The 57,671-nt window shown below is 51.8% G+C and carries 56 protein-coding genes and 1 rRNA gene; 39 read left to right on the top strand and 18 right to left on the bottom strand.

All coding sequences use genetic code 11. The features are described from left to right. The first annotated feature begins 15 nt into the window (after positions 1–15). The 4 genes from KI215_RS13575 (at position 16) to KI215_RS13560 (ending at position 4,255) form a co-directional block, all read left to right on the top strand. Positions 16–732, top strand: coding sequence for a response regulator transcription factor (locus KI215_RS13575; RefSeq protein WP_212775206.1), 717 nt, complete (start codon positions 16–18; stop codon positions 730–732). Then, entirely contained in the window at positions 725–2,161 is a 1,437-nt protein-coding gene (locus KI215_RS13570) for a HAMP domain-containing sensor histidine kinase (protein ID WP_212773233.1), read from the top strand. The genes KI215_RS13575 and KI215_RS13570 overlap by 8 nt, the downstream gene beginning before the upstream one ends. Before the next feature lie 203 nt (positions 2,162–2,364). Beyond that, positions 2,365–2,805, top strand: a complete 441-nt coding sequence (locus KI215_RS13565) for a GNAT family N-acetyltransferase (RefSeq protein WP_212773232.1) — start codon at positions 2,365–2,367, stop codon at positions 2,803–2,805. A 154-nt stretch (positions 2,806–2,959) separates the two neighbouring features. Beyond that, positions 2,960–4,255: a S8 family peptidase gene (locus KI215_RS13560; protein ID WP_212773231.1), complete on the top strand. Its 1,296-nt coding sequence runs from the start codon at positions 2,960–2,962 to the stop codon at positions 4,253–4,255. Positions 4,256–4,835: 580 nt separating this feature from the next. Here KI215_RS13560 and proC read toward each other — a convergent pair. After that, positions 4,836–5,675: a pyrroline-5-carboxylate reductase gene (gene proC / locus KI215_RS13555; RefSeq protein WP_212773230.1), complete on the bottom strand. Its 840-nt coding sequence runs from the start codon at positions 5,673–5,675 to the stop codon at positions 4,836–4,838. A gap of 457 nt (positions 5,676–6,132) precedes the next feature. On the opposite strand from proC, the gene KI215_RS13550 reads away from it, so the two are divergent. The 15 genes from KI215_RS13550 (at position 6,133) to KI215_RS13480 (ending at position 20,907) form a co-directional block, all read left to right on the top strand. Next, positions 6,133–6,666 (top strand): DUF402 domain-containing protein, encoded by a 534-nt coding sequence (locus KI215_RS13550; protein ID WP_212773229.1) that lies wholly within the window; start codon positions 6,133–6,135, stop codon positions 6,664–6,666. Between the two features lie 19 nt (positions 6,667–6,685). Then, the gene (gene lepB / locus KI215_RS13545; RefSeq protein ID WP_212773228.1) at positions 6,686–7,213 is read left to right on the top strand and encodes a signal peptidase I; all 528 of its coding nucleotides are present in this window, start codon (positions 6,686–6,688) and stop codon (positions 7,211–7,213) included. Positions 7,214–7,464: 251 nt separating this feature from the next. After that, positions 7,465–8,244 carry a GTP-sensing pleiotropic transcriptional regulator CodY gene (codY, locus tag KI215_RS13540; protein WP_212773227.1) on the top strand — a complete coding sequence of 260 codons (780 nt, stop codon included), beginning with the start codon at positions 7,465–7,467 and terminating at the stop codon, positions 8,242–8,244. A gap of 130 nt (positions 8,245–8,374) precedes the next feature. Beyond that, positions 8,375–9,598 (top strand): serine hydrolase domain-containing protein, encoded by a 1,224-nt coding sequence (locus KI215_RS13535; protein ID WP_212773226.1) that lies wholly within the window; start codon positions 8,375–8,377, stop codon positions 9,596–9,598. A gap of 158 nt (positions 9,599–9,756) precedes the next feature. After that, a complete protein-coding gene (locus tag KI215_RS13530; RefSeq protein WP_212773225.1) occupies positions 9,757–11,523 on the top strand; it encodes an ABC transporter ATP-binding protein in 1,767 nt (588 codons plus the stop codon). A gap of 37 nt (positions 11,524–11,560) precedes the next feature. Beyond that, the gene (locus KI215_RS13525) at positions 11,561–11,980 is read left to right on the top strand and encodes an anti-sigma regulatory factor (protein ID WP_212773224.1); all 420 of its coding nucleotides are present in this window, start codon (positions 11,561–11,563) and stop codon (positions 11,978–11,980) included. A gap of 575 nt (positions 11,981–12,555) precedes the next feature. Continuing rightward, positions 12,556–13,503 carry a heme o synthase gene (gene cyoE, locus KI215_RS13520; protein WP_246512124.1) on the top strand — a complete coding sequence of 316 codons (948 nt, stop codon included), beginning with the start codon at positions 12,556–12,558 and terminating at the stop codon, positions 13,501–13,503. A gap of 64 nt (positions 13,504–13,567) precedes the next feature. Further along, complete coding sequence (coxB, locus tag KI215_RS13515; RefSeq protein WP_212773223.1) at positions 13,568–14,587, top strand: cytochrome c oxidase subunit II; 1,020 nt, start codon at positions 13,568–13,570, stop codon at positions 14,585–14,587. 104 nt (positions 14,588–14,691) lie between these two features. Next, the gene (gene ctaD, locus KI215_RS13510; RefSeq protein WP_275956757.1) at positions 14,692–16,575 is read left to right on the top strand and encodes a cytochrome c oxidase subunit I; all 1,884 of its coding nucleotides are present in this window, start codon (positions 14,692–14,694) and stop codon (positions 16,573–16,575) included. Then, positions 16,572–17,195 (top strand): cytochrome (ubi)quinol oxidase subunit III, encoded by a 624-nt coding sequence (locus KI215_RS13505; RefSeq protein WP_212773221.1) that lies wholly within the window; start codon positions 16,572–16,574, stop codon positions 17,193–17,195. The genes ctaD and KI215_RS13505 overlap by 4 nt, the downstream gene beginning before the upstream one ends. Before the next feature lie 17 nt (positions 17,196–17,212). Then, positions 17,213–17,524: a cytochrome C oxidase subunit IV family protein gene (locus tag KI215_RS13500; protein ID WP_212773220.1), complete on the top strand. Its 312-nt coding sequence runs from the start codon at positions 17,213–17,215 to the stop codon at positions 17,522–17,524. Between the two features lie 308 nt (positions 17,525–17,832). Next, positions 17,833–18,702, top strand: a complete 870-nt coding sequence (locus tag KI215_RS13495; RefSeq protein WP_246512123.1) for a cytochrome c oxidase assembly protein — start codon at positions 17,833–17,835, stop codon at positions 18,700–18,702. Between the two features lie 428 nt (positions 18,703–19,130). Beyond that, on the top strand, positions 19,131–19,580 hold the full coding sequence (locus KI215_RS13490) for a DUF420 domain-containing protein (RefSeq protein WP_420830138.1): 450 nt from the start codon (positions 19,131–19,133) through the stop codon (positions 19,578–19,580). A 266-nt stretch (positions 19,581–19,846) separates the two neighbouring features. Then, positions 19,847–20,221 (top strand): CidA/LrgA family protein, encoded by a 375-nt coding sequence (locus tag KI215_RS13485; RefSeq protein WP_212773218.1) that lies wholly within the window; start codon positions 19,847–19,849, stop codon positions 20,219–20,221. Next, complete coding sequence (locus KI215_RS13480; protein WP_212773217.1) at positions 20,221–20,907, top strand: LrgB family protein; 687 nt, start codon at positions 20,221–20,223, stop codon at positions 20,905–20,907. The genes KI215_RS13485 and KI215_RS13480 overlap by 1 nt, the downstream gene beginning before the upstream one ends. A 199-nt stretch (positions 20,908–21,106) precedes the next feature. On the opposite strand, the gene KI215_RS13475 is transcribed toward KI215_RS13480, so the two are convergent. The 3 genes from KI215_RS13475 to KI215_RS13465 all read right to left on the bottom strand — a co-directional run bounded on the left by KI215_RS13475 (position 21,107) and on the right by KI215_RS13465 (position 28,230). Then, positions 21,107–25,621 carry a glutamate synthase-related protein gene (locus KI215_RS13475; RefSeq protein ID WP_212773216.1) on the bottom strand — a complete coding sequence of 1,505 codons (4,515 nt, stop codon included), beginning with the start codon at positions 25,619–25,621 and terminating at the stop codon, positions 21,107–21,109. Between the two features lie 481 nt (positions 25,622–26,102). Continuing rightward, positions 26,103–26,495 (bottom strand): globin domain-containing protein, encoded by a 393-nt coding sequence (locus tag KI215_RS13470; protein WP_212773215.1) that lies wholly within the window; start codon positions 26,493–26,495, stop codon positions 26,103–26,105. A 439-nt stretch (positions 26,496–26,934) separates the two neighbouring features. After that, on the bottom strand, positions 26,935–28,230 hold the full coding sequence (locus KI215_RS13465) for a glutamate-1-semialdehyde 2,1-aminomutase (protein ID WP_275956756.1): 1,296 nt from the start codon (positions 28,228–28,230) through the stop codon (positions 26,935–26,937). 315 nt (positions 28,231–28,545) lie between these two features. Between KI215_RS13465 and KI215_RS13460 the strand changes: the two genes are divergently transcribed. From KI215_RS13460 to KI215_RS13430, 7 genes are all read left to right on the top strand, one after another. After that, complete coding sequence (locus KI215_RS13460; protein ID WP_212773213.1) at positions 28,546–29,904, top strand: serine/threonine-protein kinase; 1,359 nt, start codon at positions 28,546–28,548, stop codon at positions 29,902–29,904. 27 nt (positions 29,905–29,931) lie between these two features. Continuing rightward, on the top strand, positions 29,932–30,678 hold the full coding sequence (locus tag KI215_RS13455; protein WP_212773212.1) for a sporulation protein: 747 nt from the start codon (positions 29,932–29,934) through the stop codon (positions 30,676–30,678). 30 nt (positions 30,679–30,708) lie between these two features. Further along, complete coding sequence (locus KI215_RS13450) at positions 30,709–31,461, top strand: sporulation protein (RefSeq protein WP_212773211.1); 753 nt, start codon at positions 30,709–30,711, stop codon at positions 31,459–31,461. A 66-nt stretch (positions 31,462–31,527) separates the two neighbouring features. Further along, a complete protein-coding gene (locus KI215_RS13445) occupies positions 31,528–32,244 on the top strand; it encodes an SDR family oxidoreductase (protein WP_212773210.1) in 717 nt (238 codons plus the stop codon). Between the two features lie 342 nt (positions 32,245–32,586). Continuing rightward, positions 32,587–33,591 carry an ABC transporter ATP-binding protein gene (locus KI215_RS13440; RefSeq protein WP_212775203.1) on the top strand — a complete coding sequence of 335 codons (1,005 nt, stop codon included), beginning with the start codon at positions 32,587–32,589 and terminating at the stop codon, positions 33,589–33,591. After that, positions 33,584–34,378: an ABC transporter permease gene (locus tag KI215_RS13435; protein WP_212773209.1), complete on the top strand. Its 795-nt coding sequence runs from the start codon at positions 33,584–33,586 to the stop codon at positions 34,376–34,378. Before KI215_RS13440 ends, KI215_RS13435 begins: the two co-directional genes overlap by 8 nt. Positions 34,379–34,381: 3 nt before the next feature. Then, positions 34,382–35,167 (top strand): ABC transporter permease, encoded by a 786-nt coding sequence (locus tag KI215_RS13430; protein WP_212773208.1) that lies wholly within the window; start codon positions 34,382–34,384, stop codon positions 35,165–35,167. On the opposite strand, the gene crcB (KI215_RS13425) is transcribed toward KI215_RS13430, so the two are convergent. From crcB (KI215_RS13425) to gerPC, 3 genes are all read right to left on the bottom strand, one after another. Then, the gene (crcB, locus tag KI215_RS13425) at positions 35,164–35,532 is read right to left on the bottom strand and encodes a fluoride efflux transporter CrcB (protein WP_212773207.1); all 369 of its coding nucleotides are present in this window, start codon (positions 35,530–35,532) and stop codon (positions 35,164–35,166) included. The two genes, KI215_RS13430 and crcB (KI215_RS13425), sit on opposite strands and share 4 nt — an antisense overlap. Then, positions 35,529–35,936: a fluoride efflux transporter CrcB gene (crcB, locus tag KI215_RS13420; RefSeq protein WP_212773206.1), complete on the bottom strand. Its 408-nt coding sequence runs from the start codon at positions 35,934–35,936 to the stop codon at positions 35,529–35,531. Before crcB (KI215_RS13420) ends, crcB (KI215_RS13425) begins: the two co-directional genes overlap by 4 nt. Before the next feature lie 178 nt (positions 35,937–36,114). Further along, positions 36,115–36,477: a spore germination protein GerPC gene (gerPC, locus tag KI215_RS13415; RefSeq protein ID WP_212773205.1), complete on the bottom strand. Its 363-nt coding sequence runs from the start codon at positions 36,475–36,477 to the stop codon at positions 36,115–36,117. Positions 36,478–36,631: 154 nt separating this feature from the next. Between gerPC and KI215_RS13410 the strand changes: the two genes are divergently transcribed. The 8 genes from KI215_RS13410 (at position 36,632) to KI215_RS13375 (ending at position 41,720) form a co-directional block, all read left to right on the top strand. Then, positions 36,632–37,078, top strand: a complete 447-nt coding sequence (locus KI215_RS13410; protein ID WP_212773204.1) for an Hsp20/alpha crystallin family protein — start codon at positions 36,632–36,634, stop codon at positions 37,076–37,078. A gap of 62 nt (positions 37,079–37,140) precedes the next feature. Beyond that, complete coding sequence (locus KI215_RS13405) at positions 37,141–37,344, top strand: spore germination protein (RefSeq protein WP_205497523.1); 204 nt, start codon at positions 37,141–37,143, stop codon at positions 37,342–37,344. 13 nt (positions 37,345–37,357) lie between these two features. Beyond that, positions 37,358–37,738, top strand: coding sequence for a hypothetical protein (locus KI215_RS13400; RefSeq protein WP_212773203.1), 381 nt, complete (start codon positions 37,358–37,360; stop codon positions 37,736–37,738). 58 nt (positions 37,739–37,796) lie between these two features. After that, on the top strand, positions 37,797–38,486 hold the full coding sequence (locus KI215_RS13395) for a response regulator transcription factor (protein ID WP_212773202.1): 690 nt from the start codon (positions 37,797–37,799) through the stop codon (positions 38,484–38,486). Further along, positions 38,476–39,831: a sensor histidine kinase gene (locus KI215_RS13390; RefSeq protein ID WP_212773201.1), complete on the top strand. Its 1,356-nt coding sequence runs from the start codon at positions 38,476–38,478 to the stop codon at positions 39,829–39,831. The genes KI215_RS13395 and KI215_RS13390 overlap by 11 nt, the downstream gene beginning before the upstream one ends. 74 nt (positions 39,832–39,905) lie before the next feature. After that, on the top strand, positions 39,906–40,046 hold the full coding sequence (locus KI215_RS13385) for a hypothetical protein (RefSeq protein ID WP_212773200.1): 141 nt from the start codon (positions 39,906–39,908) through the stop codon (positions 40,044–40,046). Positions 40,047–40,448: 402 nt separating this feature from the next. Next, positions 40,449–40,922, top strand: a complete 474-nt coding sequence (bcp, locus tag KI215_RS13380; protein WP_246512122.1) for a thioredoxin-dependent thiol peroxidase — start codon at positions 40,449–40,451, stop codon at positions 40,920–40,922. Between the two features lie 21 nt (positions 40,923–40,943). Beyond that, the gene (locus KI215_RS13375) at positions 40,944–41,720 is read left to right on the top strand and encodes a class I SAM-dependent methyltransferase (protein ID WP_246512121.1); all 777 of its coding nucleotides are present in this window, start codon (positions 40,944–40,946) and stop codon (positions 41,718–41,720) included. A gap of 91 nt (positions 41,721–41,811) precedes the next feature. On the opposite strand, the gene KI215_RS13370 is transcribed toward KI215_RS13375, so the two are convergent. Beyond that, positions 41,812–41,985: a hypothetical protein gene (locus tag KI215_RS13370; protein ID WP_212773198.1), complete on the bottom strand. Its 174-nt coding sequence runs from the start codon at positions 41,983–41,985 to the stop codon at positions 41,812–41,814. Between the two features lie 199 nt (positions 41,986–42,184). Here KI215_RS13370 and nth point away from each other — a divergent pair, with 199 nt between their 5' ends. Then, entirely contained in the window at positions 42,185–42,865 is a 681-nt protein-coding gene (nth, locus tag KI215_RS13365; protein WP_212773197.1) for an endonuclease III, read from the top strand. 67 nt (positions 42,866–42,932) lie between these two features. After that, the gene (gene perR / locus KI215_RS13360) at positions 42,933–43,364 is read left to right on the top strand and encodes a peroxide-responsive transcriptional repressor PerR (RefSeq protein WP_420830136.1); all 432 of its coding nucleotides are present in this window, start codon (positions 42,933–42,935) and stop codon (positions 43,362–43,364) included. A gap of 41 nt (positions 43,365–43,405) precedes the next feature. Here the strand turns inward: perR and KI215_RS13355 are convergent, their stop codons facing one another. From KI215_RS13355 to KI215_RS13320, 8 genes are all read right to left on the bottom strand, one after another. After that, positions 43,406–43,573, bottom strand: coding sequence for a hypothetical protein (locus tag KI215_RS13355; protein WP_212773195.1), 168 nt, complete (start codon positions 43,571–43,573; stop codon positions 43,406–43,408). 21 nt (positions 43,574–43,594) lie between these two features. Further along, positions 43,595–44,119, bottom strand: coding sequence for a hypothetical protein (locus tag KI215_RS13350; protein WP_212773194.1), 525 nt, complete (start codon positions 44,117–44,119; stop codon positions 43,595–43,597). 18 nt (positions 44,120–44,137) lie between these two features. After that, positions 44,138–44,917 carry a hypothetical protein gene (locus KI215_RS13345; RefSeq protein ID WP_212773193.1) on the bottom strand — a complete coding sequence of 260 codons (780 nt, stop codon included), beginning with the start codon at positions 44,915–44,917 and terminating at the stop codon, positions 44,138–44,140. A 16-nt stretch (positions 44,918–44,933) separates the two neighbouring features. Continuing rightward, positions 44,934–45,452: a hypothetical protein gene (locus KI215_RS13340; RefSeq protein WP_212773192.1), complete on the bottom strand. Its 519-nt coding sequence runs from the start codon at positions 45,450–45,452 to the stop codon at positions 44,934–44,936. Beyond that, positions 45,449–45,961, bottom strand: a complete 513-nt coding sequence (locus KI215_RS13335; RefSeq protein ID WP_212773191.1) for a hypothetical protein — start codon at positions 45,959–45,961, stop codon at positions 45,449–45,451. The genes KI215_RS13340 and KI215_RS13335 overlap by 4 nt, the downstream gene beginning before the upstream one ends. A gap of 12 nt (positions 45,962–45,973) precedes the next feature. Next, a complete protein-coding gene (locus KI215_RS13330) occupies positions 45,974–46,573 on the bottom strand; it encodes a hypothetical protein (RefSeq protein ID WP_212773190.1) in 600 nt (199 codons plus the stop codon). A gap of 26 nt (positions 46,574–46,599) precedes the next feature. Beyond that, the gene (locus tag KI215_RS13325; RefSeq protein ID WP_212773189.1) at positions 46,600–48,705 is read right to left on the bottom strand and encodes an AMP-dependent synthetase/ligase; all 2,106 of its coding nucleotides are present in this window, start codon (positions 48,703–48,705) and stop codon (positions 46,600–46,602) included. Positions 48,706–49,065: 360 nt separating this feature from the next. Continuing rightward, the gene (locus KI215_RS13320) at positions 49,066–49,431 is read right to left on the bottom strand and encodes a DUF2614 family zinc ribbon-containing protein (protein ID WP_212773188.1); all 366 of its coding nucleotides are present in this window, start codon (positions 49,429–49,431) and stop codon (positions 49,066–49,068) included. A gap of 305 nt (positions 49,432–49,736) precedes the next feature. Here KI215_RS13320 and KI215_RS13315 point away from each other — a divergent pair. After that, positions 49,737–51,300 (top strand): 16S ribosomal RNA (locus KI215_RS13315). A 157-nt stretch (positions 51,301–51,457) separates the two neighbouring features. Here KI215_RS13315 and adhP read toward each other — a convergent pair. Then, complete coding sequence (adhP, locus tag KI215_RS13310; protein ID WP_212775201.1) at positions 51,458–52,468, bottom strand: alcohol dehydrogenase AdhP; 1,011 nt, start codon at positions 52,466–52,468, stop codon at positions 51,458–51,460. 290 nt (positions 52,469–52,758) lie between these two features. On the opposite strand from adhP, the gene KI215_RS13305 reads away from it, so the two are divergent. Then, a complete protein-coding gene (locus KI215_RS13305) occupies positions 52,759–54,663 on the top strand; it encodes a sigma-54-dependent Fis family transcriptional regulator (protein WP_212773187.1) in 1,905 nt (634 codons plus the stop codon). 276 nt (positions 54,664–54,939) lie between these two features. Then, entirely contained in the window at positions 54,940–55,149 is a 210-nt protein-coding gene (locus KI215_RS13300) for a hypothetical protein (protein WP_212773186.1), read from the top strand. Between the two features lie 145 nt (positions 55,150–55,294). On the opposite strand, the gene KI215_RS13295 is transcribed toward KI215_RS13300, so the two are convergent. Next, entirely contained in the window at positions 55,295–56,932 is a 1,638-nt protein-coding gene (locus tag KI215_RS13295) for a phosphodiester glycosidase family protein (RefSeq protein WP_212773185.1), read from the bottom strand. Positions 56,933–57,671 lie beyond the last annotated feature (739 nt).

Genomic DNA, 57,671 nt, shown 5'->3' with positions numbered 1-57,671 from the left:
GGAGGCCGGATGGAAATGCAAACAACGGTGTTGATCGTTGACGATGAGCCGGACATTCGGGAGTTGATCCGTCTTTATTTGACAAATGAGGGGTATCACGTATTGGAAGCGGCCGACGGTCGGGAAGCGTTGGAACTGACTCGTCAACACACAGTAGACCTCATGATTTTGGATGTGATGATGCCGGGGATGGAAGGGATGGAGGTATGCGTTAGAATCCGCAAAACACAGTGGATGCCTATCATCATGCTGACGGCCAAAACGGGAGACTTGGACAAGATACAGGGGTTGGCCGTGGGAGCCGACGATTATGTCACCAAGCCGTTCAACCCCTTGGAACTGGTGGCGCGGGTCAAGTCGCAGTTGCGCCGATATAAACAATATACCAACGCCGCTCCTGTACAAAAAAATCTGCTTTCCATCGGCGGGGTGACCCTTCATCCCGAGAAACGCCAGGTGTGGGTGCACGGTCAACCCGTTCACCTGACACCGCGCGAATTTGATATAGTGGCATTGTTGTTCCGTCATCCCGGAGTGGTGTTTCCGTCGGAAGAAATCTATGAACGGGTGTGGGGGGAACCGATGCTGACCTCCAACAATACGATCATGGTACATATTCGAAAAATTCGCGAAAAGATCGAGGATGACCCCAAAAACCCCGCGATCGTGCTTACGGTTTGGGGGGTGGGATACAAGGCAGCAGCCCATTCCCATCCAGGTCGCGATGAATGAGCCGAAACGGCGGAAATGCCATCCTGTGATCCGTTGGCTCAGAAAAATGTGGTCCCGCCTGCGAACCCGGATGATCGTCGTATTTCTGATCAGTTTGGCGGCCATGTTGGTAGGGGGAACGATCGGGGAGGAGCTTACCTTCAAAAAGACGCGTTATTACTACTACCCGAGAGCAGAGGAAATGACCCAAATATTCTTGTCACATTACGCCCGGAAAATGTCACAGATCCGCCCCGCCAAGCGAAACGCATGGTTAAACAGCCTCGAACCAACCAGCCGGATGAAACTGCGCATATTGGATCAAAACGGGAACCCGCTTTACCAGTCAGCGCATGCACCCAAGAGAAGAGAGGACATCCATACCCTGTTTTTACGGGCAAAGCGTCAATCGGATCTTTCGAGTACAAGTGGCGGCGTACGAAATTTGACGTTTATCTATCCATTCTATCTCGATCATCGACCGGTCTATTTTGTGGGCGATTGGAAGGGAAACGGGCAACCGGTCCGTCAGGGAAATCCGTTGATGAGTTTTTTCTCCGGCATTTTGTCTTTCTGGCTTGCGTACCACTTGCTGACCAGGGGAAAACTTCGGCAGATTGCCGCAATGTCCCGTGGTGTCCAGGAGATTGCCCGAGGCAGGTGGGAAACGCGCGTGCCGGAAAAAGGCGACGATGAATTGGGTATTTTGGGCAGACATATCAATGAAATGGCAAGAAAGCTGAAGGAAAGCCGGGAGAAGGAAAAACGCTTGGACGCACAGCGCCATGAGTTTATTACCATCATTTCCCACGATCTGCGAACGCCGTTGACCTCCATCATCGGATACCTTCTCTGGATGAGGGACCACCCCGACATGTCCGAAGCAGAGGTTCGCCGTTATGCGGGTATCGGGCTTTCCAAAGCCCAAGGCATGAAGCGGTTGATCGAGGATTTGTTTGACTATGCCAAGTGGACGCATCATCAAGCACCGATCAGGAAAAACCGTCTGTTTTTCAACCGATTGATCGAGCAGCTGGCAGAGGAGACAAATCCCCTCGCCGAACGGGAACAAATGAGTATCCGGCTTGATTTGTGCGAAGACCCGTTGGAATTGGAAGGCGATCCCGACTTGTTGGTGCGGATGTTGGACAATGTCTTTCACAATGCGCTCCAGCATGGCATCCAACCTGGCGAGATTGTGGTGTCCACGGCAAGGGAAGGGGACATGGCCGTTTTGATGGTGAGAAATATGGCTGATCCCTTGCCAAAAGAGACACTGAACCGATTGTTTGACGTATTTGTCACCGGGGAGCGATCCCGATCACGGGGATCGGGTGTAGGTTTGGCCATCGTCAAGATGATTGCGGAAATGCACGGGGGATACGTGACGGTCATACAGGATCAAGGGAGTCTGATGATCCGGTTTCGCCTGCCACTGTTGCGTGGATGAACATACCAATCCGAGTTTTCGGATGGGGAAGAAAGCTGATATCGGTGAAACGAGTGGGGACGCAAAGTAATTGAATTGTTGACGGGAAACCAAGCAAATGCTAGTTTTTGAAAGATATTTGACTGTTAACGGGGTTTGCATTCAGGGGGCGAGCACGTTACACTGTTTGAAAGGAAGCCGCCATCGAGGGAGGAAATTACAGCATGCGTCTGCGCTCTTTTCAATTATCCGATGCACACGATGTGTCAGAAATTTGGAAACTGAACACATCCGCCGAGCCAGAAGCGGAAACACTGCAGGTACTCGCACAGCAGTTGGCTCGTGACCGCGATCTGGTGCTGGTGGCGGAAGTGGATAACCGGGTGGTGGGTGCGATCGTTGGCGTGCAGGATGGAACCAGTGGCTTTTTCTACTGTTTGGCTGTTCATCCTTCTTATCAACGCCGGGGAATCGGTCGCAGTCTCATCCGCGCTTTGGAAGAGCGGTTACGCAAAAAAGGGGTCAAACGGTTGTGGATCACAGTGGATCCCGGCACGGAAAAATTGCTTCCGTTCTATCAGCATCTGGGTTATAAAAATACTTGTTCCAGTATGATGGAAAAGGATTTATTCGAAGAACGCATCGAATGGCGAAAACAAGCTTAAACGGGCTTATTTGAATTTCATTATCCATACAATATTCAACCCGATGAGTCTGTCCGAGCATTCGGACGGACTTTTTTGTTTTCCGGAAATTTTTTTAATTTGGAGCAGGATTGAGGACAAAAATGGCCAATTCTTTATATGGGAGGTGGAAAAAATGGGGAAAGGGCAAAAGGCCTGGTTTGAACAAGTGGCACATTCGCTGGATCCGGTATTGGTTCATGAATTGAGACGCCTCCGGGAACATGATGATGACAAAGCAACGGTTCCGGTGATTGTCCGGTTGAAGAAGGATCTGGAAAATGAGAAAAAAGAGCATCTTCTTCAGCTGTGCCAAGAAGGGGAATGCAACGCCGTTCACGGTGAGTTGGAGCTGGTGCACGGGTTATATGGCAACCTTCATCCCGAGACCATTCGGCAACTGGTGGAACATGAAGCGGTGGACCGTATCTTCCATGACCGGGAAGTGCGGGCGTTTTTGGACGTAGCCACCCGATCCATCGGTTCCCGCGATGTGCAGGCAAAACTGGAATACACGGGTAAAGGTGTCACCATCGCCATCGTGGACACCGGCATCTATCCGCATGCGGACTTGACCCGCCCCAAAAATCGCATCCTGAAGTTTGTCGACTTGGTAAACGGAAAAACCGAGCCGTACGACGATCAGGGACACGGGACCCACTGTGCGGGAGATGCAGCCGGAAACGGTTACCAGTCGGAAGGTCTGTATACGGCCCCTGCACCGGAAGCCAACCTGGTTGGCGTCAAGGTATTGGACGGAAACGGCAGCGGTCAATTGTCCACAGTGATCCGTGGGATTGAGTGGTGTGTGAAAAACAAGCAGAAGTACAACATTCGTGTCCTTTCGCTTTCTCTGGGCGCGCCGGCGTTTGAATCGTACCGGGACGACCCGGTGGCTCAGGCCGTGGAAAAAGCGTGGCACAGCGGTATTGTCGTGTGTGCGGCCGCAGGCAACGAGGGACCGTACCCGATGACGATCAGCACGCCTGGTTTGGACCCGATGATCATCACAGTGGGGGCGGCGGATGACCATAACACCGTCACGCGCGGGGATGACGAAAAAGCCTCCTTCTCCAGCCGCGGCCCGACCATCGATCAACTGGTCAAACCGGATGTGTATGCGCCGGGTACTGATATCGTCTCTCTGTCCGCGCCGGGTTCGCAGTTGGAAAAACAATTGCCGGAAAACCGTGTGGGAGAGCATTACATTCGTCTGTCCGGCACTTCGATGGCCACACCGATTTGCGCCGGCGTCGTGGCACAGCTGCTGGAAGCCAATCCGTATCTGAGCCCCAATGACGTCAAGAGTATCCTAATGTCCACTTCTCAGGAAATGTCTGGCGATCAAGCTGGCTATCTTGATGTACGTAAGGCGGTGGCGTTAGCCAAGAAGTATCTGGAGTTCCAAAAACCGACGGTCTCCCATATGTGAGTTTTGGTCAAAATAAGATGGCCCATTGATGGTACTGTCTCTGATCGTGAACATCAAGCGTGTTTTTCAGAAATGCTGGAACGACAGTAGACGGGTTCTCGGATGGGACCTGATCATCAGATTCTCCCTCTGCTTAAGGGCAGAGGTTTTTTTTGTAAAAAAAGCGAGGAAATCAAGTCCTTCAGGGTTGGAATGAAAGCGGGAGTCGGACGCGGGAGGTCTTCAGTCCTCTAGGGCGTGTCTGGTCTATCCGTGAGGATTCAATGATTTCCCAATTGGACGACTGACCAAGCCGGGATGAGCGAAGACCCGGAAAGCGCAGAAGTGAAATCGCGGGCAACTTCCTCTTAGCAAAGTGTACTTTCCCCGCGTCCTGCACTCCGGGTCAAAGCAGTGATGAACTGTTTCCTTTCAATTAATGCCGTTGTTCGGGTGAAAAGGAGGTGATCACGATGGCCAAGTGGTTGCACAACGCATTTCAAGCAAAAAACCGGGATACCCTCGTTCGTTGCCACGCCGGATAAAGAGAGAAGCCCATGACGACCAAAGGAAGTGCTTCTGGTTAGCCATGTGGAGCAAGTCACGACTTGACAGTGGTTGTAAATGTGCCGCCCAGTTCTTTCGAGCGTTCTTTGGCACGGAAAATGGCCGATTGAACCGCCTTCTCGAATTGATACTGGCGGAGCGTTTCCAACCCGGCCATGGTTGTGCCGCCGGGAGAGGTGACTTTGCGCCGAAGTTCCGCCGGTTCCTCTTCGGTTTCCATCAGCATGTGGGCCGCTCCCAACAATGTCTGCAGCGTGAGTTGCCGTGCAATGTCCGTGTTGAGGCCGGCTTCGACGCCTGCTTGTTGCATCGCCTCCACCATGTAGTAAATATAAGCGGGACCGCTTCCGGATAAGCCCGTAACCGTGTCCATGGCTTCTTCCGGCACCTCCACAACGATGCCGATCGCTTGGAACAGGCTGCGTGCCGTTTCCATGTTTTCACGTGTGGCCCAGCGTCCTTGACAGATGGCTGTTGCCGACAGTCCAATCGTACAGGAGGTGTTGGGCATGGAGCGGATAACGGCGGTGCCCTCCTTCAGATGGTGCTCGATGAACGCGGTGGAAATGCCGGCTGCCACGGAGATCACCAAGTGATCGGTACGGATCATGGGGCCCCATTGAGTGAGCGCGTCAGGGATGTCTTTCGGTTTGGCGGCAAGTATGACGATATCCGATTGGAGAATGGCGTCTCCTTTGTTTTCGGGAATCTGGACACCGTACTCCCGGTTCAGGTATGCTAATCGCGCGCGGTTTTGCCGGTTGATTACCATGATCTGTTCGGCTTCGGCCATGCCCTTTTTCAACAACCCGGCAATCATGGCCTCCGCCATCGATCCCGCTCCGATAAAACAGTAACGAATTTGGCGTTCCATCATGATATCCTCCTTTATTCAGCCGAAAAATAAAAAACCCCTTCCGTCCAAGGACGAAAGAGGATTTCTTTCGCGGTACCACCTTGATTGGCGCCCGTTGGCGCCCACCTCTGCCGCGGCGTGTAGCCGCCAACCTTGATAACGGAGCGTGCTCCGGTTCCGGTTCGTCACCGTCCGCTACGGGGGTGGGTTCGGGTCGGCATCCCGGCGGAGCCTTTCAGCCAGTGGGTTCCGCTCTCTGAGACGGTAGCACGGCCTTACTGGCCCCCGTCATCGCGTTTATGTAAATGCGATCCTGTATTTTTCCATATATTATGAACGGGAATGAAGGAAAATGTCAAGGGGAATAAATGATTAAAAAATGAAAGATCTGGACGGTTTTCAAAGATTTTGTGTTTTCTTGTTTTACTATTCGTCAAATTTGGCAATAAAGAGAATGGATGGAGAGGGATCAGCATTGAAAAAAGGTGACGTCGTACGCATTGAAAGTCGGAAACATGACGGCAGTCTGCATCGTGTGTGGAAGAAGTCCGTGGTACTTTCCCCTGGTGAACCACTCATTCTCGCAAACCATGATGTTGAAGTCGTTGAGTCCGACGGACAGGAGTGGGTTTCTCCGGGACTGGCGATTTGCCAGTTTCATAGAAATGAGTGGTTTCATACGATACTACTGTTTGATGAACGGGAGAAGCCTTGCCAATACTACACCAACATCGCGTCACCCTGTCGAATCGAAAACGGTGTGATCTCTTACATCGACTACGATTTGGACATGATCGTCGATATCGACTTTCGGTATCGTTGGGTGGATCAGGATGAGTTTGAAGCCAATCGGCGGAAAATGGACTATCCGAAAGACGTTGTTTACGAAGTTGAGCGGGCGGTTAAGCGTTTGGAAGAACGGGTCAGGCGTCGGGAAGCGCCGTTCACTCCGTCATTTGTGAGAAAGTGGTATCATCAATATCTTCTTTTCAAAAAAAAATACGATTGATGGAGTGAAGTGAGACCAAATGGAGTGGCGCAGTACCCGTTGGTTCCGTTGGATCCGCATGATGGTGATGGGTGTTTTGGTGGCACTGGCCGTCAATCAATTCGGCGTTGCATTATCCGTCGTCAACGGGACCTCGATGCAGCCGACACTGGAAAACGGTGACCGATTGCTTGTCAACAAATTTTCCTTTTTGTTTGAGAAGCCGAAAGTGGGGGATGTGATCACCTTCGAAGACCCGTCACAAAATGGACGATATCTGGTGAAACGGGTGATTGGCATACCTGGAGACCGGATTGAGATCAAAAATGGCGCGGTCTATCGAAACGGGAAACGGGTTAACGAACCTTATGCGAAATGTCCGGTGGAAGACGGCAATTTCGGACCGATGACAGTCAAACCGGAAACCGTGTTTGTCATGGGAGACAATCGACAACGGTTTGCAAGCAGAGACAGTCGCTACGAGAGCGTCGGTTTGGTACCGTACCATTTGATCGACGGAAAAGTGGAGTTGATCTTGTACCGACCTTCATTGGAAGCCTTTTTGTGATAAAAGGGAAACATAGGAAGGGGAATCAATTTGCAATAATAGCAAAAGTCAAAAAGAGTTCACAAATTGATTTCCCGAAATTCGTCAAATGGCTCATAATAGTGAAAGTGTGAGCTTTCCGATTTGGAAGTATACCAAAAAACAAATGAGGGTTCGAGAGGGGATTTTTTCCGATACCCCTGGGAAATTCAGGGGCTCTTGAAGACTTTAAGAAAATAAAGAGGAAAAAAATCAAAAGGAGGAACTGTTCAATGGATCTGCTGAACAAAACGCGACGCATTTCGCGCATTCTGCAAAAAAATGTCGGTCATCACTTGGTTGATTTTGACGATGTGGCACAGGCATTGTGCGACGTCATCCAAGCCAATATCTATGTGGTTAACCCAGACGGTAAATTGCTGGGGATGGCCATCAACCACGAGATCGAAAACGAGCGCATGCAGCAATATCTGCGGGAACGGCAATTCCCGGCCGAGTATGCCCGCTTGCTGATGGAAGTGGAAAAAACCACGGCCAACATCAGCGTGGACAGCCCGTACACGGCTTATCCGACGGAGATGAAAGACATGTTCCGCACCGGATACACGACACTGGTGCCGATCATCGGCGGCGGTGATCATTTGGGCACGCTGGTCTTGTCCCGCCTGAATGAAAAATTTGTTGATGATGACCTGATTCTGGCTGAGTACGGCGCAACCGTTGTCGGAATGGAAATTCTGCGCGAGCGTGCCGGCCAAATCGAAGAAGAGGCGCGCAGCCGTGCGGTGGTGCAATTGGCGATCAATTCGTTGTCTTTCAGTGAATTGGAAGCAGCCGAGCACATTTTCAAAGAGCTGGACGGCAACGAAGGTTTGTTGGTGGCCAGTAAGATTGCCGATCGCGTCGGCATTACCCGTTCGGTTATCGTCAACGCGCTCCGCAAGTTGGAAAGTGCCGGTGTGGTAGAGTCGCGTTCGTTGGGGATGAAAGGAACCTATATCAAGATTCTCAACCCGAAACTCTTGCCGGCCCTGGAGAAAGCCCGCCATTGAGGCGTGACAGGCTAAAACGGCTCTGTATGGGGAGAACCCCATCCAGAGCCGTTTTCCGTTTTCAGACATCCCCTGTCATCGAATCGTGAGGGAATGGGAGGCATATATTGCTGGGAGGGGGATGGCTTCGGTGAGCGTGAGAAGGCCAAAACGTGGATGGCGTTGGTTGTTGTTGGGCGTAGCCATGACGATCGGTGTGTCGGTCAAAGGGGAGGTACCCATTCTGTCTTCGATCATGATCCGACAGCCGGAGGGTATAGAGATGAAGCAGAACAAATGGAATGAAATCGACGGGATCATGCAACAAGCTGTGGAAAAAGGAGTGATTCCCGGAGGTGTCGTGCTGGTGGCCCGAAACGGTATGATTGCCAAAGTGCAGGCATATGGTTGGGCCGCACGGTATCGGGAAGACCGAAAAACCCTCCTGCCACAAGCAGTCCAAGCCACGACGAATACCGTTTATGATGTGGCTTCGTTAACCAAATTATTCACGGCAACAGCAGTGATGCAATTGGTTGAACAGGGGCGGATCTCGTTGGATGTACCTGTGGTACGGTATCTTTCCGATTTCACCGGTGAAGGAAAAGAATCCATCACCATTCGTCATTTGCTTTCCCATACGAGCGGATTGCCGGCCAATTTGCCGTTATACAGAACTCCCGGCCCACCGGAAAAACGGTTACGGGTGGCAATGGAGGCAAAACCCGTAGCAACTCCCGGAACCCGATGCATATACAGTGATATCGGCTATATGGTGTTGGGCGAATTGGTTCATCGTGTTTCGGGAAAGTCTCTGGATCAATATATGCAAGAGCAAATCCTGCAACCACTCTCCATGTCTTCCACTGCATTTCGGCCGCCAAGCACATGGAAAGCGCGGATCGCGCCAACTGAGGAGCAAACCGTTCCTTCGCGCGGTCTCGTTTGGAGCGAGGTACACGATGAAAACGCCTGGGCGTTGGGAGGAGTGGCGGGGCATGCAGGATTGTTTTCCACGGTAAGTGATCTCGCGCGGTTCGGTCAGATGTTTTTAAACGAAGGATCATTGGATGGAGTGAGGGTGCTTCACCCGTCATCCGTTCGGGAAATGTTCCGGTTGCAAACACCCGGACTTCCCCATGCGAATCGCGGTCTTGGGTGGGAGCTTCATCAACCGTGGTATATGGGAGAGCATGCTGATGGGAAACGGGCAGGCCACACCGGTTTTACGGGAACGTCCATCGTCTTGGATCGGGAGACTGGTTGGATGCTCATTGTTTTGACCAATCGGGTCCATCCCACGCGAGAAGGACCATCCATCTCCAATATGCGCAAACGGTTGGCCGATGCGGTGGAAAAGATCATTGAACAGTAAGGAAGAACAAAGGGGACAGAGCTTTCGCCACTCGCCAGTCCTGCATCTTTTTGGTATAATTCATTTGACAACCTGTGATAATTTACGATCCGAAGCGGATGTCAGTCTGTTGACATGCTGGCTACCCCAACATATCCTATCGTTCAGGAGAGGATTGCATGGGCAGTATTCGGAGGTATCTCCGTTTTGTACGGCCCTATCGGAAGCACATTGTGTGGACGATGGTGGTCGGCATATGCAAATTCGGGATTCCCTTGTTGCTGCCATTGGTTCTGAAATATGCCGTAGACGACATATTATTGGTCCAGCTGCCCGCAGAAGAGAAAGTCAGACGGTTACTTTGGCTGTTGGCGGGGACTTTTCTCATTTTCACTTTCATTCGTTATCCAATTGAATATTACCGGCAATATTTCGCCCAATGGACGGCGAGCAAGGTATTGTTTGACATACGTAACCGGTTGTTTGATCACCTGCAAAAGTTGTCATTGCGGTTTTATCATAATCAGAAAGTGGGACAGATTATTTCCCGGGTAATTCACGATGTCGAACAGACAAAAGAGTTTGTCGTGACCGGGATGATGAATGTTTGGCTGGATTTGTTCACCATTTCGTTTGCTGCAGCAGCGATGGCGTGGATGGATCCGTTGATGACAGTGATCGCTTTATCTGTGTTTCCCTTGTATGGCGTGGCGGTCAAATACTTTTATCAGCGCCTGCGCCAGCGGACCAAACAGCGTTCCCAGGCGCTCGCTGAGCTGCAAGGGCATTTGCACGAACGCATTCAGGGGATTTCCGTTATCCGTGCCTTTCACTTGGAAGCGCATGAACAGAGCCAGTTTTTACAGCGCAATAGGCATTTTCTCGATAAAGCATTGGCCCATACCCGTTGGAACGCGCAAACATTTGCAGTCATCAACACCATCACCGATTTGGCTCCCATTTTGGTCATCGGATTTTCCAGCTATTATGTCATACACGGTCATATGAGTATCGGGGAAATGACCGCATTTTACGGATACGTGGGATTGATCTACTCCCCGATCCGCCGGCTGGTCAACGCATCCACCACATTGACCCAAGCATTGGCATCGATGGATCGTGTGTTCGAGCTGATGGACGAACCGTATGAGATTACGGACCGCCCTGACGCTGTCCCTCTCTTACAGGCCGAAGGCCGCATCCGTTTTGAAAACGTGACATTTCGTTATCATGAACATGCTGATCCGGTGTTGACCTCAGTTGATTTGACCATTGAACCGGGGCAGACCGTCGCCTTGGTCGGTCCCAGCGGAGGGGGTAAATCCACCATTGTTTCGTTGATTCCCCGTTTTTATGACGTTCAAACGGGGAGTGTAAGTGTAGACGGCAGAGATGTACGAGATTGGACGCTGGCCAGTTTGCGCAGTCACATTGGCATGGTGTTGCAGGATAACATTTTGTTCAGTGGAAGTGTGTTGGATAATATCCGGATGGGACGACCGACGGCTTCCTTCGAAGAGGTGGTGGCCGCCGCGAAAGCAGCCAACGCACATGATTTCATCATGGAATTGAAAGACGGATACGAAACAGAAATCGGGGAACGAGGCGTCAAACTGTCCGGTGGACAAAAACAACGCATTGCCTTGGCACGTGTTTTTTTGAAAGACCCCACCATTCTGATTTTGGATGAAGCGACGTCCGCATTGGATTTGCAGTCCGAACGCCTGATTCAGGAATCGCTGGATCGGTTGGCGAAAGATCGCACGACCATTATCGTGGCGCATCGTCTCTCCACTATCACCCATGCCGATCGCATCTACTACATTGATGAAGGACGGGTGAAGGAATCGGGCACGCATGAGGAGTTGATGTCCCTCGGCGGGAACTATGCAAGATTGTTTGCCATGCAGCATTTGGAGCGCCACGAGAAAACGGTCAGTCGTTGAAGAAAAGAGCGCCCATCGTGAGACGGAGGGGAAAGTAGTGAGAAAGAGATTCCGGGTTCGATATGAATGGGATATCGTGTCCATCCGCAGTGAAATTCGGGAGATTGCAGGCCAGGTGGGGTTTGATGAGCTGGATCAGGCACGGATCGTTCAGTCGGTTTCCGAATTAGCCCGGAATGTGGTTCACTATGCGGAAAAGGGACTGATACTCGTTGAGACCGTGGAACGGGATGGGAAAGAAGGATTGCGTATTTTGGTGCAGGACTTGGGTCCCGGCATCACGGATATGGAAGAAGTGTTTCGTAAGATGGATACCCCAACCGTCACTGAAAATTCCGGCTTGCAACAGGTGAGAAGTTTGATGGACGAATTTTCGATTCAATCTGTCGAGGGCAAAGGTACTTGCGTGGAAGTAATTAAATGGCTGAAGACGGCGAAAACGATTCAAGACAGCTGATTTATCGGCGCTGCAATTTCCACTTTTACTCCGAATGAGGAATCGGAGTATCTGGGTGGACTTGACAGCGCCGATGATGTTTGATTCAAGCAAAGCGCTTTCACGGTGGATTTATCTATGTTTCCATATTATGAACCTTTGTGGAGTGGCCTTGACGCCTTTCTTTTTGATCAACTAAAATGGGGATGACATCCGAGACTTGCTTTCTCATTGCCAACTTATTCCTGTTGTTTCATGAATGATGGATCAACTGATGTAAAGCGTTTTCCCGCTGTGGCTTCGCGTCGAATGGCGATCCGGGTGGGGGCGGAAGCGGTTCGCCATCCTCCTTTTTTTTGCCCGGACGTGTTCTTCCGACGCCGGATGTATAAGTGGGATTCATTGAAACGGATACTATAGTTAACTCGTTTTGTAGGGTCACGTAAAATCGGCAAGCAACCACAGTTTTCGATACAGCTCTACCAAAGGGCCGGTCTTGATGCTTTTACGGAGCCCGGTGGCGGGTCCGAGCCGGCGCCACAATTACGTAACATCATCGCTGGCGAAGTCCGGCCAAATGAAAGGGGGTCTGCGCTGTGGAACGACCGTTGACACGTGAAACGTCCGTCGATCCCATCATGTCGTCCGAAGCGTTTACGGCGACTCCAAGCAGAGCGACATGGCGAGATTATCTCAACATCACAAAGCCCGGTATCAATGTCTCCAATCTGTTGGCGGCGTTTACCGGGTTTTGGTTGGCCGGACCTCGTTCGCTTGACCTCACTTTGCTGTTCTTCACATTATTGGGAACCGCTTTGGTCATCGCCGGGGGATGCACACTTAACAATTTCATCGATCGGGATATTGACCCTTCGATGGCACGAACCCGTAACCGCCCCGTAGCTGCCGGACGAATCGCTCCTTCTACCGCTTTGTGGATGGGCATCGTGCTGACGGTGGCCGGCATCTCAGTATTGGCGCTGGGAGCCAATCCGTTGGCGGCGGTTTTGGGGATGATTGGCTTTTTTGTGTATGTTATGGTTTACACTGCTTGGCTGAAACGGACGACGACGTTGAACACAGTGATCGGTGGAATTTCCGGTGCCGTACCGCCGATGATCGGTTGGACGGCTGTAACCGGCAATGTGGATCTTCCCGCTTGGATTTTGTTTCTCATCTTGTTCATGTGGCAACCGCCGCATTTCTTGGCATTGGCCATGCGAAAAGTGGAAGATTACCGAGCTGCGGGTGTTCCGATGCTTCCCGTCGTCCGTGGTTTTATGGAGACCAAACGGCAAATCATGGTGTACGTGGCAGCGATGATCCCGTCATCCCTCTTCCTGTACCATACGGGGGTCGTCGGGAAGATTTACTTTGTCACTGCCATCGTTCTCGGGGTCATCTACTTGGTTTTGTCGATCGCCGGCTTCTTTACGAAGGACGATGATCGATGGGCACGGCAGATGTTCTTGTATTCATTGGTTTATTTGACGGCCATCCTCTTGGTGATGATAGTGGATAAAGTGCCTCCCGTCGCCGGATGAAGGCGGCGGGAACGCATCCACCACTTAGCCAAGTTTACGCGATGAGAGAAAGCGAGGTTTGAAGGTGTTGAGACGACGGCAACATTTGTGGCGTTATCTGTTCGTGTTTGCGGCACTGGCGCTTCTATTGACCGGTTGTGGTGACCCGAGGTTGAACTCCCTGGATCCTTCGGGACCCGCTGGGAGAGTGCAATTATCTTTGATCCAGCTCAGCTTTTGGATCATGTTCGGTGTTTTAACCGTTGTGACGATCATTTACGTTTATGTATTGGTTCGTTTCCGGGAGCGCCCGGGGCAAAACGAAATACCAAAGCAGGTTGAAGGCAACACTAAATTAGAAATTCTCTGGACGGTCATCCCGATCGTCTTGTTGGCGGTACTGGCGGTACCGACCGTATCGACCACCTTCTCCTTGTCGAAAAAATCGCCGCAAGGGCAAGCCATTGAGGTGAAAGTGGTCGGGCATCAATACTGGTGGGAGTTTATCTATCCGCAATACGGATTCCGTACTTCTCAGGAGTTGCACATCCCGGTGGGGAAAAAAGTGCACTTTGAGGTTACTTCGACAGACGTGATTCACGCATTCTGGGTGCCTAACTTGGGTGGTAAAGTTGATGCCATCCCCGGAAAGAAAAATTATATGTGGTTACAGGCTGACAAACCGGGGCGTTATGCCGGGAAATGTGCAGAACTTTGTGGCGCAAGTCACGCATTGATGGATTTCACCGTGATCGCACAAACGCAACAAGATTTTGATAAGTGGGTCAAAGCGCAGCAACATCCGCAGTCCATGGCAACGAACAAGACGCTGGAACAAGGGAAAAAACTGGTGGCACAAAACTGCATCGGCTGTCACGCTGTGCGTGGTGCCGGTTTCCGCTATGAAGGGAAAAAGGGACCGGAACTGACCGGCTTCGGCCAGCGGACGACGATTGCCGGATTCCTCCCGCATGACGAAAAGCATTTGCAGGCATGGCTGAAAAATCCGCAAGCCTTCAAACCGGGTGCTCGGATGCCGAAGATCGGTTACTTGGACGATCAAGAGATGAAGGCGCTCACTCAATACTTAATGAGTTTGAAATAACATAACGAATTCGGAAAGCCCCCTTTGCCGGAAGGGGAGCCCATTGAACGGACGTTTGAAGGAGGGACACCATGGGAGCGTTTTTAAGCGTGCTGGTCTTCGCCATGTTCATCGTGGCCATCTTCACCGGCGGTTACAACGATCGCTTCCTTGAGCGGGTGCGTAACCATTGGCTGTGGGACTGGTTGACCACTGTCGATCATAAAAAGATTGGGATCATGTATTTTCTCTCCGGTTTCTTCTTTCTCCTAGTCGGCGGCATCGAAGCCTTGCTGATTCGGATGCAGTTGATCGTTCCGAACAACGATTTCATGGTGGGCGACACGTTTAACCAACTGCTTACCATGCACGGAACGACGATGATCTTCCTGGCGGCCATGCCGATGATCTTCGGCTTAATGAACGTGGTTGTTCCGTTGCAAATCGGTGCACGCGACGTGGCGTTCCCGTTCATGAACGCATTGGGCTTCTGGCTGTTCCTCGCCGGGGGATTGTTGCTCAACTTCAGCTGGTTGTTCGGTGGTGCACCGGATGCCGGGTGGACGGGTTATCCCTTATTGGCGTTGAACCAATTCAGCCCGGGACCGGGTGTGGATTATTACGTGCTCGGGTTGCAGATCGCCGGGCTCTCGAGTATGATGGGGGCCATCAACTTCCTGGTGACGATCGTAAACATGCGTGCGCCCGGGATGACGTTCCTGCGCATGCCGTTGTTCACCTGGGGAGCGTTCATCACGTCCGCGCTTCTTGTGTTCGCTCTTCCGCCTTTGACGGTAGGATTGTTCGAGCTCATGTTTGACCGCTTGTTCGGTTCGCACTTCTATGATGTGGCCGGTGGCGGTGACCCGGTGATCTGGCAACACTTGTTTTGGATTTTCGGGCATCCGGAAGTGTACATCTTAGTTTTGCCCGCTTTTGGAGTCATGTCTGAAGTCATCGCGACGTTTTCCAAAAAACGTCTGTTTGGATACTCCTCTATGGTATTCGCGATGGTGCTGATCGGATTCTTGGGCTTCATGGTGTGGGTCCACCATATGTTTACCGTGGGTCTGGGACCGATGTCCAACGCCGTTTTTGCGATCGCGACGATGACCATTGCAGTTCCGACGGGGATCAAAATATTCAACTGGCTGTTTACCATGTGGGGCGGACGTATCCGGTTCACCACACCGATGCTGTTCGCGGTCGGTTTCATCCCGACATTCGTAATCGGTGGAGTGACGGGGGTCATGTTAGCGGTTCCGCCGGCTGACTTTCAGTACCATGACACCTACTTCGTTGTGGCCCACTTCCATTACGTGATCATCGGGGGAACGATCTTCGGATTGTTTGCCGGCATGTATTACTGGTGGCCGAAAATGTTTGGCAAAAAGCTGAACGAAACGTTGGGACGCTGGCATTTCTGGCTGTTCCTGATCGGATTCCACCTGACGTTCTTGGTGCAACATTGGTTGGGACTTTGGGGGATGCCGCGCCGGGTGTTCACCTATCAACCGGGTTACGGATTGGAATGGGGGAACCAGCTGAGCACGGCTGGTGCGCTTTTGATGGGTGTCTCCATGATCTTCTTGCTGGTGAACATAGCCGTCACCGCACGTCGCGGGGAAAAGGCCGGTGCCGATCCGTGGGATGGCCGGACGCTGGAATGGGCGATTCCCTCTCCGGCGCCGGAATACAACTTTGCACAGTTGCCGCTGGTGCGTGATGTGGATGCCCTGTGGTACGCGAAAATGAACGGCAAGAAAGGAATAGAGCCGGCTGAGCCGATCGGTTCGATTCATATGCCGTCTCCATCCTATCTGCCGATATTGATGGCAATCGGCTTCTTCATCGCCGGTTTCGGTTTCGTCATGAGGGCGATCCCGGCTGCCGTGCTCGGCTTGATCATGGTCTTCCTCACCATGTTTATGCGTTCGTTTGATCATGATCCCGGTTACCATATCGAACCTGAGGAAATTGAGGCTACGGAGAAGGGGGCGAGAGCATGAGTGATCACAATCAACTGAGCATGGCTCCGGAGATGCCTCATCACACGGAAACCTCAACATTGGAAGGGAAAAACAAGATCCTGGGTTTCTGGTTTTTCCTCGGTGCCGAAACTGTGTTGTTCGCTTGCTTGTTCGGAACGTACCTGGCTCTTCGTCATTCCACGATGGGCGGCCCGACCTCGGAAGAGCTGTTCAGCCTTCCGATGGTCGCTGCTGCGACCGTCATTCTGTTGACCAGCAGCCTGACCAGTGTACTCGGCATTTTGGGCATGCACCGCGAAAATGTGAAGACGATGCTCTTCTGGTTCGGCGTGACGGTTCTGTTGGGCTTGGCTTTCTTGGGATTGGAGATCTACGAGTTTATCGAATACGTACATGAAGGACACACCTTTACCCGGAGCGCTTTCGGCTCTTCGTTCTACACGCTGGTGGGTACGCACGGAAGCCACGTGCTGTTTGGCGTCATCTGGATCACGACCCTGATTTACCAGGGATGGAAAAAAGGCATCACCAAGGAAACGGCGCCGAAATTCTACGTCGCCAGCTTGTACTGGCACTTTATCGACGTGGTTTGGGTGTTCATCTTCACCGTCGTATACCTGTTGGGTATGATTTCCTAAGAAAGGTGGGATGACCGGTGCAAACGTCGACTCAAACGACGACCTCCCAACAGTCGGCGAAAAAACAAGAGAGTGTGGGCAAACATCTCTTGTCTTTCGCCGTGATGATCGTATTGACCGCGATTGCGTTCGCGGCGGTCGGTTTGAAAATCATTCCGAACCATCTGGTGATTCCGGTATTGTTGGTGATGGCGGCGATTCAGGTGTTCCTCCAATTGTTTACCTTCATGCACCTGGATCAGAAAGGAAGTTTGTTCCCGATCATCTTCATCTTTGCGGGGATCTTTGTCGCCATCGTATCCGCATTCGGGATCTTCATGCTGTTGTAATCAATCAAACCCAACCTTGAAAATCCGGCCCCTCGTGAAAGAAAGCGCAGTCTTTCGTCGAGGGGCCGGATTTATAAAGAGCGAGAAGGAGAACACAGCCCTTGAGGGTGAATGCAAGCATCGGCGGAGATCTTCAGCCTTCTCGCAAATCAGACTGGATTTTAGTAATGCAAAGCCTGCGTGGATGGAAGTGGTTGGCCACGCTAGATGAAGCGAAAAGCCCACGCCTACCAAGGGGAGTGCCTCTGGTGCTTGAACCGTGTGGAGCTAGTCAAAAGATGTGAATTCCCTGCAACGGGAGATGATGGATGATGCACTCTCATATGCACCATGCCGCGCATGCCGGATCGCCGGCCGCGAGCTGGTTTCATTGGGAAGCGATTTTGATCGTACTGATTTTGGGAATCGGTTATGCGTGGTACACGGGACCGCGACAAAAACGCATGGCTACGACAAGTCCGGTACCCACTCATCAAAAAGTGTGGTTTTACACAGGATTGATGTTGATCTATGCCGCACACGGCAGCCCGTTGGTCGATTGGGGGCATATATCGTTCAGTGTGCATATGCTCCAGCAATCCATCATGTATTTGATGGTGCCACCGGCCATTTTGCTGGGAATGCCGCCAGATGCGGCCAGAGCGATCGTCAAGCGGTTACCCAAGGGCTTGTTCGCGTTTTTGACCCAACCGTTGATTTCGATATTGCTGTTTAACCTGCTTTTTTCGTTGTATCATGTGCCGGTCATCTTTGACACACTGATGAGTCAGACATGGTATCATGTCATCAGCCACACGCTGTTGATCTTGACCGCCTTCATGATGTGGTGGCCGGTGGTGTGTCCCGTACCCGAATTGGACAAACTGAGCGAGCTGAAGAAAATCGCGTATATTTTTGCCAATGGCATCTTGATCACACCAGCTTGCGCACTCATCATCTTTGCCCGCGATCTGTTGTACGCGTCGTACGGGCATGTGCAGGTTTTTGGTTTCCTGCCACCGATCGATGATCAGCAATTTGGTGGTGTGATCATGAAGATCATTCAGGAAATCGTGTATGGAACGGCGTTGGGAATTACCTTTTTCCGTTGGGTGAAAAAAGAACGCGCCAAAAGCGATGAGCAAACGGATGCGATCGCTGTTCGTATGAGTACAGCGGAGAGCGACGGGCATGCGTGAGGGCGGGGATTAACAACCTATTTGGCCAAGATAGGCGACAAACCTGTCGATGAAGAGATAGTCGTCTCCACCGAGTCACGGCAAAAAGGATGATACCGGATTCACCCTGAGACGTGTCTGGTAATTCCGTGCGGGTGAGCAACTACCTAAACCCACTGAGCATGGTTCGGGAAAGTTCAGGAAATCTCATCGCTGGTGATTTCCACCTAGTGCAGTCTTTGCCCGCTTCCTGCGCTCCCGAATCGGAGTTGATCTCATTATCTTTTTTGCAAGGCGAGTTGGTGCGAGCAGACGGAATAACGATGCGGACGGTATGATCAGCTCCGGGCGTAAAGAATACGTGGCTCAGACGGAGACGGCTCTTCATACTTGATTGACCAGGTGTATCCTTTTTTTGTTGGGTTCATTTGATAAGGGGTGGAATGCAGGTGTCGATTTCGATGTTACTTGCAACCGTCAGCACGTCTTGTACGGTCACCAGCGCCATTTGCATGGCTGCGGGATGGGTGGCCATCAAGAAAAAGAAAGTGGACGTGCACAAACGGTTGATGTGGCTGTCTGTCTTTTTTGCATCTCTGTTTTTTGTCCTCTATATGTCACGGACGGTGTTGATCGGCAATACCGCTTTTGGCGGCCCGGAAAGTCTGAAAACCGCCTACAACGTGTTTTTGGCGGTCCATATCTTTTTGACCATCCTTTCGCCGGTTCTGGTAATCACGACGATGACTTTCGCTTATCGGAAACGATTTGACCGCCACAAGCGACTCGGTCGACGTGCTGCAGTGATCTGGTTTGTCACCGCAATCACGGGAGTTCTGGTGTACTTGCTGTTGTTCGTGATTTTCCCTCCAGGTCCGACCACCAATCATTTTCAGTAAGTTCACATTGGGAATCTCGAAAGCCGATTCCTTTTATCCGTATGGAGGAGGAATCGGCTTTTAGTATGTAAGATAATATAACAAATATGAGTGGCACTCCGTTTTTGTGTCAAAAAATATAACATAAAATTACGGATGAAATCCATTTTGTATGGAAAAACGGGATGTAACCGTTTTATTTGTGTTAATTAAACTCACATAAAATTTGCATATCAGGTGAATCAACAATATACTCAAAGTGAGAACCAGATCGGAAGGGGATGCGGATGAACGGCAAAAAGCCGCCTGTATGGTTCGTGACCGTAGAGATCCTCATCCTGTTCCTGGTGTTCCTGTTGGGAGATGCGGTGGTTCGTCTGATGAAATGGCCCATACCGCTGGGGTTGTTGGGGATGGGCATTCTTTTCATCCTGTTGGCTACAGACAAGGTGCGGGTACATTTGTTTGAGGTTTCCAGTCGATTCTTTGTTCGCCACATCGTATTGCTTCTTCTGCCAGCGATCGTCGGTGTCATTCGGTTTTGGCCCGTTCTGAAAAAAGAGGGATGGAAGCTGGGACTGATTTTGGTGGTCAGCACGATAGCGGTTCTGGTTGCAATGGCAGGGATTGCCCGCATCACCAAAGCGAAGGGGGAGGAATGATGATGGTCGGCCAAACCGGATCACTTCTCGTGTTGACGCTGTTATCCTACTGGGCGGGATACAGGCTTTATCAACGAATCCCCCATATGCTGATGAGCCCTGTGTTTACCAGCACGTTGATAGTGATAGGGGTTTTGTGGTTGAGCCATACGGATTACCAAACGTACCAAATGGCCAACAAGCCGCTGACCTGGCTTCTCGGCCCCGCCCAAGTGGCTATGGCAGTTCCCCTGTTTCGGGGCTGGAAACTGTTGAAGAAACATCTCTCTTCCGTTTTGACCGGGGTTTGTGGTGGGACGGTATCGGGGATGCTGACAGCGACGTTGATGGGCAAGATCTTGCATCTGAGTACGGTGACGATCCTCTCTTTGGCACCCAAGTCTGCGACTACACCCGTTGCGATGATGACTTCCCAAGCGGTGGGGGGCGTGCCGGAATTGGCTGCGTTTTTTGCTGTTTTTACAGGGATTCTCGGGGTGGTGGCGGGCCCTGTCATCCTTCGCTGGATGGGAGTTCGCAATATCCTGTTCAAAGGGCTTGCACTCGGCACCGCCGGGCAGATGATCGGAGCCGCCCGTGCCTCAAAATGGGGCGATGCCGCCGCCGCCATGGGCATTGTTGGCATGAGTGTGACTGCCCTGTTGATCGGATTGTTTACGCCCCTGCTGATACTGTTCCTCATATGAAATAAGGCTTTGGACTTCGATAACGATGTGTATCTGCAAAAAGGCTACGTGAAAACATGGTCCACAACCGGCGGGTGCGAAATATACCCTGAAATGGGTGCAAATCAGCAGAAAAATCCTATGACGGAAAAAGGGAGAGCGACTAAGCGCTCTCCCCTTTTCTACAGTGGCAAATCAGAATAAGAGGTGATATATCGCCTTATTCCGTCGAAATGGACGGATCGGCTTGCACTTTGTGAGGAATGACTTGCATGAACGATGCACGTGGGTTTTCCACGAGTCGGGCTACCTTCTCTGCTTCGGCTTGCTGACCGGAACGTTCCAGCTCCTCCCGGTAATAGCCCAACAGCTCCCGGATGTCTCGTTCTCCCTGATCATCCAGTGGTTGCAACGAGACTTTGGCTCCTTTGGCGATCCGGCGTTGCAGGGCTTGTTGATCCAAACCGAGCTCCGGAATCAGTCGCAGGTAAACCCGACCACCGGTCATGCCGGCACAGATCCATGGTCCGGGATCGCCCATCACGACGGCCCGGCCGTTGGTCATATATTCAAAGGCGAAACCTTTGATATTGGCTCGCGCAGCGATCATGCCCAAATCGTCGCGAATCGGTTCGCTCGGCTCACCACCGATGATGACATCGGCCCCGGAGAGGCGGATTCCCGCACGTGAGTCGGCGTTGCCCTGCACGATGAACAAACCTTTTTGTGCACCGTAGCAGAAGCTTTTTCCGACCGATCCGTTGATCATCAAGCCGTTGGCACCTGGCGACTTCAGGATGCTCACCCGTCCACCAAACGCTGTTTTGCCGACACCATCCTGTGCGCCGCCATGAACCACCATACGGATGCCTTCCGCGTTGAAAGCCGCTAAACCGTTGCCCGGAATTGAGCCGTGTCTAAACGTGAGTGATACTTCCGGCAACTGAGCATAGCTGCCGTCCAGACGGTTGCGGACACGGGCACCGGAGATCCGACTTCCCATGACGCGATCCGTGCTGTTGATACCTTCATACGATTCGGATACCGGACGCTCAAACGTGATCCTGTCCGCCAAGATGGATTCGGCTTCTGCTCCTACCGCCACTTTGAAATCGTCGGATTGCGACGTGACGGCGATTTCACTTGCTGCAGGCTGTCTCCAATCAATCGCGATCGGGCGCAACAGGTCGGACAGGTCCACGCGCTCCAATTCACGTACTTGTTTCAACAAATCGGAGCGACCGACCAAGTCTTGCGTGCGCGTAAATCCGAGTTTTGCCGTCAAGCTGCGGATTTCTTCGCCGAATGCAGAAAACAGGCGTACCAGCGATTCGACGGAATCTTCGTATACGCGCGGAACGAAGCGACGCAAACCTTTTTCTTCCGCTTCCTCCATCGATTCGATCTGCGTGGCGATCCCCACGTGGCACGTATCCAAATGACAACCGCGACAAGTCGTGCACCCGATGGCCAGCATTGCCAAGGTACCGAACCCGATCCGGTTGGCTCCGAGCAGCATCATTTTGATGACGTCCAAACCGCTCTTCAGTCCACCGTCCGCCCACAGCTCCACCTGATCGCGGATACCGGCTTCCACCAATGCATTGTGGGCTGCTTTGACACCGATCTCCGCGGGCAGACCCACATGCTGCAGAGCGTGTACCCGTGCGGCACCGGTACCGCCGTCGAATCCGCTCAAGGTGATGATGTCCGCACCCGCTTTGGCGATCCCGACGGCAATCGTGCCGATGTTGGGAACGATAGGCACTTTGACGATGACTTTGGCGAATTTGTTTGCTGTTTTCAGCTCTGTAATGATTTGTGCCAAATCTTCGATCGAATAAATGTCGTGGTTGTTCGACGGTGAAATCAGGTCAACTCCGGGCGAAGCATTCCGCGCCGCGGCCACTTTTTCGGAAACCTTGACCCCAGGCAGGTGTCCGCCTTCACCCGGTTTGGCGCCTTGCCCGATTTTGATCTCCAGCAGCAAAGCCGAGTTGACCAGCTCCACGTTGACACCGAACCGGCCGGATGCGATCTGGTGTCCGCGCGTACGAGGATATTTGCCGAGCATGTCTTTGATCTCTCCGCCTTCACCGTTGAGGCTGACCATGTTCAGCCGTTCTGCCGCTTCGGCATATGCGCGGAAGGCGGTTTCGTGTTGAGAACCAAACGACATAGACGATATCACGAGTGGCAGGTCGTGATCCCCCACGCTGATGTCCACTTCATCCGGGTCGACCGGCGTTGCCTGATCCAGGTCCAGATCAGCCACATGACGCAAGCTGATCGGGTTTTGCTTTTCCAGATCCTCCAACTTTTCCGCAAATTCGCGATAGGAGATGGCGCCGGAGGCCACTTGACCGATCGACTTCCATACCCGCGGCCAGAGATGGAATGTTTTGGCCGGTTTCGCCTTGTTGGAGGCATAATCCTCGTAACGAGCCTCCGCATCTTTTTCCAGGTCGCTCCAAGACGTGCCGGCCCGCTCCGAACCGCAGTAGTTGACGATATTGAGCACATCGGCGATTTCCGGATGCAGACCGATCGACGAGAACAACCGTGCATAACCGCGCAATTCGTGAATTCCGATCGTAGAGATAATTTTCTCCAAACCTTTGTTGATCGCCTCAAACAGGTTGGCGGCGGACTTGTTCTCTTTCCCGACGATAGTGGCGAACATCAGGTACGGGTTGACCGCATCCGCGCCCAAACCGACGGCGATGGCGATATCGTGCAACGAGCGCAGGGCGGCCGAACGGAGCACGATGCTGCATTCGCGGCGCCAGTTTTGGCCATCTTTCGGCCACGGAGCGGCTTTGAGTGCCTGATCCACTTTGGAGACGGCCAAGTGCGGATCCAGGAACAATCGATCCTCCTGATGGCAACCTGCATCGTCCAGGATCAACAGGCTTTTGCCGCTCTGTACGGCTTTGAGCGCCTGTTCAGCCAGCTGTTCCAACCGCTCCTTGATTGAGCTTCCGCGCGGATAGGAGAGCGAAAGGCGCTCCGTCAAGCCTTTTTCTTCAAATGATTGCACCAGCGACTCATAGGATAGGGTGCCATGCGACGATTGAAGCTCGACTCCGTCGTTACCTTCCACCAGAACCGGGGAAGGCAATTCAACGCGCAGGGAGGTATTGGTTTCTTTCTTGTTCAGGAGCGGACGGCGTCCCAACACCACCCGGGTGGAGAAATGCTCCATCTCCCGTTCGCGGTCGATCGCTGGGTTGGTGACGACGGCGACGCTTTCTTTGATGTAGTCGGGAATGTTTTGCCGGGATTTGGACAATGCGGCCAAAGGACCGTCATGCCCGAGCGAGCGAATTGGGTCGCTGCCGGTATCAGCCATCTGCTCCACGAGTTGAATCTGTTCCCGATCCCATCCGAATGCGGCATAGGCTTGGTCCGTCGCAGGCTGCGTTTCTTGCGGCGTTGCGGAAGAGTGGGGCAATTGGGAAAGATATTGCCGGTATTCCTGGAAATCGGCACGCTGTTTGGCGCGTTCCAGCACGATCTGTTGCAGCTCGTGGTTCGGGATAAACGTCACGGTCGGTGCCAGTCGTACACCAACGGTTTCACCCGGTGCGAGCGGTTTGGGCTCGCTCACCATCCGATCAACCGGAATGATGCCCTGCTCGGAAGAGAAATACAAACATCGTTCGCTTTCCAACATCCACAGCGGACGGAGTCCGAGCGCGTCGACACGGAAGGCGCATTCGTCGCCGTAACGGGAAACGATTCCCGCCGGACCTTGGGCGAACGGTCCCCATGCTTGACGGTAGTAGGTATAGAGATCCTGCAACTCAGTCGGCAGCTGATGGATCTCGTTGATAATCGGGGGAAACACCATTTCGATCGCTTCCAGCAAAGAAAAATCATAGCGATGAATCAGTGTTTCCATCACCCGGTTGAGATCTTGTGAATCGCTTCCTCCTTCAGCGAGCGGAACGCCGATCATTTGCGCTTCGTCGCCCAATTTACGCACCGTGTTGATCTCACCGTTATGTCCGAGCAACGAGAACGGCTGAACCCGAAAAAAGTTGGATAACGTGTTGGTGGAGTAACGGTTGTGTCCGATTGTGGCCACCGTTTGAAATTCCGCTTTGCCGAGGTCGTGGAAATACTTCGGCAACAAGTTGGCCGCTCCCATTACTTTGTATACAACGGTGCGATTGCTGAACGAAGCGACTTGAAGGGGGAAATCCCGTTCCAACTGGATGACCAGGTCAAACAGACGGGCCGGTAACCGCTCCGCCGATTCCGCACGCAAGGCGATCTGCCAGAAATGTGGTTCGTCGGCACGGCCATTTTTTCCTAGTACTTGGCTGTTGACGGCATCAATCGCCTCTACGAGGATGCGTAACCCATTGTCTTTCAGGATCCTGCGGATACGATCCTGCAGGGAAGAGAGCGTTATGTCGCCACGTTTGGGTACAAACAGGTGGGCGACGGCAAATGTCTCTTCATATCCCCATTCCGATGGATAACCGGCTTGGGTCAGTTTTTGGGCCCATAACGCCCGAGGGATGTCGGTCAATATACCGCAACCGTCCCCTTCACCGTTGATGAAACCGGAACGGTGTTCCATTTTGATCAGCGCATCAATGGTGTCCAACAAGTTAGCATGTGTCGGTTTGCCGTTTTTTTCGATGATAGCGACAATTCCGCAACTATCGTGCTCTTCCGACAGCAAATTTTGAAATCGACCGATGTCAGCGTTGACTTTTCTCATTGGATCCGGTCAGCGTTGACCTGTTCACCTCCATTGGAAGAATGGTCCCTTCCGCGATCGACTCTCCTTTCCGCAATTGACAGATTTATCTGAAAACCCGTGATGGGCCATAAAGGTAGTTGGTCATGCAAGGAGGAAACGAGTGATATGACTTCAGGAGGAGTATCCGGAAGGTTGTTATGAAACGGCAAGTATAGAATAACATGAATCCCAATGGGAAACAAGAGGTTTTGATGATTTTTATTCAAAATAGGTTGTTTTTATGCGTTCAGAATTCAGGTTGTGCCGTTTGGAACGAGAAGGGTGTTTGGAGTGAAAAATAATGGGATTCCACGGTTTTAACGCATCTGTTATACCTAGGCGAACTTAGTTGGATAGAAGAAAGCGCTTTCAACAAAAATGTATAAATATACAAATCGGTTTGTAAATAAACAGAAAAATCTGGTGATTGCACACAAAAAGAGGCAGCCGCAAGGAAGTTTCAATCCCCGGCTTCATCCGGTGTGTTTACCATGTGGTGGGCGGCGATCACCAACCGGTTCCACATCTCATCACGCGCTTCGCCGGTCACGCCGACTTCATCCAACGCTTCGGCCATGCATTGCAGCCACGCTTGCGCTCGTTGTGGTGTGATCGGAAAGCGCAAGTGTCGGGCGCGCAACATCGGGTGACCGTGTATGGATGTGTATAATGGCGGTCCACCGAGAAATTGGGTGAGGAAGCGGTACTGCTTTTCCTTGACCGGCTCCAGATCTTCCGGAAACAACGGTTTCAAAAGTGGATGTTGTTGTACGCGTGGATAAAAAGCTTCGACGATGCGTCGAACTGTTCGGTCCCCGCCGATCTTTTCGTAAGTGGACTCAATGGAATGCAATGGCTTTTCCTCCTTGATGAATCTGGACTTGACTCGGCGCCGGCAAATGGACGGCGTAAAAAAGCGAAATGCGTCTCCCTGCCGAGTGTCTTTGTCTCCAGGTGTGTCAAATGAATCCGGGAAAGAGCAAATACTTTCCCAGGTGAAGCGACTTACCAAGCCCGGGCTGAGAGAAGACTTGGGGAGCACAGGTATGAAAGCGCGGGCAATTTCCTCTAAGCGTAGTGTATTTTGCCCGCGTCCTGTGCAGACCGGGTCGGAGCGGTCATCATCTGCTTCCCTGCGCAGGTGGAGTGAGCCGGGAAAGCAATTGGACGGTAATGACCAGACGCCCTGGCCGCAAGGGTACGGAATGGCGGCGGGAGACGGCTGTTCGCAGAACCTGTTTTTGTCAAGAACACCTATGCTTCCTCGTATCGCGCAAAATCGGTTGAATCGATCAAGACTTCTTCATTTGTTTAAAGGCGTGATCCACAGCTTGAAGCGTATCGGATATATCTTCATCGGAGTGTGCCAGGGTCAGGAACCAAGCCTCATATTTGGATGGTGCCAGGTAGATGCCTTCGTCCAGCATCAGGCGGAAAAAGCGGGCGAACATTTCACTGTCTGCGCGTTGCGCCCCTTCGTAATCGATAACGGGTTCTTCCGTGAAATAGACCGCAAATGCGCCACCTTGCCGATTGATTTGTACCGGTATCCCGTAATTACGTGCCAATTCTCCGATCCCGTCGGCCAACCGTTTGCCCATCTCATCCAAGCGTTCGTAGACGCCTGGGCGGGACAACACTTCCAAGCAAGCGATTCCGGCTGCCATTGACAAAGGGTTGCCTGCCATCGTTCCGGCTTGGTACATCGGTCCCATCGGCGCCACTTTCTCCATGATTTCCCGTCTGCCGCCATAAGCACCGATCGGCAATCCCCCTCCGATGATTTTGCCCAAGGCGGTCAAGTCGGGCTCCACCCCGTACATCGTTTGAATGCCACCGTAATGGAAGCGGAAGGCAGTGATCACTTCGTCGTAGATGACCAGACCGCCGGCTTGATGCACCCACTCGTTTACCTTTTCCAAAAAGCCCGGTTGCGGAGGGACGATGCCGAAATTCCCCACCAGCGGTTCGACGAGTACGGCTGCAATCTGGTCACCCCAGCGATCCAATGCTTCTCTCAGGGCATCCAGGTTGTTGAAGGGAATCGTGATCACTTCCTGTGCAATGCTTTGCGGAATTCCTGCACTGTCCGGGATGCCGAGCGTAGACGGCCCGGATCCGGCAGCGACCAGGACCAGGTCGGAATGACCGTGATAGCATCCGGCGAACTTTAATATTTTATCCCTTCCGGTATACGCCCTGGCAAGACGAATGGTGGTCATCACCGCTTCGGTTCCGCTGTTGACAAAGCGGATTTGTTCGCAAGATGGAATGGCTTCGCGCAACATGCGGGCGAAACGGATTTCTTTTTCCGTCGGTGTCCCGTATAAAGTCCCATCTGCGGCCGTTTGCACGATGGCCTCCGTGACAGCGGGATGAGCGTGACCGAGGATAATGGGGCCAAATGCACCCAAGTAATCGATGTACCGATTGCCGTCTTCATCCCAAAAATAAGCGCCTTTTGCCCGTTTCATGAACACGGGGGCGCCGCCGCCCACCGCGCGGAAGGAACGGGATGGGCTGTTGACTCCACCCACGATGACGTCCAGCGCTTGTTTATACAATTGTTCGGAACGTTCCCGTTTCAGTGCCAATGTTGTTCCTCCTCTTCATGTATCCCTTCTCTATTTTATGGGTGACGATCGGATGAGAGCAAGCGCTGGATCAAGGGATCTGGTTTCGCAAAATACAGAAGGGAACGGTTCATTCTGCGAGCAGGATGATCGATTCTTGACACCTTTCGTCGTTTCTTGTAAGGGGCGCTGTTTGTGTGATATTCTGAATCTGTTAACAGTGTACGATTATCATGCTGTTGATGAAGCTGTGTTACGCGCTTTGATAATTTGGATCGGTTGTTCGACAGCTTCACATGTCAGTTTTGAGTGGATTTGGGGGCGAGAGCATTGTCGTTCTTTGCGGTGGGTGATCGATACCGTGACACCTACGAGATCGAGGCGGTTTTTCCTTTTTTTGACGGGGAATTGGGGATCGCTCGATCAGGAGATCAACGGTTTTTGTTGCAACATGCTCAATTGAAAAAACAAGCTCCCTCTCGTGCGATTCAACAATATCGCTCACTGGATCATCCGCTGATTCTCCCCTATCGGGAAGTTTACACGGAAGAACGTTCACTGGTGTTTATCCGTCCCTATGAACCGTATCAACCTTTGTACGATGCAATTCGACAACAACCGGCATCCGAGGATGAGCTGGTTCGCTGGGGAAAAAGTTTGTTACATATGGAAGCGTATCTACGCAGCAAACCGCTTCCCATGTATTTCATACTCGACCCGCGTAATATCGGGTTGACAGCCGATGGAAAATTGATCGTACTGTATTGCGGTGTGCGCCAGATCACGGCTTTGGAACCTTCCTTGGATTGGGGAACCTTCTTCTATATTCTGCTCACCGGAGAGATGCACGAAGAACCGCTGGACAAAATCTCCGCAGACGCACCTTTTTCCAAGCCTATGATCCGCTTGCTTCAAAAGAGCTTGCGCAACCAATCCGTTGATTCCGTCCTTTCGCAGATCGAAAACTACGAAAGAAAGAAAAAAGGAAAAGGCCTGTTGGATCGATTGTTCGGGGATCAAGCGGAGGAAGAACAACCGCGAATGACACCGAACCGGATGGTGGTGCCGACATTGGTGCCGTCTTCATGGAAAGAAGCGGCCGAACGCGAACGCTTGGAGCAAGAACGGTTGGCGCGGGAAGCATCCGAGCGCGAACGCCTGGAGCAAGAGCGATTGGCACAGGAAGCAGCCGAACGCGAACGTTTGGAGCAGGAGCGATTGGAGCGGGAAGCAGCCGAACGCGAACGCCTGGAGCAGGAGCGATTGGAGCGGGAAGCAACCGAACGCGAACGCCTGGAGCAGGAGCGATTGGAACGGGAAGCATCCGAGCGCGAACGCTTGGAGCAGGAGCGATTGGAGCGGGAAGCGGCCGAGCGCGAACGCCTGGAGCAGGAGCGGTTGGAGCGGGAAGCGGCCGAACGCGAACGCTTGGAGCAGGAGCGGTTGGAGCGGGAAGCAGCCGAACGCGAACGCCTGGAGCAGGAGCGAATGGCACAGGAAGCATCCGAGCGCGAACGCCTGGAGCAGGAGCGAATGGCACGCGAAGCGGCCGAGCGCGAACGCTTGGAGCAAGAGCGGTTGGCGCGAGAGCGGTTGCGCAAAGAGCGTTTGGAGCGTGAGCGCCAAGAACACGAAAAGTTGGCAAAACAGTTTCAGGAGTATATGGAAGCTTTCTATAAAAGCTCGTAACGGTTAGATTCCGAAGGGGGTGAATCGATGCTGTTTGAGAAAACACTGGCCAGCCTCGGTGTGGGTGCGGCCAAGATCGACACCCGCCTGGAAAAGTCGCAGGTGCAGGCAGGCGAAGTGTTGAAAGGGGAAGTATTCATTCAAGGAGGACAAGTGGAGCAGAGGGTGGACGACATTTATCTCTATCTGATTGTCCACTACGCCAAAAACAACAAACTAACGCAACATGTGTTGCGGAAATATCAGCTGTGCGAACGTTTCTACCTCCAACCCGGAGAGTACAAAATCATTCCTTTTGAGATCCGGATCCCATACGAGGCACCCATGACAACGGGACGTTTCCCGGCCTATCTGAAAACCGGTCTGGATATCAAAAATGCGATTGACCCGACCGACAAGGACAAAATCGAAGTGTTCCCCCATCCTACGGTGGAACGTATGTTGGGGGAAATCGAAAAGGCGGATTTCATTTTGTACCGGATTGATAACGAATATGAAAAAGACATGAAACCCCATCCTTTCCTGCAAGTGTTTCAGTTCCGTCCCACTGGACGGTATCATGGCTTTCTCGATGAGCTGAACCTGATCTTTGACGTGACCAACCATGATGTGCGGATGGATGTGGAGATCGTGCGGGGGACGCGGGTGCTCACATCCTGTTTCCACTGGTTGTTATCTGATCCCAACGGAACGCTTGTCATGGACAACGGGATCGAACAGCAACGCGTTTCCAGCCCCGTGGAAATCATTCAATCATTGCTAAAAAAGAACTAAAAGCGTTGAGCGGGGGAGGGAATCATCATCTTGTCCGTTTTTGGAAAGGCGTTGGCCAGCCTGGGTGTGGGATCGGCCAAGGTGGATACGCGGTTGTCCAAATCCCAGTTTCGGCAGGGCGATCTGGTGAAAGGAGAAGTGTTTGTCCAGGGAGGGCAAGTTACACAGCATATCGATGAAATTTATTTGTATCTGATCATTCAGTATGTAAAAGACGGAAAACAAAAAGAATATGTGATGGAAAAGTTCCGACTCGCCGAGCCGTTTGATATTGGGCTGAGCGAAACGAAAGTGATCCCGTTCGAATTTCAATTGCCGTTTGACACACCCGTGACGACGGGGGGGTGCCCCGTTTATCTCAAAACGGGGTTGGATATCAAAATGGCCAAGGACCCCAAGGATGTGGACGGGATTGAGGTGTTGCCGCATCCGTTGGTGGAAAAAACCTTGCAGGCCATCGAAAATATCGGTTTCCAACTGGTCCGTGTCGACTTTGATTTTGAGAAATACTATTCCCGGCATCCCTTCATCCAGGAATTCGATTTCGAACCGATCGGACCGTTTCAAGGGTTTTTGGATAAACTGAAAGCGGTGTTTTACGTAGGCGATGGCGAGATCGATCTCATCATGGAAGTGGACCGCAAAGCAGTCGACCTGATGAGCTCCCTAGAAGAGGCGCTGGAATTGGATGCCCGTACGATTCGGTTGACAGTGACCGAAGAGATGATGAAAAAAGGGAAATTGGAAAATGAGTTGAATCGCTTGATCAAGGAACAGATTTGAGAGAACGGGGCAGCGGGGGTTTCTGGCTGCCTCTCTCCTTTTACCTTCGTACAGGGAGGAAGTGTCATGCGACTGAAGAACAAGGTGGCTATCGTGACGGGAGCCAGCAGAGGGATCGGGGAAGCAATCGCCGTTGCCCTGGCACGTGAAGGTGTGGATTTGGTATTGGTCGGTCGGAAGGAAGCGGATTTGGAGCGCGTTGCCGCACGCGTTCGCGATGAGGGGCGAGCCTGCCGGATCAGTACGGCGGATGTATCATGTGAGGAAGATGTTCGTCGTACGGTGGAACTGGCGCGCGAGGCGTTTGGTAAAATCGATATCCTGGTCAACAACGCCGGCATCGGACTGTTCAAAACGGTGCAGGAGACGTCTTTGGAAGAGTGGAACCGCATTTTGCAAGTCAATTTGACGGGAGCGTTTTTGTTTTCGCGTGCCGTGTTGGAAGACATGATCGAACGTGGACAGGGCCAGATCATCAACATTTCTTCCGATATCGGCAAACGGACGATTCCGCGGGCGTCCGCTTATTGTGCCAGCAAATTTGGCCTGGAGGCGTTCAGTGAAGTACTTGCAAAGGAAGTACGCAAGTCCGGTGTGCGGGTGGGTGTGATTCGGCCCGGTCTGACCGACACCTATTTCAATGATACGAAACAGGGCGCCCCCGAGAAAGAGGGTTGGTTGCAAGCGGAAGATATCGCGGAAGCGGTTGTGTATATGGCGTCGGCTCCCCGCCACGCGTTGGTGGACGAAATCACGGTCCATCCTGTTATTCAGGAATATTGATTGAGGTAATTTCATTCGTGGATCATATGAAGGGTGACCTTTTTCCGTGAGCGACTTTTGAGCTGAAGCGAAACAGGAGCGAGAGGAAAAATGGTCACTCTCTTTTTATGGCGTGTCTGGGGTAACTTCCTCTAAGTGAAGCGTACTTTGACCGTATCCTGCGCTCCGGGTCGGAGCAGCCATGACCTACTTCCTTGCAGGGCCTGTATACTTTGTCAACTGCTTGAAAACCCACCATGAGATGGCTGTATTTTCAAATTTTATGACGCTTGACGGGGGTGCTACAATATCGGATGGGATAGTGGAAGACGGGTACGTGGATGATGGGAGTGGATGAGACCGATGTATAGCATCGATGCGAAAGGACTCACCAAGGAGTTTCGAGTATATCAGAGCCGTCCCGGGCTGCTCGGCGCATTCCGAGATTTGTTGAACCGAAAGTACCGCGTGATCCGGGCGGTGGACGGGATCGATCTGCAGATCGAACAAGGGGAAGTGGTGGGATATATCGGTGAAAATGGCGCCGGGAAATCGACCACCATCAAAATGCTGACCGGTATTTTGCAACCGACCGCGGGCGAATTGCGGGTCAACGGCTTCGATCCCCATCGCCAGCGGGAAGCGTTTGTACGTACGATCGGTGTGGTGTTTGGTCAACGGAGTCAATTGTGGTGGGATATCGCAGTGCAGGAATCGTTTCGCCTCCTGCAAAAGGTGTACCGCATTCCCGATGAAGAGTACCGACCGCACATGGATCACATCATCGATGTATTGCAGATTGGGCCACTGTTGGACCAACCCGTTCGCAAACTGAGCCTGGGTCAGCGTATGCGGTGCGAATTGGCCGCGGCTTTGGTTCACAAGCCATCGCTCTTGTTTTTGGATGAACCCACGATCGGGCTGGATGTATTGGTCAAAGAAAACATCCGCCAATTTCTGCGGGAGATCAATCAGCGTTACGGTACGACCGTCCTGTTGACCACCCATGACATTTCCGACATAGAAGCGTTGTGTTCACGGGTAGTCATGTTGGATGAAGGGAAAATCATCTACGACGGTCCGCTCTCGCAATTGCGGGTGCAGTGGGGCGGTCACCGGAAAATCCAAGTGGAATTGGACCGTGAGACAGCTTTGGAGACGTTGGATCGGCTCACGGAAGGACTTGCCGTACGATGGGAATCTCGGGGAGCCGCGCGATACACGGCCCATTTGGAGAACGGGGTGGAAGTGTCGCGTGTGTTGGCCCGGTTGGTAACAGAAGTGGGGATCAAAGAGATACAAATCGAAGAAGCTTCCACGGAAGAGATCGTACGGCGGATCTACCAGGAGGGGAACGCCCGTGCTTAGTACCTACCTGGAAATGATCCGCATCCGTTTCCTGATGATGTTGGCGTATCGCGTCAATTATTACAGTGGCATCATCATCTACAGTTTGAACATCGGCGTCAACTACTTCATCTGGATGGCGATTTACGGTTCTAACAACTCCCTGCAGGGGATGACGTCTTCCCAGATGGCCACTTACATCGCTGTAGCGTGGATGTCCCGGGCGGCCTACTTCAACAATCTGGACCGTGAAATCGCTCAGGAGATCCGGGACGGCACAGTGGCAATCCAGTTGATTCGCCCCTATCACTACCTGATGGTCAAGTTTTTTCAAGCATGGGGCGAGGGGTTGTTTCGCCTCTTTCTGTTCAGCATTCCAGGGATGTTGATCGTCTCCCTGGTCTTTCCGATTCATTTGCCCGGCTTTGATCCCGCCTGGCTGTTTTTTGCCGTCAGTTTGTTTCTGGGATTCGTGATTAACACACAGATCAACATGATCACCGGATTGGCGGCCTTTTTCATATTGAACAATGAAGGACTGGTCCGGGCGAAACGTGTGTTGGTCGATCTGTTTTCCGGTTTGATTTTACCGATTCGCTTTTATCCCGGTTGGGCGCAGGCGATCCTGTCATATCTGCCGTTCCAGGCGATCAGCTACCTGCCCAGTATGATCTTGGTCAAAGGGGTTGGCGGTTCGGCATTGGTCCATGCATTTACGGTGCAAATCATTTGGTGCGTGTTGTTGTGCCTGCCAATCTTTCTGTTGTGGCGCCGGGCGCGTCGCACATTGACGGTGCAGGGGGGGTGAGCCATGTTCTACGTTCGGATTTTCTTGCAGTATTTGGAACAATATCTGAAAACGCGTTTGGCGTACCGATGGGATTTTCTCGCCCAGTTTGTAACCGACCTGTCGTTTCAAGCGGTCAATCTCGTGTTTATCCTGGTAGTCTTTTCTCATACGACTTCGATCAAGGGATGGACACGGGAAGAAGTGATTTTTATCTACGGTTACTTTCTTGTCCCGTTCGCGGTGTTTGCTGCGTTTTTCAACCTGTGGGAATTCAACGAACGGTATATCATCAAGGGGGAGATGGACCGGGTGTTGCCCCGGCCTGTACACAGCCTGGTACAGGTAATGTTGGAGACGATGGCCCCGGAATCTCTGGCAGGGGCGGTGGTTGGACTCCTCATCATGGGCTGGGCAGCGGCCCGGATGAACTTACAGTGGACGATATGGGATATTCCGCTGTTTGTGATCTTCGTGATCGGCGGTGTGCTGATATACGGCGGGATTTACATTGCACTGACCAGCATCAGTTTCTTTTCCGATTCCAAAACGGACATCCAGCCGATCATGTACAACATCGGCAACTACGGCCGGTATCCGGTCAATTTGTACCATCGGATCATCCAATTCGTCCTGACGTGGGTGTTGCCGTTCGCGTTCGTGGGATTTTACCCTGCCAGTTACCTGTTGGACCGGGATCATTGGATGTGGCTGGCTTTTCTGACGCCGGTAGTGGGTGTCGTTTACTTCATCTTTGGTGTTTTTTGCTGGAATTGGGGGGTGCGTCACTACCGGGGGGCCGGCAACTAACGCCCCCATACAAAACCGAGCCACAAGGCCATCAGGCTGAGGAGCACGCTGGAGATGACGTACAGTACGGCGGTGCTCCCAGCCTTTTGTTTCAGCAATTGAACGGTCTCTACACTGAAGGTGGAAAACGTGGTGTAGGCGCCCAAAAAGCCCGTGGTAAACGGATGGGTGACATGTTGCCAGGCGTTTTCATACGCTGTGGCGTGGGTGGCGGAAAGCCAAACCCCCAGTGCGAAGGCGCCTGAAATATTGATCACCCAGGTATGCCACGGAAAAGGGGAACGAACTCGGTTGCCGATCCACAATCCCCACCGGTAACGGGCGATTGCCCCCAGAAAACCACCGATTGCGATCCACAGGATCATGTGGCCGATCCCCTTTGCGGCGAATCGGCTCTCTGCTTATGTAAAGCCCATCGCTCTCCCTGCAACCACCCCAGCCATGCCAGCAAAATCCCCCCACTCAGCGTGATGATCAGATAGAGGACGGCCGTCAATGAGTGTCCGCTGATCCACATATACATTATTTCTCCGTCCCAGGCGGAAAACGTGGTTAACGCGCCGACAAAACCGGTGCCGATCCCCAGCCGCCATGTATCTGGCAACCATGATCGATGACGGGTGGCTCCGGTAAGCCATCCGAGTATCCAACAACCAGTCAGATTGGCCGCCAATGTCCCCCAGGGAAAAAGAGGGGTGGACCAATTTCCAAGCATCCATCGAAACAGGGCACCCAGTGCCCCACCAATCCCGACGGCAAAGGTTCGCATCCATTTCCCTCCTCAAAACGACAAACTCCCGCCCGCTTACAGGCAGGAGGAATGTACCGGGATGATCGTTCTATTTTGCGTCTGCCGATTCAGCTGTTTTTGGTTTCTGTTTTTTCATCCTATCGGATGACGGTTGGCGAGTCAAGCGGTGAGATGAAAAGCGGGTAGAGTGAACACTCTATTGGGAGGACTGTTCTGAAGGAGTAGATGGAGAAGAACTTTCCGTTTGAACCGGAATTGAATCGTCTTTGAGCGAAGAGGATCCTTCCAAATCGCCCATGTTGACGGAATCCCCATTGTCGTTATCTTTCATCTGATCAATGATTTTGGACAGTGTCTGCTCATCTCCGTGAGCGCTTAACCCCACATTGAGCGTACCACTCAACGTTTCTACCCGTAACTCCTGAATTTTGTATTCCATTCGCTCGATGGTAACCGGTTGGATGGAGGCGAGCTGCTTCCGGATCTGTTCGTTTTCTTCTTTCAATTTTTCAATCTGCTGTTGCAACTGGTTGATCCGGTCCCACAAATAGGCGTACAAGGAAGCCCACCTCCAAAGATCAAAATGGTTGGATCAGACATACCCTATGATCAGTATATGGCTATTCACCCAAAGAACATGACCGGGACAGTGACCAGTTTATGCCCATGTGAATAGACTGAGGTGAAAGGTCCCAAAAAAGGGGAAGATCCGGATGGATGATCAACAACAACACTTTCAAAAATGGAGTCAATTGGCACGAAAGTTTTTGGGGGACGATTTTTGGTCAGATGTGATGAGTGCATCTCCAGCCACTTCTTCTTCTTCTTCTTCGGGTGGTCCTAAGGCCGATGTCTATCAAACGAAAAATGAAGTGATCGTATTGGTGGATTTGCCAGGGATCGAAGATATTCATTTGCTGGATTTGCGGATTCACGATGATACATTGTATATCAAGGGACACATCCCCCCCCGTTATGCCAACTACGAAGCTACTTTAAGTGAACGACTTTCCGGAGATTTTGAGCGTTCCATACCACTTGGGGCGAGTGTGACTCGTCAACACAGCTCTGCCCGCTACCGCAAGGGATTATTGGAAGTGAGACTGAGCAAAGTGCATGCGCCACGCACTCAGCATCGCATTCGTGTACAAGACTCCTGAATTCACAACGCCCAGGTTTCCCTCATACGATATGGTAGACCTTGCGTCGGGGAGGGTGTCCGATGGCGACTGTCAATAATATATTCAACCTTAAGATTCAAAGTGTATCCAGCGCAGGGTCTGTTAATTTTGGGAACACCATCAACATTGGCGCCGAAAGTAACACCAAATCGCTGGGTGGTTCTTCACCGATCGGCGATTTTGCGAAAAATATTGATTTTGAACAGAATCAGGCAATCGATCCGGATGCCATCGACCAGCCGTAAAGGGGGGAGGGGTGTGTTCCGCATCAGCATCCACACGATCAACATCACCACCGTGTCCGACGCCGGTTCCGTCAACATCGGCAACACCGTCAATGCGGTGCAAAAGCAGCAAGTCATGCGGGAGACCCAACCCGATACCCAACCTAAGAGACCGGGGGAACCGCCCGCTCTCGAACCGACGGTACCCGCTCCCTCGCCACCAGGTGCCCCCGGTGGAGGAGCTCCTCCCGCTCCTCCCGACAGTGTTGCACCCGGAGATCCAGGCAAGGGCAGATCGCCTTCTTCAGGCAACCGCTCCAGCGCCTCATTGGCCCATTTGCCTCAACTCCCTAAGTTACCGCGTCCTGTTAGCGGGTACCATCATCCTGTTGTTGTGATTTCTCCCTCTGTTTGATCCAATAGTATAATGAAATAATGAAGATGAACACGGGATCGAACAGGCAGGTGGGAACATGGCGGGAAAACGGGTACTGATCATTGAAGACGAACCGCAGCTGGCCCGGTTTTTGGAGTTGGAGTTTACGCACGAAGGATATCAGGTGATTGTGGAACATGACGGACGGACCGGTTTGGACTTGGCTTTATCCCAGGAGTTTCAGGTGATTATTCTAGACATTATGTTGCCTGATCTCAGTGGATTGGAGGTATGCCGCCGAATTCGGGCGGAACGGAATACGCCCATCATCATGTTGACCGCAAGAGATGCGGTACCGGACCGGGTCAGTGGGTTGGAAGCAGGAGCAGACGACTATATGACAAAACCGTTTGCCATCGAAGAGCTGTTGGCGAGGGTTCGCGCCATACAACGCAGGGTGGCGCCGGAGCAGACCCAGATGGTGGAAGTGGGATGCTGTCGGTTGTTTCCCGAACAGCGGCGAGTCGTCTGTGCGGACAAGGAATTGAAATTGACAGCGAGAGAATTTGATTTGCTAGCTTGTTTGATGCAAAACCGTAACCGGGTGATGACGCGGGAGATGATACTCGATCGGGTATGGGGTTACGATTATGAAGGGGATACCAACATCGTCGATGTGTACGTGCGCTATGTTCGCAGCAAATTGGAGGAAATCGGCGTGAAAGACTATATCGAAACCGTACGCGGTGTGGGCTATGTGATCAGGGAGGATGGACATGCCCATTAAATGGCGACTGGTGGTGTTGTCAGCGGTCGGTTTGTTGTGCATTTTATTGTTGTTTCACGTATTCGTCTATCAGTTGTTTCAAAACATGATGATACAGACGGAGCAAAGCGTGCTCGAAAACAAACTGACCACTCTGTCGAAAGTATATGAGACCCGCCGCATCGATCCTGCTTTTTTGCACGGTTGGTTGCAATTATATGTGGAGGAAGGACAAGCGATCCGCATTGTGGAGAATGGAAAAGTGGAAGCAGATGTAAATAAGGGAATCTCCCCGGCGTTGTATCTGTCCCATCCACTGCCGCATCATAAAGTGCGGGAAGTTCGCAATTGGTACGGCAAGCAGGTTTCCATTCTGGCCATGCCGCTGGACGGGCCGGTTGAAGGCAGGGTGGAGCTTTATACAGATTTCACATCGTTGCGCCGGTATTTGGACTCGATGTTGACCGCTTTGCTCATCGGTTCCTCCGCTCTGTTGGTATTGGTGATCGTCGGGGGCTATATCATGTCGACCATCGCTCTTCGCCCGGTCAGCCGTATCACCAAAACGGTGCGGGAGCTCGATCCGTCGCGGATGGAGAGTCGTTTACAAGTACCGGATACTTATGATGAAATTGCGGAGCTGTCCCGGACATTCAATGAGCTGCTCGATCGGATCTATCAGTTGATCCAGAAACAGAAGCGATTTGTGGCGGATGCCTCCCACGAACTGCGCACACCTGTTTCCGTGATTCGCGGATACACCAACATGCTGAAGCGCTGGGGGAAACGGAACGAAGAAGTGACCGAAGAAGCACTGACCGCGATTGATCAGGAAACGGCGCGCTTGGAACAGATGACCGAGCGTCTGCTCCGGCTTGCCCGCTTGGAAGGTGATGTTGCCGGTGCAGAGAGGGAATTGTTGGATCTGACCTCACTCGTGGCCGAGCGGGTCACACGATGGCGTCGATCTTTACGCAACCATCACATCGAGTGGGACGAAACCACACCGCCTGTCTGGGTACGTGTCGTTAGGACGGAATGGGAAGAGTTGATCGATATTTTACTGGACAATGCGGGAAAATACTCCGACCCCGACGATGTGATCACCGTTCGGTTAGAATCGGGGGAACGGGATGTACGGCTCATCGTGCAGGATACGGGGGAAGGCATTCCAAAGGAGGAATTGCCCCGGGTCTTTGAACGCTTCTACCGGGCAAAACGAGCGCGAACCCGGCATCGTACCGGGAGCGGTTTGGGCCTTTCCATCGCCCGTCAAATCGTGGAGTCCTATGGAGGCACGATCAAAATCGACAGTCAGGAAGGAGAAGGAACGAAAGTAAGCGTTTCAATTCCCGTTTCTCAGTAAAATATAATCTTTCTCTCCATTCTCTCTCATTTCCGTTTGCTACATTAATTACAAACGGAAAGGGGAGAGAATCAATGAAAATCACCATGGAATTGTTGGTTTTGATCTTGGTCGTGCCTGTATGGGTGCTTAAGACAGTAGCATCTCTCCGCGCCATGTTCCGTTTATTTTATGAAGAGCGATCGGAAAAACTCAACCCTTCAGGGTTGGGATGAAAGCAAGCGTCGGAGACGGGAGGGCTTCAGCCCTCTTGCAATACGACAGAATTTTGGTACAATAGAATGGAAAAGTGCGGAAACACTAAAAACTACTATTCGAGCGAAAACTCGTTAATCTAAAATCACTAGGCTTGGACGAAGCCATCGTGGATGGATGTGGGGTTGCCACGCCAGATGAAGCGAGAAGCCCACGGCTTTAGCCGTGTGGCAAGTCACGAAGCAAGGGTCAAATCTTGAGATGGATGGGATCGATTGGAGCGTTCGGGTACACGTGGATCTAAGTGAGTTGGATGGACATGCCAAGCCGGATAGAACCGGCTTTTTTTGTTGGTCCATGTTTTTTGCGCTTCACAGAGTGGTAAAATGAAGAATGCATCTTCAATGAAAGGAGTCGGGCCGATGTTGAAAGAAGGAGATATGGCACCTGATTTCACTCTTCCCGCTGACAACGGTGAAGAGGTAACCCTCTCGGATTACCGAGGTGACAAACATGTCGTCTTGTATTTTTATCCCAAAGACAACACCCCTGGTTGCACGCAGGAAGCGTGTGACTTTCGTGATCGGGTGACGGAATTCGCTGACCTGGACACCGTGATTCTGGGTGTAAGTCTGGATGATGTGAAATCGCACGAGAAATTTATCGCCAAATACCAGCTGCCGTTTCGCTTGCTGGCCGATACGGATGCTGAAGTGTCCAAAATGTACGACGTCTACAAGGAAAAAAACATGTTCGGCAAGAAAAAGTGGGGAATCGAACGTTCCACGTTCATCATCGACAAAGAAGGACGGTTGGCCAAAATCTACCGGAAAGTAAAAGTACCGGGACACGTGGACGAAGCGCTTCGCTATATTCGGGAACATTTGTCTTCGTAATGGTGTTTGGGAGGGACCGAATTGTCGGAAGTCAGTATGTACGCTTTGCCTGATTACTATGATTGGACGTCGGGCGGCCTGGAAGGTGACACTACGTACTACACTGAACTGGCACAAGCCAGTGGCGGTCCTGTCCTGGAATTGGGGTGTGGCACGGGAAGATGCAGCTTGTCCATTGCCAGGGAAGGGGTGGAAGTGGTCGGTGTTGATCTGTCACCGGAAATGCTGAAGAGAGCACGGGAGAAAGCGGATGCAATGGGATTGAGCGACCGCACCCAGTGGGTGGAAGCCAGTATGACCACATTTGAGTTGAATCGGCGCTTTCCATTGGTGATCATTCCGTATCGCTCCTTCCTGCACTTGATGACGATCAAGGATCAACTGGTCACATTGAAACGCATTCGTCAACATTTGGAGCAGGGCGGTATGCTGGCGTTGGATGTATTTGTCCCATCTTTGGTGGAGCTACATGAGATTGAAGGAAAAAATGTGCATCGGGGGACTTTTCCGATCCCCGGAAGCAAGGATTGTGTAGAGGTGCATGATATTACCGAACACGATCCGTTTCGCCAATGGGTGCATGTCATTCGCTTTTACGAACGCTATGACGGAAGCGGCCGATTGGTGGAGCGACTCCGTACCGTGTTTCAATTGCGCTACATCTTCCCGGCGGAATTGTTCCATCTGCTCCGTTTGGCCGGATTTCAGATTGTGGGCAGATACGGTACATTTCATCGCGGCCCGTTTGATCATCGCAGCACCGAGCTAATCGTCGAAGCGAAGAAAATGGAGACATAACGTGGAAAGGAATCGAGCAGAAACCCGAAACCCCTTGGGCGCTGATAGCTACCCGGCGATCAGCGCCATTCGTTTTTTGCCGACAAACGCTTTATCGAGAATGGTTTCGCTCCGGATAAAACAGGTAAGCAAGCCCGCCCCATAGGGCTGATGCCAGACCGAAACCGAATAGTCCATATCCCCAAGCGGACGGGAATGAGTAATAACCAATCAATAGTAAGCCCACCCCGATGATCCAGGACAGGGAAGCGGGACGATTACGCATGAACTTTCCCTCCTTTTTCGTTCGCTTGACGGAAAAAGTTCAACATTCTTCTCGGCGCGTCAAATGACCAACACATGTTAACATGTTCAGGCTCCATTCTATCCGAGGGTTCGTCCCCCTATGCGAACAGTGGTCATTTTTCCTCGGATTTCGGTACAATAGACAGAGGTGCGATCGAGCGGAAAAGGAGGGAACTTGGATGCAACCAAAGCCCAGGCGCGTGCAGACCCGCAAAATATTGGATACATTGGCCCGTATGTACCCAGATGCCCATTGTGAACTTATCTTTCGTAATCCGTTTGAGCTCTTGATCGCTACGATCCTCTCTGCCCAATCAACGGATCGGCAGGTGAACAAGGTTACGAAAGAGCTGTTTCGGAAATACCCGACTCCCGAAGCATTCCTCACGTTGTCGGAAGAGGATTTGGCTGCAGAAATTCGAGGGCTGGGTCTTTTTCGCAACAAAAGCAAAAACATCCTGAAAACGTGTCGGATTTTGGTGGAACAATACGGGGGAGAAGTGCCAAAAGATCGAAAAGCCCTGGAGGCGTTGCCGGGCGTGGGACGGAAAACCGCCAACGTAGTGTTGTCCAATGCTTTTGGTGTGCCGGCGCTGGCGGTGGACACCCATGTGCAACGCGTCGCCAACCGCTTGGCCATGGCCGACAGCGACAATCCGCTGGAGACTGAACGTCAACTGATGAAGCGGGTGCCGCGGGAGGAATGGTCCATCACCCATCACCGGTTGATCTGGCATGGGCGACGCTTATGTTCGGCGCGGAGTCCGAAGTGTGAGGTTTGTGATTTGCTGCCCTATTGTTGGTACGGAAAAAACCGCTTGAAAGGTAACGCATTGACAAAAACGGCTGACTCCCGTTAGACTATTTATATAGATTATTAAAAGAGAATCTTTTTTCTTGTGGCGGTAAGAAGTGAGGTGGATGGCGATGAACAGTCGCCTGGAACAAGCTGTTGAAAAATTGAAGTCGACCGGTGTGCGCATGACCCCGCAGCGGCATGCCATCTTGGAATTTCTGCTCTCATCGATGAGCCATCCAACCGCCGATGAAATTTATAAATCGCTTGAGGGGAAATTCCCCAACATGAGTGTAGCCACCGTATACAACAACTTGCGGGTCTTCAAGGAAGCGGGACTGGTAAGGGAATTGACCTACGGCGATGCATCCAGCCGGTTTGATGCCAATATGACGGATCACTACCATGTCATCTGCCGGGAGTGTGGAAAGATTACCGATTTCGATTATCCCCCGCTCATCGATGTGGAACGGGAAGCTGCGAAACGCACCGGCTTTCGCGTCGAGTCCCATCGGATGGAAATCTATGGTATCTGCAAGGATTGCCAAAAACACACAGCATGAAAAAAACCTGCGTGTCATTGGGCACGCAGGTTTTTTTGGACTTAAATCCAGACGCTCATGGCGACTAGGAATACATAAATGAAGGCGACCGCTGTCAAGCCCATCAGCCATCGTGTAACCGGCTGATCACGGATGATGGCCACGATGCTGAGAACGGTGAAGATGATGATGGCGATGAGCGCGATCAGATAAAGCAGACTGAAAAACAAGGTGCGGTCCCCCCTATTTCATCACGGCAATGGGAGCAATCCCACCCAGGCGAATTTTCGGTTGAGCTTGGCGATTTCCTGAATGGATGTCCCGGTCATCTCATACAGACTTTTCATCAAGTCATGTTCATGTTTCGTTTGTTTCGCGACGGTGGACGATGGAGGAACCAATCGGCCGTTGGCTCCCTGCAAATGGTTGATTTGATTCATCACGATATAGGTGTTTTGATTGAGCTGATCCAGTCCCGTCACGATTTTTTGCTCACTGATCGTCACCCGGTTCAGGCTTTGGTTCATGTGGGTCAGCATTTGATTGGTACGATCCAATTTGCCGTTCATGATTTCGATCGTATCTGCCGTTTCCCGTAAGGGTTGTAATTGGTGGTTGGTGGTGACGGTCAACGCATGAGCTTTCTTGATGTTTTGATGTACCTCGGCCATGACTTGGTTTGCTGATTTTTGCGTTTCGATCTGCTGAATGGTTCCCCACAATGTAAGCCCCAAGAGGGCCAAATTAATCGTCAGTACAACGACACGTGCCAGCAAATGAAACCCTCCTCCCCGTCAAGGCAACAGCGGTAAGGGCAAAAGGTCCTTTAACCCGTCTCTCAGTGAAGTGGAAGGATCATCCGGTTCGGATGGAGGTTTCGGAATGACCCGTTTGATGATGTCTTCCACCGGTTTGGGGTCCACCAACGGTTTCGATGGAGGCGGTTCATCGTTTCGCGGATCCGGCAAATCGATGCCAAGCTGTTTTTTCAGATAGTCAATCGCTTGCGGAACGAGAGCCACATAACGGAAATTGTGAATCGATTGGTCCAGTTCCGCCAACAGAAGATCCAACCGGTTGTTGAGACTACCGGAAGTATGTGCGACCTGTCCGGTGTTGTCTGCCACCTTCCCCAGGTGCTGAACGACTTGTACCATCTGGTCCGTTAATTGGCCACCGCTGACGGCTACTTGTGTTGTCAGCAGAGCTGTTTGACGTTCCCGAGTCAAAATGGCGTTCATCAGTTCACGGGCACGTACATTTCCCGCCAATTGTTGATCCAACTCATGCTGGATGGATTGGTTGGTGCTCACTTGTTGGGCGAGGAGCTGATCCTGCCGCTTCAGCCCGTCCAAGGTCGAGTTGGCCTTGTTCACTTCCGATGCCAATTTCTCCGTGTCGGTCAACATGCCGTTGGTTCGTTGTACCATGTCCGAGGTCAACCCGAAAATGTTGTAATCCGCCATGTTGGGGAGGACGATTTCATCACTCCATTTGGCCAAAGTGGGGGTTGCGGCGGTCAAGATCGCGGCTATTCCGACACCAAGGGCGATTTTCCATCTGGACAAACGCATGGAGGACATCACCTCCTCATTTCTTCTCCGGAAGGACGGCTGTTTTCTCGTTCATCTTCCGGAGATTTGCGTTGATCTCCCCTTGGATCGACTTCATCGCGCTCAGCGTGTGTACAATTTGTTGATTGGACTGTTGAATGGACTGTAACGTGGCAATGCTGGCGTTGAGTGACGCCTCGATTTGCTTCAGATCCTGGTATGTAGCGCCTGTGTTTGTACCGATGGTGTTTACGCGCTGTGCGATGGAGGCGACCACTTGGTCGAGCTCAGTCAGTTCCCGGTTCAAACCGCTGGTATTACGCTGAATCTGAGTTACCTTGGCGTTCAACCGGTTGGTTTGTTCACGTAACTGTGCGATCGTAGCTAACTGGTCGTTCATCTTCTTCGATTTGGCTGCGGATGAGATCAGTTCCGTCTTCAGGCGTTTGGAGTTTTCGGCGATCTCCTTTTGCATCGACAATTGCAGCCAGGTATTACCCGCAATCACCGCGAGCAACAATGTGATGATCAGGGTGGTTACTTTGAATGTTTTCATTTTAAACTCACCCCGGGTGTCTTTTTGTTCATCTCTCGCGTCGATTGCAGGATATCCTCCATGTGTTGCCGGTCGGCGGCTGCTGTCGCTCTCATCTGCTTCAACATTTGGTCCAGTTGCTGCATATAGGGGGACAGTTCTTGCAAAGAGGAGCTGATGGCCTGGATTTTTTGCTTGGAGTTGTTGGAGTATCCCAGCATGCCGTCATTAAGCCGCAGGCTGTCTGCGTTGTAATCCACCACCGTCGTCAACAGGGTCAGCGTCTGATCGGTTTTGACAATGGTAGCGTTTAGACCCCTGTCAATTCGCTGAACGGTGCGAACCATATGTGCCAGCTCGCCGTTTTTGTCGATGATCGCCGCTTGAACTTGATTCAATTGCTGAATGGATTGCAGGTTGTCCTCTAACCCGGAATGGATCCGTTTGAGATGCTGCGTCATCGTGATGCCGTTGATCAAGACACCGCTCAGGAGGAGAATCCCCAAGATCGAGATAAATTTTCGAATCAATCGAATTCCTCCTTACGGTAAGGAGTTGGCGGCTTTCTCGCTTTTGTCCGCCGCTGCGCTCAACTTGCGCTCCATCTCTAGGTTGTAAGACAAGGCTGATTGCAGTTTGGACTTGGTATCCAGGGTGATGGCTCGCAATCTTTGGACTTCACTCACTTGCTTGTTTGCAGAGGCGGATATCAAATTCATTTTGCTGTGCAAAAACCGGCTCAATCGGTTCAGGTTCTGGCTCAGCACCACTTGTTGGCCCGTCACGGTCCGCATGTCCCCCAAGATCATACCCTGATCGCCTAATCCTTGATATACGAGGGACAGTTTGTTACTCACATTCATTGTTTTGTTCGATTTCTCATTGATCCCTTTTAATGCGTTTAAGATATTGGCATTAACGGTACCCAGTTTCGTGTTGTTTTGATTGATTTGCTCCAACATGCCGTTCAGATCATATTGTGGAGGTATATGATGCAATGAGTCCGTGTCCAACTTCGACATGTCGGGTAACGTTACACTTTTCGGAGGCTGAGGCAATCGGGGGCCATCACTGAACAACGGCAGTGATATCGTTAACCCGAACGCGATCACCGTTGCCACCACGGCGACCAAATAACGCACGCGGAGCTGACACCTCCTTTATCGGATTAAAACCATAACCACTTGACGACGAAACCGGCCACGATTCCGGTCAGAATTCCGATCAAAACCGGTGGACTGAACACATGCCTCAACAACGTAACCGTATCGGCCATCACACTGACCCAACTACTATTTTGCATCGCTTTCTTTCTCATGTCCATGACTCCATTGGTTGGAATATGATTTGAAGGTGTTGTCACTATGGAACTTTCCGCTTGCGACCATGTGTCTGTATGCCGTTCGTCGGTCGACCATACTTTGGAGAAACGGTCGGTCAACGAGGCAGCGTGCTCCGTATGTCCGACATTGTCCGCGGTGGAAGCCGCCACTTCCTCTGCCGGTATGTCTTCATACAACCCGGCGATAACGGAAGCATATCGTTGTTCCACCTGTTTGGTGCGCACTTTCAACGTGGGAGTGAGCTCACCCGCTTCCAGTGTGAACGGTCGGGACAGCAGCGCGAACTTTTTGGGACGTTCAAACGGGGCAAAATCCGCTGTCAAACGCTGAATCTCCCGTTCGATCAATTCCCGTGTACCGGGTGCTTTCGCGATTTCTTCATCCGTGCGTGCCCCCCATTTGTTCGCGAGCGGGCGGATCGCCTCAAATTCCGGAACGATGAGGGCGGAGACATATTTGCGTTTGTGGCCCACCAGAACCGCTTGCTGGATGTAGCGGCTGGAACACAATGCGTTTTCGACAGGTTGGGGAGCTACATTTTTTCCGGTGGACAACACCAGGATGTTCTTTTTACGGTCCACGAGTCGGATATAACCATCTTCGTCGAATTCCGCGATGTCTCCTGTATGCAACCAACCGTTTTCCACCGTTTTGGCCGTTTCTTCCGGTTGGCCGTAATACCCCATCATCACGCTGGGGCTTTTGACCAACAGTTCCCCGTCTTCAGCCAACCGCACTTCCGTCTGCGGCAACGGTTTTCCGACGCTACCCGGTTTGGGACGTATTAACGGGTTGCACGCGATCACCGGAGAACACTCCGTCATGCCGTACCCTTCGATGATGGGAAGGCCGATGAGTGTGAAGAACCGTGCCACATTGGGATCCAAAGCGGCACCGCCCGATACCAGCATGCGCAATCTTCCGCCTGTTTGGGCGTGAATCTTGGAAAAAACCAGCTTTCTCGCCATCAGGTATTTCCTCTCCAGTGAAAGGGGAACCGGCCATCCGTGTTCACCATTGGTCAGTTTTAAGCGTTCTTCGGATACGCTTAATGCCCATCGGAAAATCCGGCGGCGAAGAAAGGAGCTATTTTCCACCCGGTCCAGGATGCGCTGATGCATCTTTTCGAACAAACGAGGCACACTGATCAAAACAGTCGGTTTTACTTCAACCAAATTTTGTGGGATCGTCTCCATGCTTTCCGCGTAAGCGATGGTGCCCCCAACCGCCATGGGAATAAATTGACCGCATGTTCGCTCAAAAATGTGGGAAAGCGGTAAAAAAGACAAGGATATGTCGCGTGAACTGACTGGAACGAAATACTGATTTTCCTCCACATTGGTCAACAGATTGCCGTGAGAGAGCATCACCCCCTTTGGATCGCCCGTTGTACCGGATGTATGGACGATGGTGGCCAGATCTTCCCGTTTCAGTTGTTGCCAGCCCCAACGATCCACTTTGACATTTTCGGACTCACCTCGCCTCAGGACGGATGAAAACGTCGTGGCCAGAGGGTGGGTGGATCGGTCCTTCACGACGATAACCGACCGAACTTGCTTTGGCCATTCATGAACGCGATCTACCATCTCGGCCGTTTCCATGATGACACATTCGACATCGGCATTCTCCAAGATGAAACGGATTTGTTTGCCCGTCAGCGTAGGGTAAATCGGGACTGAAACTGCTCCCAGGCTCATGATGGCAAAATCGCTGACCAGCCAATGCGGACCGTTGGTGGAGCAAATTGCCACCTTGGATCCGGATTGCACTCCCAGGCTGCGGAGACCGAAGGCCATGTGCCGGATCGTTTCCCACAGCTGGGCATAGGACCAACCTCGATAGTGACCGTCTTCTTTCCATAACAAAGCATTTTTGTTTGGATAACGTTTGACGGTTCGGTACAACATGTCCACGAGGTTCTGAGGCTTCACGGGAGCGTCCTCCTTCCGGTGATACCGAAATGATCTCCTCATGAATCAACATATTCGCGACATTGCGAAGATAGAGGACCTAAAATGAAATGTGAGGAATAAGAGATGTGGATGTCGATAAGTTTCACTGCAGTTTCGGTAATCGGATCATGTAATCGCTTTCAAATAAACCGGGGATCCATCCTCGTTCTACCAAGTGTTACACACATTATACCGAGGTTCAACTCGGAAAAGAATAATATTTAGAAAAAATATAACAAAAGTAATATGCGCAAAGAAAAGCCCGGGCGGGCTTAGGATGTATCAGGTGATTTCATTTCACTTGATGATTGTTTATGTTAGAGGCAAGAGGAACCGTGATTATGTGGCGGATTCGGATGATTCCGTTTCGGAACCGGAAACCGCATTGGCTGAATGAGTTGATTTCTTTGGAGCATGGGCGGGATCTAGCGAAAGATATACCTTGCAATAGGGACATTGGTCAACTTTGCCGAGAATTTTGGTCATTCGGCCGCACTTGGGGCATTCCACCTGAACGGCCTGCAACGACAAGATGCCGATCCAAAAGTATAGACCCACACTGGAGAAGATGACTAGAATCCCCAAGAATAAGAAGAATACCATCCATCCCGGCCAGACAAAGCCAAAGTACATGACGCCGATGCCGAGAAAGGTGAGTAACAAAGCCAGGGTCCGCACTTTATTGATCTTGCTTGCCCATATCATGATTGCCGCCTCCTTTGTCAAAATTGAGTATACCATTTCCGGTTTCACACTGCCAAAACGGTTTTATCTATAATGAAGTAATGCCGGTTGTATGAAACACAGTCTAATCCATTATGAATCCAAATAATTCCTTGTTCATTCGAAGAAAAAAATCCTTGACTTCATATTTGGAGGGTGCTATAGTATCTATTGTCGCCGCGCGAGAGCGCGGGAGGATGAAAGCGAGATAGCGAGAAGCGATCGAGCGGCGTTCCTTGAAAACTGAAGAGTGGAGGAAGGACTCGTCAGTTCTTCTTGAGTGATATTTTTAGGAGAGTTTGATCCTGGCTCAGGATGAACGCTGGCGGCGTGCCTAATACATGCAAGTCGAGCGGGTGAAGCTGACAGATCCCTTCGGGGTGACGTTGGTGGATCCAGCGGCGAACGGGTGAGTAACACGTGGGCAACCTGCCCGCAAGACCGGGATAACTCCGGGAAACCGGAGCTAATACCGGATAGGACCTTAGCCCGCATGGGCTGGGGTGGAAAGGCGGCTTCGGCTGTCACTTGCGGATGGGCCCGCGGCGCATTAGCTAGTTGGTGAGGTAACGGCTCACCAAGGCGACGATGCGTAGCCGACCTGAGAGGGTGACCGGCCACACTGGGACTGAGACACGGCCCAGACTCCTACGGGAGGCAGCAGTAGGGAATTTTCCGCAATGGGCGAAAGCCTGACGGAGCAACGCCGCGTGAGCGAAGACGGCCTTCGGGTTGTAAAGCTCTGTTCTCCGGGAAGAACGGCGGAAGGGCGAATAGCTCTTTCGAGTGACGGTACCGGAGGAGAAAGCCCCGGCTAACTACGTGCCAGCAGCCGCGGTAATACGTAGGGGGCGAGCGTTATCCGGAATTACTGGGCGTAAAGCGCGCGCAGGCGGCCTGTTAAGTCGGGTGTGAAAGACCACGGCTCAACCGTGGGGGTGCATCCGAAACTGGCAGGCTTGAGTGCAGGAGAGGGGAGCGGAATTCCCGGTGTAGCGGTGGAATGCGTAGAGATCGGGAGGAACACCAGTGGCGAAGGCGGCTCTCTGGCCTGTAACTGACGCTGAGGCGCGAAAGCGTGGGGAGCAAACAGGATTAGATACCCTGGTAGTCCACGCCGTAAACGATGAGTGCTAGGTGTTGGGGGCGTCATGCCCTCTGTGCCGAAGGTAACCCAATAAGCACTCCGCCTGGGGAGTACGGCCGCAAGGCTGAAACTCAAAGGAATTGACGGGGGCCCGCACAAGCGGTGGAGCATGTGGTTTAATTCGAAGCAACGCGAAGAACCTTACCAGGGCTTGACATCCCGCTGACCGGTGCAGAGATGCACCTTCCCTTCGGGGCAGCGGTGACAGGTGGTGCATGGTTGTCGTCAGCTCGTGTCGTGAGATGTTGGGTTCAGTCCCGCAACGAGCGCAACCCCTATCGCTAGTTGCCAGCACTTCGGGTGGGCACTCTAGCGAGACAGCCGGTGAAAGCCGGAGGAAGGTGGGGATGACGTCAAATCATCATGCCCCTTATGTCCTGGGCTACACACGTGCTACAATGGCCAGTACAAAGGGCAGCGAACCCGCGAGGGGGAGCCAATCCCAAAAAGCTGGTCTCAGTTCGGATCGCAGGCTGCAACTCGCCTGCGTGAAGCCGGAATCGCTAGTAATCGCGGATCAGCATGCCGCGGTGAATACGTTCCCGGGCCTTGTACACACCGCCCGTCACACCACGAGAGTCTGCAACACCCGAAGTCGGTGAGGTAACCCGCAAGGGAGCCAGCCGCCGAAGGTGGGGCAGATGATTGGGGTGAAGTCGTAACAAGGTATCCCTACCGGAAGGTGGGGATGGATCACCTCCTTTCTACGGAGCTTTCAAGCGAAACGACTAAACGGTGTTTGTGCTGGCGAGTCTGAAATCCACTCCTCAGTTTTCAGGGAATGCCGTAGAAAAACACCCGAGGTATCCACCCGGGTGTCAGGACTGCTGACATTTGTCAGCAGTCTTTTTTTGTCTTTGTTTACAATTTGAAAACCAACCGCGCCTTCGCTTGGGCTTTTTCCACTTCTTCAAAGGCTTCATGCACCTGATGAAGGTGGCGGGTTTCGGCAATGACTTTTGTCCGTCCGGCCGCGTGCAATTGGAACGTTTCCTCCAGATCGGTACGGGTGCCGACGATGGAGCCGATTACCTGGATACCGTTGAGGACGGTCTCAAAAATGGGCAACTTTACGTGGTTGTCCGCCGGCAGTGCAACGAAGACGAGGCGGGCGCCACGACGCAGGGAATTATAAGCCTGTTCAAATGCTTTGGGGGCGACAGCCACACTGATGGCCGCATCGGCTCCACCCAGCTTCTTGATTTCTTCTACAGGGTCTTGGGTGCGGGCGTTCACCACATAGTCCGCTCCCAACTCCTTGGCCAGCTTCAGTTTCTCATCAAACAAGTCCACAGCTACCACCGTCGCACCTGCCACTTTTGCATACTGCAAAGCCAGGTGACCCAGCCCGCCGATGCCGAAGATGGCCACGAGATCGGAAGGACGGGCGCCGGACATTTTTACCGCTTTGTAAGTGGTCACACCCGCACAGGTCAATGGAGCCGCATCCATCGGGCTGACATTGTCGGGTACCTTCGCGATGTGTTTGGCGTAACCAATAGCGTATTCGGCGTGAGTACCGTCAATCGAGTAACCGGTGTTCAACTGGGATTCGCAAAGTGTTTCCCATCCGGAATTGCAGTATTCACACATTCCGCATGCGTAACCCAGCCAGGGGAGGGCCACACGGTCCCCTTCCTTGATCCCTTTGACGCCCTTTCCGACAGCTTCCACAATCCCGATTCCTTCGTGCCCCGGAATAAAAGGCAGTTTCGGTTTAATCGGCCAGTCCCCTTTAGCCGCGTGGATATCGGTGTGGCACAATCCTGACGTTTCGATTTTCACGCGAACCTGACCCTCTCCCGGTTCCGGAATATCCACCTCCTCGATATGAATGGGTTCATGGAAGTTCCGTACCACCGCTGCGAGCATTTTTTTAGCCAACTTTTTACTCACCCCTTGAAAAATAATTGAAGGCGTTTTCAACAAAAGATATGAGCAATCATTGTGCCAACACAAAATAACCAAGATTTTGGGGACTCCAGTACGATTGGCGATGTTCACGTGACAATACATTGTTTTCATTTGGTACAGCCTTCAATAACGCATTTGGATTATAATAAGAATTGAAGAGATTCAGATGGCGTTCCACTTTTGGGGAAAAAAGATAGGGAGGTGAATAATTAATGCAATTTTCGAAAATAAAAGAAGAAACAATATCCTTGATCAGATCCTGGGATCGCAGCAAGTCATTTGGAGTGGACCCGCTTTATGTCGATAACGACCTGTTGACAGGCGGAGAGTTGGAAGATCGCAAAGATCGTCTCCACGATTTGTTTCACACATCGTCGTCCGTATTGGACAACCTGTATAAGCAACTGAAAGATACCCCTTTTATGATTCTCATTTCCGATGCGGATGGTTATATTCTCAAATCATGGGGGAACTCTCCTTTTATTGATCGGGCGCGAAAGGTTTGGTTGGATGCCGGGGCCAATTGGCACGAAAAAGTGAAGGGAACCAATGCCATCGGGACGGCTCTCGTTGAAAAAAAGCCCATCAGCGTTGTCGGAGAACAGCATTACTGTCAGGAGAACCATTTTTTGTGCTGCTATGCCGCTCCCCTCTATTCTCCAACAGGGGAATTGTTGGGTGTATTGGATGTGAGTGGAGATGTCCGTCATCATCAGGCTCACACCATGGGAATGGTGATCGCGGCTGCCCAAGCGTGCCAAGCCCATCTTCTGCTGGAAAGTGCGAAGCGGGAATTGACCCTCTGTATTCAGGAAACGGATACGATTATTGATGGGTACGGTCAACCCCTCATCTCGGTAGATCGTGACGGGATGATCACTCGAATCAACCAAGATGCGGCCAGGATCTTGGGTCTGCCTTCTGAGAAGTGCATCGGTCAGCACTTGTCCCGTTGGTTTAGCCAGAAGGATACTGATGAGATTCTCTCGGCAAAGGGTCCATCATTTGTTGAGCCAAAATTGAAAGCGGATTCATCAGGCGGGGAAAAAATCAAAAAGTGGATTGTACGTCCTGTTCGAGATCAGCGGGATCGGGTGATACGTACCGTGTTAAGTCCGAAGCCGTTGGAGAGAAAAGAACAGATACAAAAAGTGAATGTGCAGGAAGTGAAGGAGCAAAGCCCCACACGAGAAAGCGGCATCATCTGCAACTGTCCCAAAGCCAAAGAGGTGTTCCGCCTCGCGTCGGTGGTGGCACCAACCGATGCCACCATACTCATTCAGGGGGAGACCGGCACGGGCAAGGAAGTAATCGCACAGTCGATTCACCGGACTAGCGGCCGTTCCGGTCCTTTGGTGGTCGTCAACTGTGCTGCAATCCCGGAATCCCTCATTGAATCGGAGCTGTTCGGTTATGAAAAAGGGGCTTTCACCGGGGCAAAGAGCGAAGGCCACCAAGGGAAGTTTGAGGCGGCGGACGGGGGAACCCTCTTTCTGGATGAGATTGGGGAACTGTCCTTAGCCTCTCAAGCTGCTCTACTGCGTGTGTTGGAGGAGAAACGGGTGACAAGAATCGGTTCCCATCGCTCCAAGCCGGTGAATGTCCGCATCATCGCCGCCACCAACCGGACATTGTCCAAAGAGGTGGAGGAAAACCGGTTTCGGGCAGATTTGTATTATCGCCTTTGTGAAATTGAGCTCTTTTTGCCTCCACTCCGGGAGCGCTCGGATCTTTTTGACTTGGCGGAGCATTTTCTGGGACAGATGGCCAAGGAACTGGGAGTTCCCCACATCTCTCTGGATCAAGTGGCTCGTGAGAAAATCGCCGGGTACAGTTGGCCGGGCAACATCCGGGAACTCCGACAGGTACTCCGTCAGGCGGCGTACCAGGCGTGCCTTTTGCGCCGGACCTCTACGATTACGGTACAGGATATCTCACTGCCCAGGGAAAAGGGTCTCCATTCTACCATCCATTCCAAATCGGGGTTTTGGAACCAACAAGAAGAGGAAACGATCAAAATGGCGATCCAAAAAACCCGGGGAAATCTGTCGGAAGCAGCCCGCCTCCTCGGGATCAGCCGCACGACCTTGTATCGGAAGCTGAATCAGTATCCCCAAGTCCGGGAGATGAGGAAGAGGGTTTTGAAAAGTTAAGAGAGAGCGCTTTCGTCTCTCTAATGAATGGAGAGATGAAAGCGCTCCGGTCATTATGAAAGCATTTCGTCTTAGCGTCAATGTGAAAATGATGAAACCGCCTCATGTTCCAAGGTAGCTTAAAATCCATATGTCGTTGACTGTGAGATGCGTCGTGCATATCTAGGTTTTCACCCTTTTAAAATATGGTAAATAAGAAGAAGTAACACATTATTTGAAACAGTCCGGGAGGAGTTGGCTAGTAACTTACCATGAAAGTCAGCAAGGGGGTTCCGCATGAAAGATCGTTACCAAAAGCTCGAAGAATATAAAGAGACAATGGATAAGGGTTTTAAAAGCATTCGTATCGAGTTGGAGAAAATTCGTCATGAGATAGAACACTTCAAGATCAACCCCAATATTCATAAAGCCGGGGCCGGGTCAAATTTATCAAAGTCGATGGGAATAGATCGAAATCATGGGATCAAGGGGAACGGGAAAAGTTGAACTGAAGAGTGAGAGCCGAACCTTGGGCCTTCAGCACAAGGGAGCAGTCACCACACAGAAAGAGCCCAGCACTTAGTGCTGGGCAACATTCACAATGTCACAAATCGATTCCAGTCTTTGGCTATTCGGTGTTGATTAAATATCCCTAGTTTTGATGCTTTGGGGGCATCACGAGCAGGGCATCACCGGTTGGACGTTCCTGGCCGTCCGAAGGATGATTGCGAAGACCGTCAGGACCGACAAAAGTCGAAGAGCCACCGCCGTCCAGATTTACAGCATCAGTAACACCGAGGCTTTTCATCAGTGCTACTTCTTCCTTGAAATTGAGCCCCGTTGCTACACCTGGAATACGTCCGTCAGCCACCACAATGATGATCTTGCCGTCAGGTGTAGTGCCGGCGATCGTTCTAGGGTGCCGACGTACGCCGAAGTTGTAGTAGAAAGGGCTCTCCGACCAATGGAACCCTTCTGCGTATGCATCAACGACAGGCCTGCCGTCTTTAAGCAGTATTGGACCACCGCTGACAATATTGATATTCTTGTTGAGTTTCAGGTGCTCACCCTCTGCATTCTTGACCGACTGTTTGATGTACAACTTTGATCCGACTTTTGCGTGAAGGCGTAACCAGTCAGCACCTTTCCCAGTGCCCTGCAGCATGATTCCTTCTTCGGGGATCACTCCACCACGTTGTTCGGCTACCGCGATCACTTTTCCTTCCTTATCTAGAGTTACCTGCACCCCGGGTCCAGCATCTGCTATCCGACCGTAGTCCCGGGTAAAGTAGACGATCTCATCCGGGTCAGTACATAAGAAGTCATGTTTGGGATGATTGGTTGGTGTATCGTCGATGCCGCCACAGTTCAAGATAAGACCAGGCTTACGATTGATTCCGTCAATCATTGTCGATGATCCGTCAGAGGAATGAACTGATAGCTCGGTTGACAGTTTTTCTACTCTAGCTCCACGACCATTAGGACTGGTCAAAACAAAGCTGCCGGTATTGTTCACCGCTTCACTGATGAGACGCCCGTTCACAACAGAGAGGCCAGCAACGTCCCCAGGTGTGCCATCGGTATCCCGCATCACGAAATAGCTAGCGTTTGTACCAATTGACGCACCGGTACGACGGACAATGGATGATACTGTTTCGCTGCCAATCCCGTCCGGCGTTGCGAGAGCAACTTTCAGTTCACCGCGGTAATATTTCGGATCAATTGTTAAAATCCGGATTTCCCACGGACCGGTTGTAGGTCCACCATCCTCGGCACTAAACTGTACAGAGCTCTTTTCGCCAATGACTTGACCGTTATCCAGCCGGACGCCCGCCTGTTTGATCTTCTCAGCCATTGCCAATGCAGAAGGTTTATCTGAAAAGAAACCTACACGGACGCGATAACCCAATGGACCGGTAGCAGGATCGTCAGGTGCACGTTCGTTTAGCGTCTCAATACGTGAGTCGAATCCGGCCTTCTTCAGCGCGACGTTAATGTTGTCAGCCGTCTCCTTGTCGTTGACGGTCGCTACGGTTACAGTAAAAAACGCGTGAGTGTCAGGGTACCCCCGGTAGACGGTAGTAATCGTCACTCCAGGAACAGGATGTTCAACCGTACGCCGCTCAGGTAATTCAGGAGAGCCAATGGGAAGCTTTTCCGAGAAATGACTCGGCTCCGTGTTAGGTTGTGCTGCCAGTGAATTGGATTCAAAAGCAGTGCTTGTACTTGCAACGAATATTGCTAAGATGACAATCACTAACTTTTTGCTCCATTTCCTCTTCTCAAACATGCTATCCCCCCTTATCTCTCAGTTCCTCATGATAATCAGGATGTGTGAATCGACATTTAACCTTCTGTAACGTTTCTACACAGACGGGCAGTTCGAATTGATGAATCAAAGCCATTTGACCACACCCCTAGACATCGCTGCGGACGATTTGATCATTGCCGCAATTTCCCCCTATTCAGCTCCTTACCCTAACATGCGGTCGGAACGACAGTCGTGCGGGCTTTGGAAACCGTCCCCCCCCTGTGGATTTGCGGAAGAGAGAACAGGATGGACCCAATTGACGATTGATCAGGATTATACATTGCGGATCACGGACGATTTGTTGACCGGGTTTCACGAAACTGGAAGCAAGTCACTTGGATCTGTTATCGGCTTTTATCCGGCCGGATCATTTGAACCGTGCCTATTTGGAAGCGGTGGAACTCGGATATATGTGGGCATGAATTTGATTGTTTGATGAGAACACCCCGTTTCGTGTGGAACGGGGTGAATTTTTTCTGTTTGGGTATTCTACATGAAGGGGAAAAAAGCTGACGGAAGAGGATTCGCGTTATTGCAGGTCCATTCATCTCGTGTGATGATGAGATCATGCCATTAGTGAAAGCCCGTGTGGTCGAGGTTGAAGAAAGTGATCAGCCTGTCGCCTTATTTATTAATGAAGCGATTTTTAGACACCCGATCCGGAAAATAATTCCTCGAAAAAAGTGCTTGATTCGATGTGAGAGCTGTGCTATATTAT

Source organism: Polycladomyces abyssicola (genome assembly GCF_018326425.1).
In the GTDB taxonomy this organism is placed as follows: Bacteria; Bacillota; Bacilli; order Thermoactinomycetales; family JIR-001; genus Polycladomyces; species Polycladomyces abyssicola.
The sequence above is the reverse complement of the archived record's forward strand: the minus strand, read 5'-3'. Positions and strand labels throughout refer to the sequence as shown.

Bases quoted from the DNA above. Each gene is read 5' to 3' on its own strand.
- KI215_RS13385 (WP_212773200.1), top strand. From the start codon at position 39,906: ATGAAAATCACCATGGAATTGTTGGTTTTGATCTTGGTCGTGCCTGTA.
- bcp (WP_246512122.1), top strand. From the start codon at position 40,449: ATGTTGAAAGAAGGAGATATGGCACCTGATTTCACTCTTCCCGCTGAC.
- KI215_RS13395 (WP_212773202.1), top strand. From the start codon at position 37,797: ATGGCGGGAAAACGGGTACTGATCATTGAAGACGAACCGCAGCTGGCC.
- KI215_RS13560 (WP_212773231.1), top strand. From the start codon at position 2,960: ATGGGGAAAGGGCAAAAGGCCTGGTTTGAACAAGTGGCACATTCGCTG.
- nth (WP_212773197.1), top strand. From the start codon at position 42,185: ATGCAACCAAAGCCCAGGCGCGTGCAGACCCGCAAAATATTGGATACA.
- KI215_RS13480 (WP_212773217.1), top strand. From the start codon at position 20,221: ATGATGGTCGGCCAAACCGGATCACTTCTCGTGTTGACGCTGTTATCC.
- adhP (WP_212775201.1), bottom strand. From the start codon at position 52,468: ATGCTCGCAGCGGTGGTACGGAACTTCCATGAACCCATTCATATCGAG.
- crcB (WP_212773207.1), bottom strand. From the start codon at position 35,532: ATGATCCTGTGGATCGCAATCGGTGGTTTTCTGGGGGCAATCGCCCGT.
- KI215_RS13300 (WP_212773186.1), top strand. From the start codon at position 54,940: ATGAAAGATCGTTACCAAAAGCTCGAAGAATATAAAGAGACAATGGAT.
- KI215_RS13405 (WP_205497523.1), top strand. From the start codon at position 37,141: ATGGCGACTGTCAATAATATATTCAACCTTAAGATTCAAAGTGTATCC.
- KI215_RS13505 (WP_212773221.1), top strand. From the start codon at position 16,572: ATGAGTGATCACAATCAACTGAGCATGGCTCCGGAGATGCCTCATCAC.
- KI215_RS13530 (WP_212773225.1), top strand. From the start codon at position 9,757: ATGGGCAGTATTCGGAGGTATCTCCGTTTTGTACGGCCCTATCGGAAG.
- KI215_RS13320 (WP_212773188.1), bottom strand. From the start codon at position 49,431: ATGATATGGGCAAGCAAGATCAATAAAGTGCGGACCCTGGCTTTGTTA.
- KI215_RS13340 (WP_212773192.1), bottom strand. From the start codon at position 45,452: ATGAAAACATTCAAAGTAACCACCCTGATCATCACATTGTTGCTCGCG.
- KI215_RS13410 (WP_212773204.1), top strand. From the start codon at position 36,632: ATGGATGATCAACAACAACACTTTCAAAAATGGAGTCAATTGGCACGA.
- crcB (WP_212773206.1), bottom strand. From the start codon at position 35,936: ATGCGAACCTTTGCCGTCGGGATTGGTGGGGCACTGGGTGCCCTGTTT.
- lepB (WP_212773228.1), top strand. From the start codon at position 6,686: ATGGAGTGGCGCAGTACCCGTTGGTTCCGTTGGATCCGCATGATGGTG.
- KI215_RS13485 (WP_212773218.1), top strand. From the start codon at position 19,847: ATGAACGGCAAAAAGCCGCCTGTATGGTTCGTGACCGTAGAGATCCTC.
- KI215_RS13345 (WP_212773193.1), bottom strand. From the start codon at position 44,917: ATGCGTTTGTCCAGATGGAAAATCGCCCTTGGTGTCGGAATAGCCGCG.
- KI215_RS13295 (WP_212773185.1), bottom strand. From the start codon at position 56,932: ATGTTTGAGAAGAGGAAATGGAGCAAAAAGTTAGTGATTGTCATCTTA.
- ctaD (WP_275956757.1), top strand. From the start codon at position 14,692: ATGTTCATCGTGGCCATCTTCACCGGCGGTTACAACGATCGCTTCCTT.
- KI215_RS13430 (WP_212773208.1), top strand. From the start codon at position 34,382: ATGTTCTACGTTCGGATTTTCTTGCAGTATTTGGAACAATATCTGAAA.
- KI215_RS13475 (WP_212773216.1), bottom strand. From the start codon at position 25,621: ATGAGAAAAGTCAACGCTGACATCGGTCGATTTCAAAATTTGCTGTCG.
- codY (WP_212773227.1), top strand. From the start codon at position 7,465: ATGGATCTGCTGAACAAAACGCGACGCATTTCGCGCATTCTGCAAAAA.
- KI215_RS13575 (WP_212775206.1), top strand. From the start codon at position 16: ATGCAAACAACGGTGTTGATCGTTGACGATGAGCCGGACATTCGGGAG.
- perR (WP_420830136.1), top strand. From the start codon at position 42,933: ATGAACAGTCGCCTGGAACAAGCTGTTGAAAAATTGAAGTCGACCGGT.
- KI215_RS13455 (WP_212773212.1), top strand. From the start codon at position 29,932: ATGCTGTTTGAGAAAACACTGGCCAGCCTCGGTGTGGGTGCGGCCAAG.
- KI215_RS13445 (WP_212773210.1), top strand. From the start codon at position 31,528: ATGCGACTGAAGAACAAGGTGGCTATCGTGACGGGAGCCAGCAGAGGG.
- KI215_RS13390 (WP_212773201.1), top strand. From the start codon at position 38,476: ATGCCCATTAAATGGCGACTGGTGGTGTTGTCAGCGGTCGGTTTGTTG.
- KI215_RS13495 (WP_246512123.1), top strand. From the start codon at position 17,833: ATGATGCACTCTCATATGCACCATGCCGCGCATGCCGGATCGCCGGCC.
- proC (WP_212773230.1), bottom strand. From the start codon at position 5,675: ATGGAACGCCAAATTCGTTACTGTTTTATCGGAGCGGGATCGATGGCG.
- KI215_RS13370 (WP_212773198.1), bottom strand. From the start codon at position 41,985: ATGCGTAATCGTCCCGCTTCCCTGTCCTGGATCATCGGGGTGGGCTTA.
- KI215_RS13565 (WP_212773232.1), top strand. From the start codon at position 2,365: ATGCGTCTGCGCTCTTTTCAATTATCCGATGCACACGATGTGTCAGAA.
- KI215_RS13440 (WP_212775203.1), top strand. From the start codon at position 32,587: ATGTATAGCATCGATGCGAAAGGACTCACCAAGGAGTTTCGAGTATAT.
- KI215_RS13570 (WP_212773233.1), top strand. From the start codon at position 725: ATGAATGAGCCGAAACGGCGGAAATGCCATCCTGTGATCCGTTGGCTC.